This window comes from Pontibacillus litoralis JSM 072002, from assembly GCF_000775615.1.
GTDB classification, from domain to species: domain Bacteria; phylum Bacillota; class Bacilli; order Bacillales; family BH030062; genus Pontibacillus; species Pontibacillus litoralis.
The window spans coordinates 1-57,671 of sequence record NZ_AVPG01000006.1; the positions used below are offsets into that span (position 1 = coordinate 1).

Annotated in this window: 54 protein-coding genes (1 of these 54 running past the window's edge); 30 read left to right on the forward strand and 24 right to left on the reverse strand. The window is 37.6% G+C overall.

What is annotated here, in order from left to right; translation table 11 throughout:
• Nucleotides 1–198 precede the first annotated feature (198 nt).
• Nucleotides 199–1,131, forward strand: coding sequence for a c-type cytochrome (locus N784_RS05730; protein ID WP_036833235.1), 933 nt, complete (start codon nucleotides 199–201; stop codon nucleotides 1,129–1,131).
• A gap of 54 nt (nucleotides 1,132–1,185) precedes the next feature.
• Here N784_RS05730 and N784_RS05735 read toward each other — a convergent pair whose 3' ends face one another.
• From N784_RS05735 to N784_RS05745, 3 genes are all read right to left on the reverse strand, one after another.
• Nucleotides 1,186–2,259, reverse strand: a complete 1,074-nt coding sequence (locus tag N784_RS05735) for an NAD(P)/FAD-dependent oxidoreductase (RefSeq protein ID WP_036833236.1) — start codon at nucleotides 2,257–2,259, stop codon at nucleotides 1,186–1,188.
• A gap of 190 nt (nucleotides 2,260–2,449) precedes the next feature.
• Nucleotides 2,450–3,346, reverse strand: a complete 897-nt coding sequence (locus N784_RS05740; RefSeq protein ID WP_036833237.1) for an ABC transporter permease subunit — start codon at nucleotides 3,344–3,346, stop codon at nucleotides 2,450–2,452.
• Nucleotides 3,339–4,247: an ATP-binding cassette domain-containing protein gene (locus N784_RS05745; protein ID WP_036833238.1), complete on the reverse strand. Its 909-nt coding sequence runs from the start codon at nucleotides 4,245–4,247 to the stop codon at nucleotides 3,339–3,341. Before N784_RS05745 ends, N784_RS05740 begins: the two co-directional genes overlap by 8 nt.
• 582 nt (nucleotides 4,248–4,829) lie before the next feature.
• Here N784_RS05745 and N784_RS05750 point away from each other — a divergent pair.
• The 9 genes from N784_RS05750 to N784_RS05790 all read left to right on the forward strand — a co-directional run bounded on the left by N784_RS05750 (nucleotide 4,830) and on the right by N784_RS05790 (nucleotide 13,182).
• Nucleotides 4,830–5,057, forward strand: a complete 228-nt coding sequence (locus tag N784_RS05750; RefSeq protein WP_036833239.1) for a sulfurtransferase TusA family protein — start codon at nucleotides 4,830–4,832, stop codon at nucleotides 5,055–5,057.
• A gap of 55 nt (nucleotides 5,058–5,112) precedes the next feature.
• A complete protein-coding gene (locus N784_RS05755) occupies nucleotides 5,113–5,592 on the forward strand; it encodes a DsrE/DsrF/DrsH-like family protein (RefSeq protein ID WP_036833240.1) in 480 nt (159 codons plus the stop codon).
• 59 nt (nucleotides 5,593–5,651) lie between these two features.
• Nucleotides 5,652–6,434: a sulfite exporter TauE/SafE family protein gene (locus tag N784_RS05760; protein WP_036833241.1), complete on the forward strand. Its 783-nt coding sequence runs from the start codon at nucleotides 5,652–5,654 to the stop codon at nucleotides 6,432–6,434.
• A 150-nt stretch (nucleotides 6,435–6,584) separates the two neighbouring features.
• Nucleotides 6,585–8,201, forward strand: coding sequence for an ABC-F family ATP-binding cassette domain-containing protein (locus N784_RS05765; protein ID WP_036833243.1), 1,617 nt, complete (start codon nucleotides 6,585–6,587; stop codon nucleotides 8,199–8,201).
• Between the two features lie 135 nt (nucleotides 8,202–8,336).
• Nucleotides 8,337–10,133, forward strand: coding sequence for an ATP-binding protein (locus N784_RS05770; RefSeq protein WP_036833244.1), 1,797 nt, complete (start codon nucleotides 8,337–8,339; stop codon nucleotides 10,131–10,133).
• 58 nt (nucleotides 10,134–10,191) lie between these two features.
• A complete protein-coding gene (locus N784_RS05775; protein WP_036833246.1) occupies nucleotides 10,192–10,464 on the forward strand; it encodes a YhdT family protein in 273 nt (90 codons plus the stop codon).
• A complete protein-coding gene (panF, locus tag N784_RS05780; RefSeq protein ID WP_036833248.1) occupies nucleotides 10,461–11,897 on the forward strand; it encodes a sodium/pantothenate symporter in 1,437 nt (478 codons plus the stop codon). Before N784_RS05775 ends, panF begins: the two co-directional genes overlap by 4 nt.
• A gap of 167 nt (nucleotides 11,898–12,064) precedes the next feature.
• Nucleotides 12,065–12,886 (forward strand): LysM peptidoglycan-binding and 3D domain-containing protein, encoded by an 822-nt coding sequence (locus tag N784_RS05785; protein ID WP_036833249.1) that lies wholly within the window; start codon nucleotides 12,065–12,067, stop codon nucleotides 12,884–12,886.
• A 113-nt stretch (nucleotides 12,887–12,999) separates the two neighbouring features.
• Complete coding sequence (locus N784_RS05790) at nucleotides 13,000–13,182, forward strand: YfhD family protein (protein WP_036833250.1); 183 nt, start codon at nucleotides 13,000–13,002, stop codon at nucleotides 13,180–13,182.
• Nucleotides 13,183–13,232: 50 nt separating this feature from the next.
• On the opposite strand, the gene N784_RS05795 is transcribed toward N784_RS05790, so the two are convergent.
• Nucleotides 13,233–13,565, reverse strand: coding sequence for a DUF779 domain-containing protein (locus N784_RS05795; RefSeq protein WP_036833251.1), 333 nt, complete (start codon nucleotides 13,563–13,565; stop codon nucleotides 13,233–13,235).
• A gap of 2 nt (nucleotides 13,566–13,567) precedes the next feature.
• Entirely contained in the window at nucleotides 13,568–15,088 is a 1,521-nt protein-coding gene (gene adh, locus N784_RS05800; protein WP_036833252.1) for an aldehyde dehydrogenase, read from the reverse strand.
• 163 nt (nucleotides 15,089–15,251) lie between these two features.
• On the opposite strand from adh, the gene N784_RS16570 reads away from it, so the two are divergent.
• A complete protein-coding gene (locus N784_RS16570) occupies nucleotides 15,252–15,389 on the forward strand; it encodes a hypothetical protein (RefSeq protein ID WP_156965187.1) in 138 nt (45 codons plus the stop codon).
• A 163-nt stretch (nucleotides 15,390–15,552) separates the two neighbouring features.
• Here N784_RS16570 and N784_RS05805 read toward each other — a convergent pair whose 3' ends face one another.
• The gene (locus N784_RS05805) at nucleotides 15,553–16,641 is read right to left on the reverse strand and encodes a nitric oxide synthase oxygenase (RefSeq protein WP_036833254.1); all 1,089 of its coding nucleotides are present in this window, start codon (nucleotides 16,639–16,641) and stop codon (nucleotides 15,553–15,555) included.
• Nucleotides 16,642–16,776: 135 nt separating this feature from the next.
• Between N784_RS05805 and uvsE the strand changes: the two genes are divergently transcribed.
• Nucleotides 16,777–17,742, forward strand: coding sequence for a UV DNA damage repair endonuclease UvsE (uvsE, locus tag N784_RS05810; protein WP_084600148.1), 966 nt, complete (start codon nucleotides 16,777–16,779; stop codon nucleotides 17,740–17,742).
• A gap of 53 nt (nucleotides 17,743–17,795) precedes the next feature.
• Nucleotides 17,796–18,653 carry a formate/nitrite transporter family protein gene (locus tag N784_RS05815; RefSeq protein ID WP_036833255.1) on the forward strand — a complete coding sequence of 286 codons (858 nt, stop codon included), beginning with the start codon at nucleotides 17,796–17,798 and terminating at the stop codon, nucleotides 18,651–18,653.
• A gap of 33 nt (nucleotides 18,654–18,686) precedes the next feature.
• Here the strand turns inward: N784_RS05815 and N784_RS05820 are convergent, their stop codons facing one another.
• Nucleotides 18,687–19,589, reverse strand: a complete 903-nt coding sequence (locus N784_RS05820) for a LysR family transcriptional regulator (RefSeq protein WP_036833256.1) — start codon at nucleotides 19,587–19,589, stop codon at nucleotides 18,687–18,689.
• 141 nt (nucleotides 19,590–19,730) lie between these two features.
• On the opposite strand from N784_RS05820, the gene gltB reads away from it, so the two are divergent.
• On the forward strand, nucleotides 19,731–24,266 hold the full coding sequence (gene gltB / locus N784_RS05825) for a glutamate synthase large subunit (RefSeq protein WP_036833257.1): 4,536 nt from the start codon (nucleotides 19,731–19,733) through the stop codon (nucleotides 24,264–24,266).
• A gap of 15 nt (nucleotides 24,267–24,281) precedes the next feature.
• Nucleotides 24,282–25,766 (forward strand): glutamate synthase subunit beta, encoded by a 1,485-nt coding sequence (locus tag N784_RS05830; protein ID WP_036833258.1) that lies wholly within the window; start codon nucleotides 24,282–24,284, stop codon nucleotides 25,764–25,766.
• A gap of 34 nt (nucleotides 25,767–25,800) precedes the next feature.
• Here N784_RS05830 and N784_RS05835 read toward each other — a convergent pair whose 3' ends face one another.
• Nucleotides 25,801–26,244, reverse strand: coding sequence for a YaiI/YqxD family protein (locus N784_RS05835; RefSeq protein WP_036833260.1), 444 nt, complete (start codon nucleotides 26,242–26,244; stop codon nucleotides 25,801–25,803).
• A gap of 363 nt (nucleotides 26,245–26,607) precedes the next feature.
• Here N784_RS05835 and N784_RS05840 point away from each other — a divergent pair, with 363 nt between their 5' ends.
• Nucleotides 26,608–26,805, forward strand: coding sequence for a hypothetical protein (locus N784_RS05840; protein WP_036833262.1), 198 nt, complete (start codon nucleotides 26,608–26,610; stop codon nucleotides 26,803–26,805).
• A 159-nt stretch (nucleotides 26,806–26,964) separates the two neighbouring features.
• On the forward strand, nucleotides 26,965–27,939 hold the full coding sequence (locus N784_RS05845; protein ID WP_052127151.1) for a M23 family metallopeptidase: 975 nt from the start codon (nucleotides 26,965–26,967) through the stop codon (nucleotides 27,937–27,939).
• Nucleotides 27,940–28,068: 129 nt separating this feature from the next.
• Here the strand turns inward: N784_RS05845 and N784_RS05850 are convergent, their stop codons facing one another.
• The 3 genes from N784_RS05850 to N784_RS05860 all read right to left on the reverse strand — a co-directional run bounded on the left by N784_RS05850 (nucleotide 28,069) and on the right by N784_RS05860 (nucleotide 29,828).
• On the reverse strand, nucleotides 28,069–28,833 hold the full coding sequence (locus tag N784_RS05850; RefSeq protein ID WP_036833263.1) for an HAAS domain-containing protein: 765 nt from the start codon (nucleotides 28,831–28,833) through the stop codon (nucleotides 28,069–28,071).
• On the reverse strand, nucleotides 28,823–29,161 hold the full coding sequence (locus tag N784_RS05855; RefSeq protein WP_052127162.1) for a PadR family transcriptional regulator: 339 nt from the start codon (nucleotides 29,159–29,161) through the stop codon (nucleotides 28,823–28,825). Before N784_RS05855 ends, N784_RS05850 begins: the two co-directional genes overlap by 11 nt.
• A gap of 232 nt (nucleotides 29,162–29,393) precedes the next feature.
• Nucleotides 29,394–29,828 carry a DMT family transporter gene (locus tag N784_RS05860; protein ID WP_036833264.1) on the reverse strand — a complete coding sequence of 145 codons (435 nt, stop codon included), beginning with the start codon at nucleotides 29,826–29,828 and terminating at the stop codon, nucleotides 29,394–29,396.
• Nucleotides 29,829–29,969: 141 nt separating this feature from the next.
• Here N784_RS05860 and N784_RS05865 point away from each other — a divergent pair, with 141 nt between their 5' ends.
• Nucleotides 29,970–30,728, forward strand: a complete 759-nt coding sequence (locus N784_RS05865; RefSeq protein WP_036833265.1) for an alpha/beta hydrolase — start codon at nucleotides 29,970–29,972, stop codon at nucleotides 30,726–30,728.
• Nucleotides 30,729–30,776: 48 nt separating this feature from the next.
• Here N784_RS05865 and N784_RS05870 read toward each other — a convergent pair whose 3' ends face one another.
• On the reverse strand, nucleotides 30,777–31,838 hold the full coding sequence (locus tag N784_RS05870; RefSeq protein ID WP_036833266.1) for a DUF3900 domain-containing protein: 1,062 nt from the start codon (nucleotides 31,836–31,838) through the stop codon (nucleotides 30,777–30,779).
• A gap of 194 nt (nucleotides 31,839–32,032) precedes the next feature.
• Here N784_RS05870 and N784_RS05875 point away from each other — a divergent pair, with 194 nt between their 5' ends.
• From N784_RS05875 to N784_RS05885, 3 genes are all read left to right on the forward strand, one after another.
• A complete protein-coding gene (locus N784_RS05875; RefSeq protein ID WP_232305978.1) occupies nucleotides 32,033–32,494 on the forward strand; it encodes a MarR family winged helix-turn-helix transcriptional regulator in 462 nt (153 codons plus the stop codon).
• A gap of 81 nt (nucleotides 32,495–32,575) precedes the next feature.
• Entirely contained in the window at nucleotides 32,576–33,478 is a 903-nt protein-coding gene (locus N784_RS05880) for a DMT family transporter (RefSeq protein WP_036833267.1), read from the forward strand.
• Between the two features lie 78 nt (nucleotides 33,479–33,556).
• Nucleotides 33,557–34,267, forward strand: coding sequence for a polyphosphate kinase 2 family protein (locus N784_RS05885; RefSeq protein WP_052127152.1), 711 nt, complete (start codon nucleotides 33,557–33,559; stop codon nucleotides 34,265–34,267).
• Nucleotides 34,268–34,301: 34 nt separating this feature from the next.
• Here the strand turns inward: N784_RS05885 and N784_RS05890 are convergent, their stop codons facing one another.
• Nucleotides 34,302–36,455: a peptidoglycan D,D-transpeptidase FtsI family protein gene (locus N784_RS05890; RefSeq protein WP_036833268.1), complete on the reverse strand. Its 2,154-nt coding sequence runs from the start codon at nucleotides 36,453–36,455 to the stop codon at nucleotides 34,302–34,304.
• A gap of 458 nt (nucleotides 36,456–36,913) precedes the next feature.
• On the opposite strand from N784_RS05890, the gene N784_RS05895 reads away from it, so the two are divergent.
• The 7 genes from N784_RS05895 to N784_RS05925 all read left to right on the forward strand — a co-directional run bounded on the left by N784_RS05895 (nucleotide 36,914) and on the right by N784_RS05925 (nucleotide 42,534).
• Nucleotides 36,914–37,447, forward strand: coding sequence for a GNAT family N-acetyltransferase (locus N784_RS05895; protein ID WP_052127153.1), 534 nt, complete (start codon nucleotides 36,914–36,916; stop codon nucleotides 37,445–37,447).
• A 17-nt stretch (nucleotides 37,448–37,464) separates the two neighbouring features.
• A complete protein-coding gene (locus tag N784_RS05900; protein ID WP_036833271.1) occupies nucleotides 37,465–37,824 on the forward strand; it encodes an MmcQ/YjbR family DNA-binding protein in 360 nt (119 codons plus the stop codon).
• Nucleotides 37,825–38,184: 360 nt separating this feature from the next.
• Entirely contained in the window at nucleotides 38,185–38,637 is a 453-nt protein-coding gene (locus N784_RS05905; RefSeq protein WP_036833272.1) for a hypothetical protein, read from the forward strand.
• A gap of 99 nt (nucleotides 38,638–38,736) precedes the next feature.
• Nucleotides 38,737–39,147 (forward strand): gamma-glutamylcyclotransferase family protein, encoded by a 411-nt coding sequence (locus tag N784_RS05910; protein ID WP_036833274.1) that lies wholly within the window; start codon nucleotides 38,737–38,739, stop codon nucleotides 39,145–39,147.
• 35 nt (nucleotides 39,148–39,182) lie between these two features.
• Nucleotides 39,183–40,097 carry an RluA family pseudouridine synthase gene (locus N784_RS05915; protein WP_052127154.1) on the forward strand — a complete coding sequence of 305 codons (915 nt, stop codon included), beginning with the start codon at nucleotides 39,183–39,185 and terminating at the stop codon, nucleotides 40,095–40,097.
• 180 nt (nucleotides 40,098–40,277) lie between these two features.
• Complete coding sequence (locus N784_RS05920; RefSeq protein ID WP_036833276.1) at nucleotides 40,278–40,658, forward strand: hypothetical protein; 381 nt, start codon at nucleotides 40,278–40,280, stop codon at nucleotides 40,656–40,658.
• 496 nt (nucleotides 40,659–41,154) lie between these two features.
• The gene (locus N784_RS05925; RefSeq protein WP_052127155.1) at nucleotides 41,155–42,534 is read left to right on the forward strand and encodes a YjiH family protein; all 1,380 of its coding nucleotides are present in this window, start codon (nucleotides 41,155–41,157) and stop codon (nucleotides 42,532–42,534) included.
• Between the two features lie 767 nt (nucleotides 42,535–43,301).
• Here the strand turns inward: N784_RS05925 and N784_RS05930 are convergent.
• The 3 genes from N784_RS05930 to N784_RS05940 all read right to left on the reverse strand — a co-directional run bounded on the left by N784_RS05930 (nucleotide 43,302) and on the right by N784_RS05940 (nucleotide 46,548).
• A complete protein-coding gene (locus N784_RS05930) occupies nucleotides 43,302–43,709 on the reverse strand; it encodes a hypothetical protein (protein WP_036833278.1) in 408 nt (135 codons plus the stop codon).
• Nucleotides 43,710–44,175: 466 nt separating this feature from the next.
• Complete coding sequence (locus N784_RS05935) at nucleotides 44,176–45,306, reverse strand: glycosyltransferase family 4 protein (RefSeq protein ID WP_036833280.1); 1,131 nt, start codon at nucleotides 45,304–45,306, stop codon at nucleotides 44,176–44,178.
• 93 nt (nucleotides 45,307–45,399) lie between these two features.
• On the reverse strand, nucleotides 45,400–46,548 hold the full coding sequence (locus tag N784_RS05940; protein WP_036833282.1) for an NAD-dependent epimerase/dehydratase family protein: 1,149 nt from the start codon (nucleotides 46,546–46,548) through the stop codon (nucleotides 45,400–45,402).
• A 263-nt stretch (nucleotides 46,549–46,811) separates the two neighbouring features.
• Between N784_RS05940 and N784_RS05945 the strand changes: the two genes are divergently transcribed.
• On the forward strand, nucleotides 46,812–47,189 hold the full coding sequence (locus tag N784_RS05945) for a PadR family transcriptional regulator (RefSeq protein ID WP_036833283.1): 378 nt from the start codon (nucleotides 46,812–46,814) through the stop codon (nucleotides 47,187–47,189).
• Between the two features lie 136 nt (nucleotides 47,190–47,325).
• Nucleotides 47,326–49,281 carry an AMP-binding protein gene (locus N784_RS05950; protein WP_036833285.1) on the forward strand — a complete coding sequence of 652 codons (1,956 nt, stop codon included), beginning with the start codon at nucleotides 47,326–47,328 and terminating at the stop codon, nucleotides 49,279–49,281.
• Nucleotides 49,282–49,325: 44 nt separating this feature from the next.
• Here the strand turns inward: N784_RS05950 and N784_RS05955 are convergent, their stop codons facing one another.
• The 8 genes from N784_RS05955 to N784_RS05990 form a co-directional block, all read right to left on the reverse strand.
• On the reverse strand, nucleotides 49,326–50,078 hold the full coding sequence (locus N784_RS05955) for a FixH family protein (protein ID WP_036833286.1): 753 nt from the start codon (nucleotides 50,076–50,078) through the stop codon (nucleotides 49,326–49,328).
• 20 nt (nucleotides 50,079–50,098) lie between these two features.
• Nucleotides 50,099–50,671: an SCO family protein gene (locus N784_RS05960; RefSeq protein WP_036833287.1), complete on the reverse strand. Its 573-nt coding sequence runs from the start codon at nucleotides 50,669–50,671 to the stop codon at nucleotides 50,099–50,101.
• Between the two features lie 21 nt (nucleotides 50,672–50,692).
• Complete coding sequence (locus N784_RS05965) at nucleotides 50,693–52,126, reverse strand: sensor histidine kinase (RefSeq protein ID WP_052127156.1); 1,434 nt, start codon at nucleotides 52,124–52,126, stop codon at nucleotides 50,693–50,695.
• Nucleotides 52,099–52,770, reverse strand: a complete 672-nt coding sequence (locus N784_RS05970) for a response regulator transcription factor (protein WP_036833288.1) — start codon at nucleotides 52,768–52,770, stop codon at nucleotides 52,099–52,101. Before N784_RS05970 ends, N784_RS05965 begins: the two co-directional genes overlap by 28 nt.
• 408 nt (nucleotides 52,771–53,178) lie before the next feature.
• The gene (locus N784_RS05975; RefSeq protein WP_036833289.1) at nucleotides 53,179–54,645 is read right to left on the reverse strand and encodes a UDP-N-acetylmuramoyl-L-alanyl-D-glutamate--2,6-diaminopimelate ligase; all 1,467 of its coding nucleotides are present in this window, start codon (nucleotides 54,643–54,645) and stop codon (nucleotides 53,179–53,181) included.
• Nucleotides 54,646–54,720: 75 nt separating this feature from the next.
• Nucleotides 54,721–56,256 (reverse strand): acyl-CoA carboxylase subunit beta, encoded by a 1,536-nt coding sequence (locus N784_RS05980; RefSeq protein ID WP_036833290.1) that lies wholly within the window; start codon nucleotides 56,254–56,256, stop codon nucleotides 54,721–54,723.
• Nucleotides 56,257–56,268: 12 nt separating this feature from the next.
• Nucleotides 56,269–57,051 (reverse strand): enoyl-CoA hydratase, encoded by a 783-nt coding sequence (locus N784_RS16575; protein ID WP_036833410.1) that lies wholly within the window; start codon nucleotides 57,049–57,051, stop codon nucleotides 56,269–56,271.
• On the reverse strand, nucleotides 57,051–57,671 hold the 3' portion of the coding sequence (locus N784_RS05990; RefSeq protein WP_036833292.1) for a hydroxymethylglutaryl-CoA lyase. 288 nt of this gene lie beyond the right edge of the window; the window shows 621 of its 909 coding nt (coding positions 289–909); its start codon lies off the right edge, out of view — the gene reads right to left on this strand; it ends in the stop codon at nucleotides 57,051–57,053. Before N784_RS05990 ends, N784_RS16575 begins: the two co-directional genes overlap by 1 nt.

Below are 57,671 nucleotides of genomic sequence, written 5' to 3' on the forward strand. Positions count from 1 at the left end.
AAAGTTACTTAACTTTTCCCTCTACTCGATTCCAAAAAACAAATTGACTATAATATGATTATGTAAACAAAGGTTGTGACAAAATATTGTCTGATAATAATGACATTGAGGTGAACGTTTTCTGCTACGAGCCTTTCAAATGGGTTTGAATGATATCATTAAGATAGGAAAGAAAACCATTATTGGGAGGGGTAAGTAGTGGGTAGAAAATTATGGGTGTGGCTAGTAGCAATTAGCTTTGTTTTATTATTGTCAGCTTGTGCTGAAGAAAGTAGCGAAGAAGTATCGAAGCAAACTACAAATGATGCTCAACAAGAAGAACTTCCATATAATCCACCTTCATTAGATGATTTAGACCCGGAAGATCCAAAAACAGAATACATTAAATATGGGGAACAAGTATTTAACGAAACAAATGTCGTATTAGAGGAACAAGTAGGGAATGATTTGTCTTGTCAAAGCTGTCATGCTAACGGTGGGTTAAGTCAAAATTCTTCCATGGTAGGCGTTACAACACAATTTCCCCAGTATCGCCCTAGGGAAGGGGTTGTATTCACATTAGAAGACCGCATTAACGGGTGTATGGTTCGTAGTATGAATGGCGAGGAAATAGCTGAGGATAGTAAAGAAATGAGATCATTAATGTCCTATTTACAGTATATTTCACAAGGTATTGAAGAAGGCGAAGATATTCCTTGGCGAATGAAAAATACAATGAAAGAAATACCTGAACCAGATGTAGAACGGGGAGAAGAATTATTTACAAGCAAAAGCTGTATTAGCTGTCATGCTGCAGATGGGTCAGGTACAGGCACAAATACAGGCCCAGCGTTATGGGGGGACAATTCTTTTAATGACGGTGCTGGCATGAGTAGAATGGTGAAAATGGCGGGATATTTGCAAAATAATATGCCACCAGGAGAAGGGGAACAATTAAGTGACCAAGAAGCTGCCGATCTTGCCGCTTATATTCTCTCCCACGAAAGACCAATATGGGAAGGGCATGAAACCGATTGGCCTAAGGGAGGTCGTCCAACCGATATCATTGATCAAGACAGACGTAAACAAATTCGTGAAGGTACATTCGATTGGACAGAGATAGATAATATTATCCCTGCAGAAAAACAATAAAACATGCAAACGAAGCGTAGATTCTCAAAAGAAAGACGAGAATCTACGCTTTTATTATTTCAATTTCTTCATATAAGTTTGATTGATAATGTGTTTAATTTTCCAAGCAAGTTTACTGTGATGGATAAACGAACCGTATAAAAACAAACCATGCTTGTTCCCAGTTGACATAATCGATATAAATCGTTTGTTCGGTTTAAAATGGCTTCCTTCACCATTTGTTAAAAATCCATTAATATTTTCCCATAGTATAGGTGCTTGTTTTACTACTTGTCCTTCATTTTTCGGTAGATTAGGATAATCACTTAATGTTATACAATCTCCTGCACCAAATATGGAAGGAAAAGATTTTACTTGTAAAGTAGACGTTACTTGTAAATACCCCGATTCATCCGTCGGCAAGTGAGATAATCGAAATAACTCTGGAGCTCGTGGTCCTGTCAGCCAAAGCACTTCATCATAGTCGATTTTTTCACCATCCTTTGTAATTAACTTTTTCGAATGCACTTTTTCAATTTCCTCATTTAATTGTAAGGTAATGTTGTATTGCCTGATTCGATGCTGTAATTGCTTATGTGCTTTCATCATATAAGAAGAGCGATTAATAAGTGTAATAGGTGTTGATAAATGTTGATTCCTTCTCCAAGCTTGAATGGCAAGAGCAAGTTCTATACCTTCCATATCACCACCAACAATGACAGGCCTTCTACTGTTTCTTAACTTATCTATCATATTGGTAAAGTGAAAATTAGGTTTGATTCGTAATGCATATTGTTTTACCCCATGCCTATCAGTTTGTGCAGTTAATGAACCAATGTTAAAGGAAACGACGTCATAAGATAATACCTTTCCTTTATCTGTTAGCAGTATCTTCTGCCGAGGATCAATGGACATAACAGCTTCCTGATGAAAAGTCGCTCCCTCTTTCTCTACCAGTGCTTTCACATCGATACGTATGTCCTCTTCGTTATAAATGCCCTCAGCATAACCTGACATCATGCCAGAATAATAATGAAATGGAGAAGGAGAAATAACTGTTAATGCCACATTTTTAATCGGTTGTTTGATCCATTGCTGAATGATGTGTAAATGAGCGTGACCCGCTCCAATTAAAATAAGCTGTTTCATATAAATGTATCTTCCGCCCTTTATTTAAGTGTATGTTACTATCAGGGGTACCGCCAACATTTCGGAAATTTTGTACGCTAAGCTAAGTTCGACACGAAAAAGCCAAAAACCTGTACGTTAAGGGACTTGGCTTTTGTTATAGATTTATTTTATACTTACATAACGCAGAATACACTGTACGCCTACATATCTAAAGCATAGGTATTCTTTGTTTTTTTAATACTATTAAGGTAATAAAAATGAAAGTTAATGTATAAAAAAAGGTAAATAACAGACTTTGATTTACTGTATAGATATCTGGCATATCGTAAAACGATACAATTCCTCCATTTTCAGTATCCCTAAACAAATTTGGAAGCATTGATTTTTGAATAAATAAAGGGAAATACTGTCCAAAAGACCAACTATGTAATATAGACGATTCTATAGTAGGATAGATAAATCCAATAATTACTCCTGTTATTAAACTTTTACTAATAACGGTAATACATCCAGCGAATATTCCCCATAGTAACAAACTTAAAATTGTGCCTAAAATTTGCAGGAAATAATCGTTTAGTTGTATAGACTCTGTCGAGACTATATTCATTGGTAAGTTAAAAATAGCAGGGGTAATAAAACTAACTGTTAGTCCAATAATTATCGATACTAAAATAAAAAAAATGATAAAGGTAAATATACCCATAACTTTGCCAATTAAAACTTCCGATCTTGTCATCCCACTAATCCATAATTGTCTAATAGTAAAATGACGGTATTCTATGCCAAATATAAGAGCACCAACTATTGAAATAAGAATAGGTCCTAATGCGTTTACTGAAGCCAGTGAATAAGGTATAACCATTTTTTTACTTAAAATAAAAAGCATTGCAGCAAGAGAATTAGTAGTATCGGAATCTTTAATGAATTCAATGGTTTCTTGTTCATTAAAAGAACTATTTTCCATAAAGGAAGTAAAAGAGCTTTGGAAATGTAAACCAACACTTATATAAGAATAGATTATAAAAATTCCAAAAAGCACTATTGACCAAATACTTACCGGGTGTTTAATAAGCTTCATACATTCATTAGTATATGATTTAAGCATTATGCTCCTCTCCTCCTTCGCTAAGATGATTATAAAGAATTTCCCATTCTTTTGCTGGGTGTAACCTAGCCCATTCTTGAATAGATATATTCTTAAGAGTTAAGGATTGCTGGAAAGAATCGAGGGCTTGTTTAGATTGAAGTTTTATATACCAGGTACATGCATCAAGGCTGTCTACATTGGTAACTTCATCTAATTCCAATAGTTGGTCTATATTTATAGGTGTTGTTGTTTTTAGCTGAATAGTTGGTGGGGAACCTCCATTCATATAATCGGACAAATCTAATTCCTTTTTAATTTTTCCATTATATATCATTCCAAGTCGATTACAACATTTCTCAATTACCCCCCATTCATGACTTGCTAATATAAAACAACAACCTTCGATAGACATTTCCTGAATAATTTTCACTAAACTTTTATAAGAAGAACTATCAAGCCCATTAGTAGGTTCATCTAATAGATAAATACTAGCTTTTTTAGAAAGTGCAATTGCTATTCCTAAACGTTGCTTTTGACCAAAGGAAATCTTTTTTACTTTTTTAGAGAGTATTTCTAAATTTGACTTATTCAACCTTTTTAATATATCTAATGCTTTTTTAGGATCTGGAGACAATAAATCTATATTATCTTTCCCTGTCACATATGGGTATAAGGATGTTGGTTGAAAGGCCATACTAACATGGTTCGAGTCATTTTTTTTACCATTAATTAAGATACTACCCTCATCGGGAGTAAGTAGGCCGGCTATAATTGATAAAAATGTTGTTTTACCCGAACCATTAATTCCTACTAATGCGTACACATCTTGTGAGTTAAGAGAAAGGGAAATGTTTTTTAAGATTGGCTGTTTTTGAAAACTTAGTTTCAAATTATCTACATTAAGAATTTGTTTACTCATAAATGCTCACCTTTCTTAATGGGTTAAAACCCAGCGTAGTTACTATTTTCCGCAAAGCAGGTTCTAAATAAGGAAAACACTGATTCCAAGTGATTTTAAGGTAGACTCCGATGAAGAATACAATTGCTTGGATTTGGTAATAACCAAACCCAAGCAATATTTTATAAGAATTTACGATTATTGTGCGGATGATGTACCATTTGGGTAGACTTTGGTTAAAATTCGACTTGTGAATTGTGAACCTCCTGCATGTCCCCATGGAGTAGGGATACCACTTTTAAAGTTAACACTTTGGTTTGTTTGACCAACTGTACTATATTTGTAGTTCCAACTATTTTTCTCGTTACTATAACCGTAATCTATCATCTCCCTCTAAAGGAAAAATTATGAAAAACGTCTTGTTGTGAATTTATTATATCATACATTATTCATAAAATTTGTATTTTTACACTCTTTTTACAATTTAGTTTCCTACCACAAGAAAACAAATTGATATTACCCCTAGGGGTTGACGAATTTTACTATACGTTGTAATATACCCTTATAGGTATTTTAACTTTAAACTTTTCAGGAGGAATTACCATGAATGTAACTAAATCAATAGACGTAAAAGGATTAGCATGTCCAATGCCAATTGTGCAAACGAAAAAAGCAATTAAAGAATTACAAACACAAGACGTGTTAGAAGTTGTTACAACAGATGCTGGAGCGAAAGCAGACTTAACAGCTTGGGCAAAATCACAGGGCCATGCATTACTTGATGAAAAAGAAGAAAATGACGTTTTTACTTTCTGGATTCAAAAAGGATAATATTTTTTTATCTTGATCTATACCCGCATGAGTATTAAAGAGAAGGAGGAATTCGATGACAGAGAGTAAATCTACGAACATTATTTTATTTAGTGGCGATTATGATAAAGCGATGGCAGCTTATATTATTGCAAATGGCGCAGCTGCTTACGACCATAAAGTGACCGTCTTTCATACGTTTTGGGGATTAAATGCTTTACGTAAAGATGGGAAAGTAGAAGCGCAAAAAGGAATGCTAGAAAAAATGTTCGGTAAAATGATGCCTCGTGGTGCTGATAAAATGGGGTTATCTAACATGAACATGGCTGGATTAGGACCAAAGATGATCAAAAAAGTAATGAAAAAGCACAATACGAGTACAGTGCCAGAATTAATTGAAATGGCGCAAATGCAAGACGTGAACTTAGTAGCTTGTCAGATGACCGTCGACTTATTAGGGTTTAAAAAGGAAGAATTATTAGATGATATCACCTATGCTGGCGTTGCTGCTTATCTAGGTGAAGCAGAAGATGGAAATGTCAGTTTATTTATTTAATAAATAAGAAGGGTACATCGTGTATCCTTCTTATCCGTTTGGTAAGGGGGTAAGTTTGTATGGATTTCATGTTTATATTAACGATTTTCCTCATTGGTTTTATTGGATCATTCATTTCTGGCATGGTCGGAATTGGGGGATCCATTGTAAAGTATCCAATGTTATTATATATTCCACCGCTATTAGGCTTTACAGCATTTACTGCGCATGAAGTAGCGGGTATCAGTGCGGTACAAGTCTTCTTTGCTACGATTGGTGGCGTTTGGGCGTATCGTAAAGGCGGCTATTTAAATAAATCTCTCATCCTCTATATGGGAACTAGCATTTTAATCGGTAGTTTCATTGGTGGATATGGGTCAACGCTTCTAGCAGATAGCACTGTCAATTTTGTCTATGCCATTTTAGCAACGCTAGCAGCTGTAATGATGTTTGTTCCTAAGAAAGGGCTAGAAGATCAAGCTTTATCGCAAGTTACATTTAATAAGCCACTAGCAAGCGGATTGGCATTTATAACAGGCATTGGTGCTGGAATTGTAGGGGCAGCCGGTGCATTCATTTTAGTTCCAATTATGTTAGTTGTATTAAAGATTCCAACGAGAATGACAATTGCTAGTTCACTTGCAATTACGTTTATTTCCTCCATCGGAACAACCGTAGGAAAAGTGGCTACAGGTCAAGTATTGTTTGGCCCAGCGGTGGTTATGATTGTAGCCAGTTTAATTGCTTCTCCATTAGGGGCGAATGCAGGAAAACGAATTAACACGAAAGCACTTCAGTGGATATTAGCGATACTTATTCTAGCTAGCGCGTTAAAAATATGGACTGATTACTTCAATCTATAACGGTGAATAAATCTGTTTTCTGCTAAGTAAGTAGAGAGCAGATTTTTTTATATGCTAGTGAATTAGCTTTTTTACTGAAGGACTATTCATATCATATGGAGAATGATATAATTTCAGTTGGTATTATATAAAAATGGAGGATCATAAACTATGCTACAGGCTACAAATGTAAGTCTTCGCTTCGGCGATCAGAAGTTATTTGAAGACGTTAATATAAAATTCACTTCTGGTAATTGTTACGGTCTTATCGGTGCTAACGGAGCTGGTAAGTCAACATTTTTAAAAATATTATCTGGTGAAATTGAAGCGCAAACAGGTGAAGTATCATTAAAGTCCGATCATCGTATGGCAGTTTTAAAACAGAATCATTTCGAATATGAGGAGGAAGTAGTACTTCAAGTTGTCATGATGGGGCATCAGCGCCTATATGAAGTCATGCAAGAGAAAGATGCTATCTACATGAAAGCAGATTTCACAGAAGAAGATGGTATGCGTGCTGCTGAACTTGAAGGTGAATTTGCAGAAATGAACGGTTGGGAAGCGGAATCTGATGCGGCGCGTCTATTAACAGGACTTGGCATCGAAGAAGCACTTCATTCAAAGAAAATGGCTGATTTAACGGGTGCTGAAAAGGTGAAAGTATTACTTGCACAAGCGTTATTTGGTAATCCAGATGTACTACTACTAGATGAGCCTACCAACCACCTAGACATACGCGCCATTCAATGGTTAGAAGAGTTCTTAATTAACTTTGAGGGAACGGTCATCGTTGTTTCTCACGACCGTCACTTTTTAAATAGCGTATGTACACATATTGCTGACCTTGATTTCGGGAAAATCCAAATTTACGTCGGTAACTATGATTTCTGGTATGAATCAAGCCAATTAGCTCAAAGATTAGCTAAGGAAGAGAATAAGAAAAAAGAACAAAAAGCTGCGGAGCTGAAAGAATTTATTCAACGATTTAGTGCGAACAAATCGAAATCAAAACAAGCAACTTCTCGTAAGAAATTGTTAGATAAAATTACATTAGATGACATTCAACCATCTACTCGTCGCTACCCATATATCGCATTTAAGCCAAGCCGTGAAATTGGTAATGACTTGCTAGAAGTAAAAGACCTATCCAAAACGATTGATGGAGAGAAAGTATTAAATAACCTATCTTTCACATTAAATAAAGATGATAAGGTAGCGTTCGTCGGTAGTAATGAAATCGCTAAAACAGCACTATTTAAAATCTTGATGGATGAAATGGCACCGGATGAAGGAACATATAAGTGGGGAGTCACTACTTCTCAAAGTTATTTCCCTAAAGACAATTCAGCATTCTTTGAGAACAATGAATTGAACTTGGTAGAATGGTTACGCCAATACTCTCCAGAAGATGAAACAGAGACATTTCTGCGCAGCTTCCTAGGGCGCATGTTATTCTCAGGTGAAGAAGTGAAAAAGAAAGCAAACGTCTTATCAGGTGGAGAAAAAGTACGTTGTATGTTATCGAAAATGATGCTAAGTGGAGCAAATGTCATTTTACTTGATGAACCAACGAACCACCTAGATCTTGAATCGATTACTGCGCTAAACGAAGGGCTTATTAATTTTAAAGGTTCCATTATTTTCTCTTCTCATGATCATCAGTTCGTTGATACCGTTGCGAATCGCATTATTGAAATCTTGCCGAATGGTATAATTGATAAGTATATGACGTATGACGAATATGTTAATGATCCAGAAATTGACAAAATGAGAAAACAACTTTCTTAAGTAAAAAATCTAAGCACATTTCACTTGAACATGAAGAGGAGGGGGAAATGCCCTTCTCTTTTTGTTCTCATAGGATAGTGTGCAAGTTATTTAAACCATTCATATACATATGTACATGATTGAGGGGGAACATGGGTGGAAGCAATTATTGAATCCTATAGTCCGATTCTTATTTTTATTGCTATTTTATTAACGTTAATGACGACTTACACTTCTTTGGATCTATTTACGTTAATGAATGCTACGGAAAAGCATAATCGCTTATTATTCTTAGGTGGTATAACCTCCATGGGAATAGGAATATGGGTGATGAACTTTCTAACAATGCTTGCTTTAGATATGTATGGCATTAAGGATAACCAGATGCTTTTAACGATATTATCTATTTTGTTAAGCATATCTTTCACTGGAATAGCATTTAATTTTATCTACAATATGCGAGCACCATTTAAAAGAATTATGTTAACGAGTTTGTTTCTTACTTTTGCTGTCTTTGCAACACATGTAATAGGTATGTACACGTTAAACTTAAGTATTGCGTATGATGTCGTCGTATTAAGTTTGTCACTATTATTGATCTATATGTCATTTCTTTTCTCCCTTTGGGTTGTATTCTCATACCAAAAGGATATACAACGGGCGCATTTATGGTTAAAACCAATGACAGCTATTATCATGACAGCCGCTATTGTAGAAGGATACTTTTTGTTAACAAAAGCTTCGACATCATACGGCATATCAGATATTAACATACCTATTCAGTCATCACAGGAATCATTCATTCTCTACTTAGTCCTATTTATTACAATATTAATTACCGCTGGTTTATTAGGGTCTAGTACATTCATTAATAATCGGTTGTTTACAAGTGATACGTATTTAAATGACTTTAAGCATGCGTTAGATGCTTCATCGATTGTAGCGATTACGGATGCAAAAGGACTAATTACGTATGTGAATGATAAATTTGTCGAAATTTCTCAATATGAAGAGCATGAAATTTTAGGAAAAGACCATCGAATCTTAAATTCTGGTTACCATTCTAAAGCATTCTTTAAAGAACTATGGCGCACAATTGGCACTGGACACATCTGGAGAGGTGAAATTCGTAATAAAGCGAAAGACGGTTCTTATTATTGGGTAGATACTACGATTGTTCCTTTCTTGACGGAAAAAGGAAAACCATATCAGTACTTGGCTATTCGTAACGATATTACAGAAAGAAAGAAAACAGAAGAAATTTTGCACCGTCAAGATAAACTAGCTGCAGTTGGACAGCTAGCTGCAGGATTTGCTCATGAAATTCGTAATCCTCTTACATCTATGAGAGGCTATGCAGAATTTCTTCAACTAGATGAAACCGTTTCAGAACGACAAGAATTTCTGTCCATTATTATCGATGAAATTGAACGTGTAGATACGATTGTAGAAGACTTTATGGTGCTAGCAAAACCAAAGAACATAGAGCTAAAAGAGCATAATATTATTACGATTATTCATAATGTCATGTCCTTGTTAGAATTTCACGCTAAAAAGCACAAAGTTTCCCTTTCATTTCAAGCAGATACGGATTACATTGTGTTAGACTGTGACGAAGATCGTATTAAGCAAGTTATCTTAAACTTTGTGAAGAACGGGATTGAAGCTACTCCTAAAAACGGGGAAGTAAACGTACGTGTTACTCATACGCTAAGCGCCATTACGATTACCATTTCTGATACAGGAATCGGTATTTCACCAGATAAATTAAAAAAGATTGGTGAACCATTTTTTACAACGAAAAAAGATGGAAATGGGTTAGGTTTAATGATGAGCTTTAAAATAATTGAATCACATAGTGGGCAGATAAATGTGGAAAGCGAAGTAAATAAAGGTACAACGTTTACCATCACACTGCCAATGAAACAGATAGAGAAAGGAGATAGCCACTAATCGTCAGTGGCTATCTTTCTTACTATTGAGTAGAACTTATAATAAGGGATTGGTCATAATGAAACAACCGAAAGATAGAAGGTTTGCAATTGCAAATCGTGAAGCGCGAATTGGGGTAGTATTAGCTATCATTCATTTTATTTGGTGGTTCGGATTTGCATACGGATTAGGAGGGGAGAATCCGGGAGAATACACATATATTTTAGGATTTCCTGCTTGGTTTTTTTATAGTTGTATCGTAGGTTTTGTTATAATCGTTTTGCTAGTGGTTGCTTGCGTGAAATGGATATTTGTCGATGTACCGTTAGATGAAGAAGGTGAGCAACGGTGAATATTACTGTAACCATTGTATTATTCCTTTTTTTATGTATTATTTTCGCTGTTGGCTTTTGGGCTAGTAAAAGTGTACAAACGTCTGAAAGTTTCTTGCAAGAGTATTTTTTAGGTGGACGACAACTTGGTGGCTTTATTCTTGCGATGACGATGACTGCTACTTATGGTAGTGCAAGTAGTTTTATTGGTGGTCCTGGCCTTGCATACAATCAAGGACTTGGCTGGGTATTACTTGCCATGTCTCAAGTCGTGACAGGCTATTTTGTATTAATGGTACTAGGTAAGCGATTTGCAATCATTGCCCGCAAATACAACGCCATTACGTTGATTGACTTTTTAAAAGTTCGATATAACAACAATAAATGGGTTGTCCTACTTGGAGCGTTCACTATCGTTGTTTTTTTATTTTCTGCGATGGCCGCTCAATGGGTGGGTGGTGCACGATTAATTGAATCTTTAACAGGGCTATCCTATACGAGTGCTTTATTTCTATTTGCTATTGCAGTTCTAGTGTATGTTGTCATAGGCGGCTTTAAAGCAGTTGCCTTAACAGATACTGTACAAGGGGTAGTAATGTTCTTTGGGACACTTATTCTATTAATTGCCACAATCATTGCTGGTGGTGGTGTAAATAATATAATGGAAGACTTAGTAAGACTAAACCCTAACATGATTACTCCTTATGGGGCAAACGGTGATTTAAGTCCTGCCTACGTTTCTTCCTTTTGGATCTTAGTTGGTGTTGGTGTCGTCGGCTTGCCACACGTTACGGTACGAGCGATGTCTTATAAAAGCTCCAAAGCGATGCATCGAGCTATTATCATTGGAACCATTGTTGTAGGAGTCATTATGCTGAATATGCATTTAGTCGGTGTATTCGCCAAACCTATTTTGCCTAATATTGATAATGCAGATATGGTCATGCCTACAATAGCTCAGCACGTGCTCCCACCGTGGTTGGCAGGCATTGTGTTAGCAGCTCCTATGGCAGCAATCATGTCCACTGTCGATTCCTTATTACTTATCGTCAGCTCTGCAATAGTGAAGGATGTGTATATAAATTATGTAAATCCATCGGCTACAAACGAAAAAATTAAAAAACTAAGCTTTGGAGTAACTGCTACGCTAGGCATCTTGGTATTTTTATTTGCTTTACAACCTCCTGAATTGCTAATATGGCTGAACTTATATGCTTTTGGTGGACTTGAAGCAGCGTTTATTTGGCCAGTCGTCTTAGGATTGTATTGGTCAAAAGGAAATCAGTACGGTGCGATTGCGTCTATGGTAACAGGGATTGTTTCTTATGTAGTTGTAGATGTCTTTTATAGTTCATCATTACCGGTTCATCCAGTCGTTTTACCTGTTGTGTTAACGTTTGTCGTGTATGTGCTAGTTAGTTTATCGACAAATCCGAAACAAGCGCATCTATAATCTTTATGATAAAAGCTATCTAGTATAGGTAGCTTTTTCTTTGTAATGAATTTGTTATATAACTGTTATGAATGAAATGATAATGTTACCTCCTTGTTCTTTGCATACGATTGTTATCTGTTATAGTAATACATAGATTAAGTTGCACGTACATAGGAGGCATATATATGAAGAAAACAATCATGTCATTAGTAGCAGTTGCAGGCTTTTCAGGCGCTTTTGCATCAGCTGCTCATGCAGAAGAAGTATCCGTAACTACAGGAGATACACTTTGGGATCTATCCAGAGCACATAACGTATCCGTTCAAGACATTAAAGATTGGAATAACTTAACAAGCAATATCATTTATCCAAATATGCAATTATCCATTTCTACAGCAGCAAAACCACAAACAAATGCAGCTGTGTATACAGTTCAATCAGGTGACACGCTATGGGAAATTGCTCATCGTCAAGGAATATCTGTACACGAATTAAAAGAATGGAATGGATTACATTCAGATATCATTCGAGCAGGACAACAATTAACACTAAATGGGGCAAAAGCTGTTTCATCTAATCCAGTAGAAGCGCAAGCAACAGTGAAAGCAGAGAAGAAAGAGCCAGCACCGAAACAAGAAGTAAAGAAAGAGCAATCTAAACAAACAAAAACAAAAGTGGAAACAGCACAGCCAATACAAAATAAGCAAGCAGCATCTGCAAAAATGATAGAAGTATCTTCCACTGCTTATACTGCTGAGTGCAACGGTTGTTCTGGAATTACGTCAACAGGCATTAACCTGAAAGAAAATCCAAACCAAAAAGTAATTGCTGTAGACCCTAGTGTCATCCCGTTAGGATCAAAAGTATATGTAGAAGGTTATGGGGAAGCAATTGCCGGAGATGTTGGTGGTAGTATTAAAGGAAATAAAATCGATGTCTTCTTCCCTGATCGAAGCAAAGCGTTGCAATGGGGAAATCGTACAGTAACCGTTAAAGTTTTAAATTAATTTATATGGGATGAACCGCCTCTTTATAAAAAGGGGCGGTTTTTTTGATGTATAAAATGACAAGCATCATCCATCCTAAATAAAGGGACACCACAAGGAAAGGAGAATGAAGGATGACAAGAGGGCAAAGTAAGCAGAATAAAGCGAAGCAAGATGCAAAGTTGTCGCAAACACCTGATAAAGACGTTACGCGTGATGGGATGGATGTCGAATATGCGGAAGAATTTGCTGATCCTAATGACCAAGAAGCTAAACAACGAGCAAATGAAGCGACCAAACGTGTAAAAGGAGAATAGACGGAAAGATAAAATCAGGCTATGGAGCAACTACCATAGCCTGAAACATTTTAATAATCTTTAAACACTCGCGAGCGCGTAAAAAAACGAACACCTTCGGGACCTTCTAATGAGAACATGCCACCACGACCTTCCACAACATCGATGATCAGCTGCGTGTGTTGCCAGTATTCGTACTGTTTACGATGCATATAGAATGGACACCCCCCAATATGACCTAAATACACATCGGCATCACCTACGATAAAATCATCTTGTGCATAACACATAGGAGAACTACCATCACAACATCCTCCAGATTGATGAAACAAAAGTGGACCATGCTTTGCATATAAGTTGTCAATTAATTGTAGAGCATCATTCGTCGCAGTAACTTTATCCATATTTAAAACAGTCCTAATTTATCTTCATTGTAACTAACGAGTAAATTTTTCGTTTGTTGATAGTGAGAGAGCATCATTTTATGGTTTTCACGGCCAATTCCTGACATTTTATATCCGCCAAAAGCAGCATGGGCAGGATAAACGTGGTAGCAGTTCGTCCAAACACGCCCAGCTTCAATGTTACGACCGAAACGATAGGCTGTGTTCATATTGCGTGTCCATACACCAGCACCTAAACCGTATAATGTATGATTTGCAATTTCCAAGGCTTCTTCTTCATTGCTAAATGTTGTTACAGAGACAACAGGACCGAAAATCTCTTCCTGGAAGATTCTCATGTTATTTGTACCTTTAAATATAGTCGGCTCAACGTAATAACCATTGCTTAACTCCCCATCTAATACGTTACGCTTGCCACCAATTAAGCACTCCGCTCCTTCTTCCTTACCAATAGCAAGATAGGACATTATTTTTTCCAATTGTTCGTTAGAGGCTTGAGCACCAATCATCGTTTCTGTATCTAGCGGATTTCCTTGTTTAATTTGTTTCACTCGCTCTATAGCACGTTCCATGAATGCGTCATAAATAGATTCATGGATAAGGGCACGTGAAGGGCATGTACACACTTCTCCTTGGTTTAAGGCGAATAAGACGAATCCTTCTATCGCTTTATCTAAAAATGCATCATCTTGATCCATTACATCTGGAAAGAAAATGTTAGGTGATTTTCCTCCTAACTCTAACGTCACAGGGATAATATTTTGCGAAGCATACTGCATAATCATTCTTCCAGTTGTCGTTTCCCCAGTAAAAGCTACTTTTGCAATACGTTCATTGGAGGCAAGTGGTTTCCCTGCTTCTACGCCGAGACCATTGACAACGTTAAGGACACCAGGAGGAAGAATGTCTTGAATAAGCTCTACAACAACCATAATAGAAGCAGGAGTTTGCTCTGCTGGTTTTAACACGACACAATTTCCAGCAGCTAAAGCAGGTGCTAGTTTCCAAGTAGCCATTAAAATAGGGAAGTTCCAAGGGATTATTTGTCCAACAACCCCTAAAGGTTCTTGAAAATGATAGGCTACTGTGTCGTTATCCACTTGGCTAATGGAACCTTCTTCAGCACGAATACAACCTGCAAAGTAGCGGAAATGATCAATAACTAGTGGAATATCTGCAGCAAGCGTTTCCCGTACAGACTTTCCGTTGTCCCACGTTTCTGCAACAGCTAAAGTCTCTAAGTTTTCCTCTAAACGATCGGAAATTTTATTCAGTAATAGGGAACGTTCTGCTGCTGACGTCTTCCCCCAATCATCTTTCGCTTTATGGGCGGCATCTAAGGCTAATTCAATGTCTTCTTTCGATGAGCGAGCGACTTCACAAAAGACTTGTCCACTTACAGGGCTAACATTTTCTAAATATTCTCCTTTAACAGGCTTTACCCATTCTCCACCGATGAAATTATCGTATCTTTGTTTAAACGTTACCTTCGAACCAATTTCTCCTGGATTAGCATAAATCATGTACATTCCTCCTCAATATTGTAACTTGTAACAAACCTCACTTATATTCTAAATTTTCTAACTATTACAAGCAAGAAAAAAGGATGATGAATAAGTATATATTTTTTACAAAAGTACATGTTATAAATGCAAGACTATACTTAGCATAAAAGGAGTATGACAAATGGCTAAACGAAATCAGGCAAAAAACAACAAACCAGAAAAACAGAAAAGAGACGTAGAATTTGCTGAAGAAATGAACCCACAGCAACAAGGACAACAGCGTAACCAACAAAAAGCCAATCGTAATAACAATCAATAAACATAACGAACCTTGTATAGACAACGGCAGTAGGATTACACCTTCTGCCTCAATTGACGAAGCGGAGTAGCGTCAGGAAAGTGTGGTTTTGTAACTATGAAAAAGTCCAATTTCTCACTTTAATAATGGAGAAATTGGACTTTTTTCGTTGCATATCACGATACTACATGCACGAATATGGTTTATCTTGATAAAAGTAATTAGGCGAGTGAATCGTATTATCATATTCTTGGTGAAAGATATGCGTAGTAGCCGGGGATACAGGTGGGTTCAGCCAAACCCAGTCTCCTGTCAATTGTCTTCCGCATTGATGCTCTTGTTGTTCAAACAACTGAAACTGATCGGCAGCAGTATGATGATCAACAATACTAACTCCGACTTTTTTGTAAGAGTGAATCACAGCCGTATTTAACTCGATTAAGGCACGGTCTTTCCAAAGCGAGCTATTTCTCTTTGTATCTAATCCCATTTTCTCCGCAATGACGGGGAGAAGGTTGTACCGAAAGTCATCAGCTAAATTCCGAGCACCAATTTCAGTTTCCATATACCATCCGTTGAAAGGAGCAGCTTTATACTCGATTCCACCAATTTCCAACTTCATGTCAGAAAGGAGAGGAACAGCATACCACTTAAGCTTTAACGCCTCGAACCATGGTAAATTGGGATGCTTTATAGGAACCTCTAAGACGATATCTTGAGGTACTTCAAACCAAACTGGATCGTTCTCTCCAATTTGAATGACCCAAGGGAGAATATCAAAAGGAGTATCATTTCCTTTCCACCCTAATCGTTGACATTCGGTGGTAAAGGAAAGGGAGTCAGGATCACCTATAACTCCTTGTGATGTTTCATATCCTGCGTAACGAATCAATTGATGATTCCAAATTCGAATGGAATCGTCTTTATGTGACGGTTTGAAAATAGATATGGCAGGTCGGATTTTTCCATTATTTGTTGCATAGTTCACGTGATCTACTAGAGCATGATATACTTCATCTGCAGTACATGCAGAACGATAGTCAAAAACGGTTAGGCTATTCCAAAACAAACGTCCAATACATTTGTTGCTGTTTCGCCAGGCCATTTTCGCTCCATGAGTTAATTCTTCCGTCGTATGTTCATAAAAACCCGTTTCCGCAATGGACTTTTTTACTTCTTCTAAGCGAATATTTAATGTATGTTCAGATTTCTTTAATTCACGATAGCAAGTCGTTATAAATTGTTCCGCTTGATGTATCCTATCTCTATTCATTGCTTAACCTCCAATAACCAACGCATGGACTATTGTACCACATTTTGATTCGGCGTATATGACGGTAGCTTTGAATAGAATGTGGCAGCAGTGATAAAAATACGTATTACTAAATAATCAAGTTGGTGAGCTAAATTGACAAAGTATCGATTAGGTTATGTAGCAATGAGTCAACATGTCCATCAATCTTCCCCTTCACAAACCATGACGTGGAAACAATTTGAGCAAATTTCAAACAGAGAAGCGGGCATAAAGAAATTAGAACGTGTCGCCGCGGCCAATCTCCATAACACCCTTCGTATATTGAAACACAATCGTGCGTATAATATTTCCTTTTACCGTATGAGTTCGAAACTAATCCCACTTGCAACCCATAAATCATTGGAGGATTGGAATTATATAGCCCCATTGCAAGAACATTTAGTCAGCATAGGTAATTATGCAAAACAGCACAACATGAGAATTGATTTTCATCCAGATCACTTTGTTGTGTTGAACACGCCTGATAAAGAAAAGTTACTTCAGTCATTACACGTATTGCGCTATCATTATCGGTTATTAAAAGCAATGGGTATCGATCCAGCCCATCGTTGCGTATTACATATTGGCGGATCTTATCAAAATAAGGAGAAATCTTTAGAACGATTTATTCACAATTGGGCTTACGTACCTCCACAAATTCAACAAATGATTATGTTAGAAAATGACGATACGACCTTTCATGTTGAAAACTGCTTGTATATCACAGAAAAATTAGGTATTCCTTTCGTATTTGATCTACATCATCATTTAGCTAATCATACCGACAAAGATTGGCAGCAGTACTGGCCACACATTGTAAACACATGGCGGCATAGTCCTTTACCGATAAAAATGCATCTATCTAGCCCTAGAAGTAATAAACAGTTCCGCAGCCATGCAGATTATATCAACGTGCAAACCTTCATGCAATTCATGATGCAAACGAAAGGCTCAGCAGAACAAATCGACTGTATGATTGAAGCGAAACAAAAAGATGAAGCACTATTTCAGCTGATGCGTGAATTAGCAATGAATAATGCTATTGATAAAGATGATCCATCCAATATTACCTTAAGATAAATTCCTGATTAGTCTTAAATAGATTTGGGTAAAAATTAGGTGGAGGGATATATATGCAGTCTAAACATCATCAATTTAGCAATGAAGACACGAGGCAAAAACCTAGCCGACAATTTTATATTCCGTCACAAATTGTTAGTGAATTCGTTTACAAAGGACGGGACCACTTATCGAAATCATTTAGTTCACAGTTTGTATTAGCTTTTACTGCTGGTGCTTTTATGACTTATGGAGCGGCTTTTTCCATTTTGTTAGTGCTAGGAATCGAGGCAAAAGGTATTTATTATTTATTGTCTGGTCTTGGATTCGCTTCCGCATATGCAATGGTATTTATTTCGGGTTCTGTCTTGTTTACAGAAGTAAATGTGTTATTACCAACCTATATGGTCAATGCCAAAAAGGTATACGTGAAAAATATATTAACATTTTGGTGTTCAGCGTATATCGGCAATATGATCGGAGCCATATTTGTTGCGTTACTCATCAAAATGTCTGGTTCTTTATCACCATCGTTTTATCAAGAGTTATCGATGTATATTGATCATAAGATGAAGTTTATGAACAATGGGTTACAAGGGACTTTTCAAATTATCGTTTCTGGTATTTTAGCTAACTGGCTAATAGGAATGGCAGCTTTTTTAACGACAGCCGCTCGTGATATAACAGGAAAGATATTAGGGACAACCTTACCTGTTATATTATTTGTTGCAGGAAACTTTCAGCACAGTGCGGCGAATATGGGCTACTTCAGCTTAGGCATAGTATCGGACTCTACGTATGCTTGGTATGAAATGCTGTTCTTCAACTTAATTCCAGCTAGTATCGGTAATATTATGGGTGGAGCCATTCTTGTTTCCCTTTTATTTTCTTATGCTTATAAAACAGATATTCAGAAAGCACTTCGTAACTAAACCTTCCCCCTCCGTGATCAAACGGAGGGGGATTTATTGATACCGCTCTAACATGGAGAAGAAATGTTTCACGAATTGATAAAATATTTGAGCGGATGGAGCAAGTTCGCGGTCAGTCGGTGTAATAATGCCAACTGTTCTTCTTACTTGGGGAATTTCAATTGGTTTCTTTACAGTCAGTCTCGGTACTGCATTGTAGAACGTACTCTCTGGCAGTAACGTAACGCCAATACCTGCTGATACTAAGCCTTTCACTGCATCTAAGTCTTCTCCTTGCGATGATATATGGGGGCTAAATCCAGCTTGTTTACATGCATCAATCACAATATCATGGAGTATAAACCCTTCAGGAAAGACGACAAATGCATCTTTTTGCAAGTCACTCAATAAGATGCTGTCCCTGCTTGCTAGCTCGTGTTGAATAGGCAAAAGAGCAGTAATTTGTTCTGTGAATAGAATATCACTGTTTATATTCTCTTCCTGTTTAGGAATAGGCCCAAGAAAAGCAATGTCCATTTCTCGTTCTTTCACCGCATCGATTAAATAAAAATAAGAACCTTGTCGCAATTGAAATCGAACATTTGGATGTTTGTGTTTAAATGATGAGATAACGGTAGGAAGCAAATGACTAGCTAAACTAGTCGGAAACCCAATTGTAATCGTACCACGATCAGGATCTAAATATTCTTCTACTTGCTTCGTTGCATGTTCAATGGCTTTTAACGCCGTTTGTGTATGTGTTTGAAAAATTCTCCCGATGGGTGTTAATTTAATATTTCTTCCTTCTCGAACGAATAACTTTACACCGAGTTCATCTTCTAAATTAGCAATTTGTCTACTTACAGCAGATTGGGCAACATGTAAGTGAACGGCAGCTTCAGAGATGTGTTCTCGTTCAGCTACTTCTATGAAATAATAAAGCTGTCTTAGTTCCATTTGTTCCTCCTCCATTTAAATCATCTCAATATTAGATTGATTGTATCTAAATTATATATTGTTTGAAACGATTTGGGAACGTAAAATAGTAAGTAATTGGTTAGGCGGATTTTTATTTTCAAGAAAAAGGGGAGATCTTACATGAATTATAATCAAATTCCTATACCCCAAGGACTATACCATCCTTCCTTTGAACATGATGCTTGCGGTATTGGTCTTTATGCTTCATTAAAAGGGAATGCAACACATGATATTGTACAACAAGCATTACACATGCTATGTCAATTAGATCACCGCGGCGGTCAAGGGAGCGATTCAAATACAGGGGACGGTTCTGGATTATTAGTCCAAATACCCGATCGCTACTTTCGAAAAGTTTGTTCTGACATCGAATTACCTGAATTAGGGTACTACGGTGTGGGAATGGCATTCTTTTCGAATGATGCACAAAGGATAGAAGAGGAACAACAAATAAATCAATTTATTGAAGAAGAAGGACAACGTGTATTAGGTTGGAGAACTGTACCATTAAATGTCGGAAAAATCGGAAAAAAAGCACAACAAAGTTGTCCGATCATTAGGCAGGTGTTTGTCGCAGCTGATGAGCAATTGAAAGATAATAAAGCATTTGAGCGAAAACTGTATATCATTCGTAAACGAGCAGAATATTGGGGAACAAAAGCAGAAAGACATTTTTACTTTGCGAGTTTTTCTAGTCAAACAATCGTTTATAAAGGGCTATTAACTCCTGACCAAGTAAATGCCTTTTATATAGATGTAATGGATGAAGATTTTGTTTCTGCTTTCGCTTTAGTACATTCCCGCTTTAGCACGAACACTTTTCCAAGTTGGGAAAGGGCCCACCCGAATCGTTATTTAATACACAACGGGGAAATAAATACCCTTCGTGGCAATGTTAATTGGATGAAAGCACGAGAGAAGCAAATGGCTTCTAACGCATTTGGGGAAGATTTACACAAACTGCTGCCTATTCTCGATGAAACAGGTAGTGACTCCTCCGTGCTCGATAACGCGTTAGAATTCTTCATAATGGCAGGGCGCAAACCTGCACACGCAGCAATGATGCTTATTCCAGAACCGTGGTATAAAAATGAGCAGATGAGCGAGGAAAAGAGAGCTTTTTATGAATATCACAGCACATTCATGGAACCGTGGGATGGTCCAACATCTATTACGTTTACCGATGGGCATCAAATCGGGGCGATATTAGATCGTAACGGATTAAGACCTGCTCGTTATTACGTGACGAAAGATGATATGGTCATTTACGCTTCGGAGGTTGGCGTTATTGATGTAGATGAAGAGAACATTTTATATAAAAGCCGATTAGCACCAGGGAAAATGCTATTCATTGATTTAGATGAACAGCGTATTATCTCCGATGATGAAATTAAAGATGAATTGGCTTCTGAACACCCTTATCAACAATGGTTAAATCAACATTTAATACAATTAAAACCATTTCATAATTATGTAGAAGATAGGGTTGACGACGTAGAGCTTAAACAGAGCGCATTCGGATACACTAATGAAGATATTGATAAATACATGATACCTCTTGTGACAGAAGGGAAAGATCCCGTTGGTGCAATGGGGTATGACACACCACTTGCAGTATTATCCGATCAACCTCAATCGCTGTTTTTATATTTCAAACAACTGTTTGCTCAAGTAACGAATCCGCCCATTGATTCTATTCGAGAACAAATGGTCACATCGACTATTACGTACCTCGGTTCGCAAGGAAATATCGTGCAGCCAGATGAAGTGAATAGTAAACAAATTCAACTTGAATCTCCTGTTTTATCTGCAAGTGAAATGCGTGAGATTACACATCAAACGGAGCAACATTTACAAACACAGACACTTTCTACGTTGTTTAGCGACTGTCTTGCCTCTGCTATCGATAATTTATGTGCAGAAGCGGAAAAGGCGTTAGATACGGGAAAAACTATTCTCGTTCTCTCCGATCGAAAGATGAATAAAGACTTTATTGCCATACCACCTTTATTAGCAACCAGCGCCCTACACCAATTTTTAATACAAAAAGGGAAGCGGACAAAAGCGAGCATTATTGTAGAAAGCGGAGAAGTTAGAGAAGTTCATCATTTCGCCGCGTTAATTGGATTTGGTGCAGATGCTATTTATCCGTATTTGGCTTATGAAACGTATCGCCATGCCATTGAAGCTGAACGCTTGGAAATGGACATTCAAGAGGTGCACCAAGCATATCGGGATAATGTTACAACAGGCATTGTAAAGGTAATGTCCAAAATGGGGATCTCAACAGTACAAAGCTATCGTGGCGCCCAAATTTTTGAAGCGGTAGGCATTAGTAAAACGGTAATTGATCGTTATTTCGCCGGGACTGTATCTCAATTAGATGGCATCGATTTGGCTACCATTTCCAAAGAAGCCACATTACGTCACCAAAAGGCTTATAACCAATCAGGGCATTCAACACTAGAATCTGGTAGTGACTTCCAATGGAGAAAAACGGGCGAACATCACGCGTTTAATCCCAAAACGATTCACACATTACAATGGGCGTGTCGTCAAAATGATTATACGTTATTTAAACAATATTCCGAAGCGGCCAATGAAGAACGAATGACTTTCTTGCGTAATTTATTCCAATTCAACAGTGAGATAGCCGTACCTATTGAAGAAGTAGAACCAATTGAATCGATTGTGAAACGATTTAAAACAGGGGCCATGTCCTTTGGCTCCTTAAGTAAAGAAGCGCACGAAACACTGGCTATTGCCATGAACAAACTAGGTGGAAAAAGTAATAGCGGGGAAGGCGGAGAAGAAGCTACTCGATATGAACGTGATGCAAACGGAGACTTACGCCGAAGCGCGATTAAGCAAATTGCATCCGGGCGATTTGGCGTAACGAGTAACTATTTAGTCAATGCGGATGAACTGCAAATTAAAGTCGCTCAAGGTGCCAAACCTGGTGAAGGTGGGCAACTGCCAGGCAAGAAAGTGTACCCTTGGGTCGCAAATGTACGTGGATCAACTACTGGTGTAGGACTCATATCCCCACCTCCTCACCACGACATCTATTCAATTGAAGATTTAGCGCAACTCATTCATGACCTGAAAAACGCCAATAAAGAAGCGAGAATTAGTGTTAAATTAGTGTCTAAATCAGGTATAGGTACTATTGCCTCTGGAGTAGCAAAAGGGGCAGCCGATGTCATTGTGGTGAGTGGCTATGATGGTGGCACAGGAGCATCCCCAAAAACAAGTATTAAACACACTGGTTTACCATGGGAACTCGGTTTAGCAGAAGCGCATCAAACATTAATGTTAAATAACTTGCGAGAGCGTGTCGTGCTAGAGACAGACGGCAAACTAATGACAGGTCGTGATGTGGCGATGGCAGCATTATTAGGAGCAGAAGAGTTTGGCTTTGCTACTGCGCCACTTGTAGTTCTAGGGTGCGTAATGATGCGAGTTTGTCATAAAGATACTTGCCCAGTAGGAATTGCAACCCAAAATCCTGAGCTTCGTAAAAAATTCACAGGGGAAGCGGATTATATCGTAAACTTCATGCGTTTTGTTGCAGAAGAATTGCGAGAAATTATGGCAACGTTAGGGTTTCGCACCGTCAAAGAAATGGTTGGCCGCACGGATATACTACAAATAAATGAGAAAGCAAAAAAGCATTGGAAAGCTAGTAGTCTAGATTTAACTCGACTATTATATCAACCTGAAGGACAGCGCACGCATCAAGTACCACAAGATCATAAAATTAATCAATCTCTTGATATGACAACAATTTTGCCAGCTGTCCAGTCCGCTATCGATACGAAATCAAAGACGACAATGTCATTATCCATTCGAAATATTCACCGTGTTGTAGGAACAATTACAGGAAGTGAAATATCAAAACGTTACGGAGAAGAAGGACTACCAGAAGATACGATCCGTTTACAGTTTAACGGTTCAGCTGGTCAAAGCTTTGGTGCTTTTATTCCACAAGGATTAACGTTGCAACTAACGGGTGACGGGAATGATTACGTTGGAAAAGGACTATCCGGAGGAAAAATTATTGTGGCGAAACCGAGTCATAGCCCGAATGCCACAGATGATGTCATTATTGGAAACGTCGCTTTTTACGGGGCATCGAAAGGAGAAGCATATATTAACGGAGTAGCAGGTGAACGATTTGCTGTGCGAAATAGTGGCGCCAATCTTGTAGTCGAAGGAATCGGAAACCACGGGTGTGAATACATGACAGGCGGTCGTGTCGTCATCCTTGGAGAAATAGGAGCGAACTTCGCTGCTGGAATGTCTGGCGGAGTAGCCTATGTATATAGCGAGAATAAAGACGCATTTATTGAATGTTGTAATACAGAAATGATTTCCATTGAAAGTCCAGAAACTCAAACAGAATTGGCCGAAATAAAGACAATGATTCAAAAACACTATGATTATACCAATAGTTTAAAAGCTCTTTACATTTTAGAAAATTGGCCGCTAGCCACTCGTTCATTTATCAAAATTATCCCGAAAGACTACAAGCATATGCTTGAGCAAATGGAAGCACACCGAAATCAAGGTGCTTCAAAAGATGAAGCGGCGATGAAGGCATTTAAGGGAGAAAAAGTTGAACAACAACCAACACAAGAAATGATGGCAGAATAGGAAAGGAGAAACAATATGGGAAAACCAACAGGATTCATGGAAATAGTGCGTGCGGAACCATTGGAACGTTCCTCACATAACCGAGTAAAAGACTGGAATGAATATACTGCTCCTTTCTCCAATGAAACACTAGCTAAACAAGGAGCAAGATGTATGGATTGTGCCATTCCGTTTTGCCATAGCGGTATGGAAATTAAAGGAGTGGCTTCTGGCTGCCCCATTCACAACCTGATCCCAGAATGGAATGACCTTGTTTACCGTGGCAAGTGGAAGGAAGCGCTAGAAAGACTGCAATTAACGAACAACTTTCCTGAATTTACAGGCCGCGTTTGCCCAGCGCCATGTGAAGGAGCGTGTACGGTAGCGATATCAGACTCGGCTGTTTCCATTAAAAATATTGAACGTACTATTATTGATAAAGGGTTTGCAAATGGCTGGATTCAACCTCGCATCCCAAAACAACGAACAGGAAAGACGATTGCCATCATCGGATCAGGTCCAGCAGGTCTAGCAAGTGCCGATCAACTCAATCAAGCGGGGCATCATGTGACGATATATGAACGCGCCCCGCAGCCAGGTGGATTACTCATGTATGGCATTCCGAACATGAAGTTAGAAAAAGACATCGTGCAACGTCGCATAAACTTGTTGAAACAAGAAGGTATCCACTTTATTACGAATACAGAAGTCGGCAAAGATGTTCGTACGGAATATTTACGCTCCCATTTTGATGCGGTTATTTTGTGCACTGGAGCCCAAAAGCAACGAGATGTACGAATGGAAGGAAGACAATCGAATGGGATTCATTTTGCCATGGATTACTTAACGGCAGCAACGAAAAAATTAGTTAATGACTCGATTACCGAGAAAGAATACATTGATGTGAAAAATAAAGATGTCATCGTCATTGGTGGTGGTGATACAGGTGCAGACTGCGTCGCAACAGCATTACGTCAAAACTGCCGCAGCGTTGTACAGTTCGGGAAACACCCGAAGCTACCAAATACACGATCGGCAGACAATATGTGGCCAGAGGTTCCAAACATTTTCACACTCGATTATGCGTATAAAGAAGCCGCTGAGACGAAAGGAGAAGATCCTCGTCAATATTCGATTAAAACAACGAAATTTGTATCTGATGCTAGTGGAAATCTGAAAGAACTGCACACGGTTGAAACAGAAAAAGTATCCGGTGACAACGGAAAATACGTTTACAAAGAAATACCAGGCACAGAGAAAGCATGGCCAGCAGAACACGTCTTTATTGCGATTGGTTTCGAAGGGCCTGAACAGTCTTTATTAAAGCAATTCGGTGTACAAACAACGGAACGTGGAACAGCGAAAGCAACGTATGGAGAATATAAGACAAATGTAGAAGGCGTTTTTGCTGCTGGAGACGCGCGTAGAGGCCAAAGTCTTATCGTATGGGCAATAAATGAAGGCAGAGAAGTCGCTAGAGAAGTAGATCATTATTTAATGGGCGTTACTGCTTTAACCTAAAAAAGGAAGTCGATACAGACTTCCTTTTTTTGCGTTATGTATTTTGAATGACTTTATATAGCAAAGAACGAAACTGCATACGATCTTCTTTTCCCATTGGTTTAGGGCCTTTCGTACGTTTACCAGCTTTACGTGCTTGAGCACTCACATAGCGATTCTGAAGCAAGCCATCAATATTCTCATGAGTGAATAGAAATCCTTTATGATGCAGCACTTGACACCCTTTACTTAATGCCAAAGCTGCCAGGCCATAATCTTGCGTCACTATAATGTCTCCCGCAACAGCTAACTGCATAATTCTAAAATCAGCCGCATCAGAACCAGTATCCACGTACACTGTACGTACGCCTGAAGGAGCATCCTCATTAGAATAATGAGAAATACTTTTAACGAGTGTAACGGGAATTTCAAAATGATTACCCGCCTCGATAATAATTTCCTTCACAGGACATGCGTCGGCATCTACATAAATATTCATATGTCACCTCGTTTCTTTATCTACATCGATTAGTTTGCGTTGATTTTATCTTAGTTTCTCCTTTTCTAAATATAAGTTAAAAAGATACATGTGACAAGCGAAGGAGCTGATGTGCTTCGTGAATAGCTTAAATCCCTCAAAGTGAACAACTTTTTATCCATCATTATAATTATACCTAGCTATTATTTACTTTGAGCCATCATAGACAAAAGTATCTGCAAAAAATGCTACTACATAGAATGAAATTTTTTTATCTACTAGAACATGTTAAACTAAATAAGTATATAATACATCCATTTTAGGTAGGAGCATTTGATATTCTGTTGAATAAAGTAATTGATTTCATAAAAAGGGGTACTACAAATGAACTTAGAAATACTTTCACCAACCACTACGACGGGAGCTATGGTAATTGGGTTTCTGTTTGCACTCATTTATGCGACTTATATTAAAAAGAAAGAAAAAGCAAGCTGGCTATACTTCTTTCTAACATTAAGTGCAGGAAGTGTATCTGCTGCTTTTGGAGTAGCACTATTACACATCATTGGTATAGTACAATAGAAACAAAAAGCACCTTAGAAGTTAGCGAGTAATGTAACCTTCTGAGGTGCTTTTTAACTCAAACGGGAACTTTGTATATGGAAGAAAATTAACTTTGACTTTAAAGAGTTGAAACTTGTAAAGTACTTAATCGTATGTTAAAAAAAGGGGGCTAAATAAATGAAATTACATGTAAAAGAAGCATTAGCTTTGCTTTTAACTTTTTCTTTAGTTGGATGTGGAGAATCAAACAATTTAACAAGTAATCAAACTAATAATCATAAAACTCAGGTAGAAGAACTTGTTTCTGTGGAGCAATTTCCAAAGCAATTTTTAGCTGGTGAGTTTGAGGCAATTTACAACCAAACAAGTGAACCTTTTCAAGAACAGGTATCGTTTGAACAATTTGAAGAACTTGCTATTGGCTTTAATAAAGGCGTAAAGAACTATACATTACTTTCTAAACTCCCAATTCAAAACGTAACAGAATACGTATGGATTAGTGATGGTGGAGATAAAGGGATTCGGAGTTATTTTGGAAAGAAGCAAAGTATTGAAGGACTACAACTCGTCCCTTTGAATACTTATGCTACCGATAACGTCTTTACACAAAACACTTATCAAATGCCAATAACCGGAGAATGGTTCACGTTTTGGGGCGGTACGAATGAGCTTGTTAATTACCATTATGCTTTGGAAAGCCAGAGATACGCTTATGATTTAGTTATCTATGAAGGAGATTCTACTTTTGAAGGGGATCCGAAGAAAAACGAAAGCTATTATGCATTCGGAAAAGACATTGTGGCCCCAAGAAAAGGCGTCGTTATCTCCGTGAAAAATGACATAACTGACAATACACCAACGGTCAATACAAATGCCGAACAACCACTAGGAAACCATGTCATTATCGAACATCAACATAAGGAATATAGTATAATCGCACACATGCAAAAAGGTTCTGTGCAAGTGAGGGAAGGGGACCAAATTAATGCTGGCGATGTACTCGGAAATGTTGGGAACTCGGGTAACTCCTCAGAACCACATGTTCACTTTCAAATATCTAACGGTTCTGACTGGAAAGAAGCAACTTCGCTCAGAATAAAACTAAAAGACGAAGCAAATCCTATTCGAGGTGATATAGTTACAGGCTTCTAAGTACGCCTAATTAAAATGTGAAGCGGAATAAAATAGTGTGGAAAGAGGGTTAAAAGGTACCCTCTTCTATAAATTCGGTTTGTGAAGGAAAAACCAACCTCTTTTTCCAGAAGGATCTCTTTGGGATGGTCAATTTTCACTTACATTTTCTAATTTAGGCAATATCCAAAAGGAAACAGCTATTCCAGCAAAACTTATTATCATACTTAGGATATGTTGTGTTTCATATTGTAGGGATGTTAGATTAAGGAAATACTCAGGTAATGTTAACAATGCTGTTATAACGATTAGAATCCATGTCTTAGCCCATACTGAAATACCGATCACAAATAGCAATGTAATTCCACCAATGATTAAACTTCCTATATTGTCAAAATGAACGGTAGGGGTCCAAATTACTTTATCAAGAAAGGTTAATCCTAAAAATAAAACCAATGGGAGCAACGCAATACCAAAAATCAATACACCCTCTTTAACATTAGATTGGTTTATAGTTGAAATGTATTTAAACCCTTTAAAGACAACTGTTATAAATAAAACAGTAATTATTATGTGCCCGATGATTTCCAATAGAGAATATGAAAGGTTTCCTGCCAATAAATCAGAGAAAATTTTAACGGAAAAGGATCCGAAAATGATAAGACAAATGTATTTAAACCATGTTCGATAATCAATGGTCATTTCATCAGAAACCATCTCCATGTATTCTTTCGGAGATTTTCCAATAATTTTTTGTATGGATTTCCCGTTTTGTTCGGCTTCGGACAAATGGATTTCTAATTCATTTACAATCCCCTCAATTTCATCTTGTTTTTTTCCACTTGAAAATAAGTAAACACGTAAGTTCTCTATGAAGTTTTGACTCTTTTTAGAAAGATGTAATTCACGTTTCATCTTGGTTACCTCCATTTGTAATTGTATATTGTTGTATCACTCCGTTAACGTTACTCTGTAAATTTTGCCAACGTTCTATAAATTTTTTCAATTCCAAATCGCCCTTTGGTGTTAGTGAATAATATTTTCTTCTTGGTCCCGCTGTAGACTTTTTTAAAGTAGCTGTAATTAATTCCTCTTTTTGCATTCGCATTAATAATGGATAAATAGTACCCTCGCTAAAAGAGTGAAAACCATAGCTTTCAAGTTTTTCTGCCATTTCATAACCATATACTTCTTTATCCTTTATAATTGCTAGTAAACAGCCATCAATGATACCTTTTAGCATTTGTGTTGTCGACAAATTTCTACCTCCTCTCGCTAACCCGTGGAATACAAGGGTTATGATTATGGAATATCTTACATTACATGATATACATGAAGGGTAGCATCATTAGTCTTGTAATGCAAGGTAAAAATCAATAATAGAATAATTTATCACAATTACCCACCAATGAAATGGAATTTTTTCCACACGATACGCCAAATCCCCTTTTAAAATAACAATACCAAGGCTATTGTTATTTACGTATATATAGAAAAAGGGCGGCAACCATTAACAATAGAGCGGAGATACGCGACCAATCAAGCGGAATTTGCTTCATGCCAAACCAACCAAAGTGATCAACAAAGGAGCTCATGATTAATTGAGCTGTCACTAAAGCAAATATTGATGCACCAACACCAAGTCTCGGAACCGCTAGTACCATACTCGATATATAAAATGCTCCAATAACACCACCAATTAATTGCCACTTAGGAACTTGGAACATCTCAATTACATTTCCTTTTCCAAAAAACAGCATAACCAAAAACAATGTAATAGTCCCTACAAAAAAAGAGACAAACGCCCCTTCAAACACACCGATTCTTGCGCCAAGAGCCCCATTAACCGTTGATTGAACAGCAACACCAATACCAGCGATAAAAATAAGTAACATCATGAACCATTGCATGCCATACACCCTTTCCTTTTAATCTCCTTCACACCATATATTTCTTTAATTTTTTAAAAAATGGTGCGAGGTGCCTCGACGATATATTCCTTTATTTAATGTGATACAATTAATATAACATGGTTTATTGGAGGCGCTTTCATGGTAAATGATTTTAATGTATTAAAAGGAGCAGAACCATTTTTTTATGAAGGAGATAAAACCGGAGTACTAGTCATTCATGGATTTACTGGCACTACACAAAGCATGCACTATGTTGGGAAGCGACTAGCTGATGAAGGCTATACGGTTTATGGACCTCGTTTAACAGGTCATGGTACATCACCAGAGGATATGGAGCAAGCTACTCATTCAGATTGGATACGTAATGTCCAAGAAGGGGTAAAGAAGCTAAAGGTAACGTGCAAGGAAATCTTTGTGGTTGGGCTTTCTATGGGAGGAACACTTACCTTGTATTTAGCCCAAAACAATCCTGAAATTAAAGGAATCATGCCCATTAACGCAGCGATTCATATGCCAGAACTGATCCAAACGTATGAATCACTTCAATCAACAGAAACACGATTTGTAGACGGGATTGGTTCTGATATAAAAGCAGAAGGAGTGGAGGAACTCGCTTATGCGCACACACCTGTTAAATCGATGAACGAAATTATTACGTTATCAGAGCAAGTACGTAACGATTTAGAAGAAATCAACATCCCTACTTCCATTATGTATTCACCAGAAGATCATGTCGTTTCACCGGATAATTCTTTAGAAATCTATAATTCTATTTCTTCTGAAGACAAACAGATTTTGGCACTAAAACAAAGCTATCATGTCGCAACACTTGATAATGATAAAGATATGATTGCGGATACATGTATAGCATTTATAAATGAGCGAAGAAATAAATAATGATAAAAAAGCAGGGAATGACATTTACTATCTTTCCCTGCTTTACATTTACTCTTTTGTATATATATTATCGATTATTTCTTGTAGATCGCCTGGTTTATGAAATTCGATTGGTGAAACTCCTTTTTCAAATTGAATAAACTCTGATTCAATTAGCAATACATATTTGCCATTCACTTTAGCTATGTGCATCGTGTCACCGTAATCAGCTAGTGGACCTTTGACTTTCGTCTCACCAATTTTCATATTCAACTCTAAGTCAGGGGTATGCTCCACCATTTGACTTGTCGCTTCCATCACTTGCTCTGTTGTTAATGTTTCTTTTAATTCACGTTCTTCACTTGCTTCCCATATTTCCATCTCTTCCACAAATTGTTCCCATTCTTGACTATCTTCTTCGATGAACTCTTGCACTTGTTCTTCAATCATCGTTTTCACTTGATCACGTTGAATCTCTGGCATTGGTTGTCCGTAGCCAACAAACTTTAAGAAATCCTCAAAATAACGGGCATGGGATGCTTGGTGAATCTTAATTTCTGACGGCTCTAGTTCTCCCTTTTCTGGCATGAATGGATATTGAATAGACTTCATATTCTTCGTAGTAATCGCCATCTCTACAGATTGAATCAAAGTCTTCTCATCAGATATAGAAGCAACTTTCGGTTCAAAATCACATTTCAATAGAAAAATAAACGGTTCATCAAAATATTTCGTTAGCGTAGCAGAAACGACTAAAAACGCTCCACCACGAATCGCACTTGCATCAACGTATGCATCTACAAATAATTCACTCGTCTGATAGAATTGCTCCTTATCCGTTGCTAATTGTGCTCGGCGAAACACATTGTAATTCGGATTCGAATCTAGTTCATGACCTGGTTCAACGATAAAATACCCTAATTTTGTAGGTACTTGTTCAGATTTTGGATGACGTTCAACTTTACGATTGACTATCTTCTTCAATTCTCCTTCTAAGAAGTCCTTAATCGCATGCTGGCCATATTCAGATGTATCTAACGTATGAAAATGTTTGTAATCTTTACTTACTTGCTCTCCCTTACCATCGACTTGAATCACATAAAATGATAAATAGTTAATTTTGAATTCCATATACTCACCCTAATATCTATTATTCAACGTTATAAGTATAGGGAAGGGTTTATACATCGTCAAATGCAACGATTGTGTTCATAACGCATGGTAATCTATGAACATGGCATTTTCGATAATAGTTTGGTAAATAAGGTTGATTGCTGTTGCATGATTGTAAGCTTGCACTTTTTTAGTTTAGCTACTATACTATAATGATGAACCATCATAAGGATAATAAGGGGAATCCCAAAATAAGTCATACTATTGGCAGTTTAATTATTCAATTACAGCGAATGGAACGTAATCCACGCTCGTTTGGGCAGGCAGGGACACTAACGCCTAGCGAAATTCATACAGTTGACGCGATTGGATTAGGGGATGGCATACGAATGGGACAATTAGCCAAACGATTGGAGGTAACGAAAGGAGCCGTCACCCAGTTAGTAAGCCGCTTAGAAAAGAAACATCTTGTGGAACGTACACGTCACCCAGACGATTCGAGAGCCATTCAACTCACTTTAACAGAAAAAGGGAGGGAAGCATTTCAAATTCATGAACAACGTCACCATGAGTTTCAAAATAAACTGTTAGAGGAATTAAGCCCAGAAGAAATTGCTGTATTTGAAAAATGCGTACACACTTTCACAAATGTGTTGAAAGAACACAATACATAACAGTCAGTTTTTTATTTTACTGACTGTTCTATTTATCGTAAATAGTTTAGCTACTATACTAATTAAGTTAGGAGAATGGAAATGGGCATTTTATATGCATTACTATCAGCGCTCATGTTTTCTATCAATAATGTCATTGTGAAAAAAGGAATCATGAAACATAAGAGTAACGATAATGGCTTATTGATCACTGTTTTTATAAATGTTGTCCTATTAGGTGTAATATATTTAGTTATGCTTTATTTACACAATTGGCAAGTCGTATTCTCATGGAGTGGGGTTGGATATTTCGCTTTAGCGGGCTTATGTACAACTGGTATTGGGCGGCTTACGCTATTTCGTAGCATTGCTTATATCGGACCAACCAAAGCATCTGCTATCCGTAATACAACTCCTATTTTCACGACATTATTTGCGGTGCTATTTCTAAATGAAACGATTGGTTTTTTACCTAGCATCGGAATCTTACTTATGTTAGGCGGGGTGCTACTTGAAAGCTTTCGTAATTACCAATCCGCTACTCCTTCATCAGATGTACAAAGAATGCATTCAATCGGCTTCCGGTTAGCCATTTGTGCAGCTATTATATTTGGAATTGGTCAAGGCATACGGAAACAAGGATTAATCGTATTAGACGATGCTTTTCTTGGTGCTTGGATAGGGGCATTAGCTTCGCTTTTATTTGTTGTTACAACACAAGGGTTGCAAGGAACATTAGTAGATAATATGAAGGCTTCTTTCCGTCATTTTAGCCCTCACTTCTTAATTGCCGGAATCTTAACGAGTTTTGGACCATTGTTCTTCTTCTTAGCAACAAAATCGATGCAGGTTTCTTATGTAAGTGTCATCGCAGCCATAGAACCATTGTTGACGATGCTTATTAGTGCCATTGTAATGAGAAACATCGAGTCTATATCAGTTCAAACAAAAGTAATGGTTGTGCTTGTTGTTGCGGGAACTATTTTGTTAACGATACATACGTAATCAAATCATGTTGTCTGAACCACAGGATAGAACAGGATATGATAGAATAATATGGACAAATAATAGGGAAGTGAGCATATGTTAGAAAATGTTGATTTAACGTTAAAAATGGAAAGTAAACAAAGCTATAAAGAAACATTAAAGCAAACACAAATTGAATTACTCCAATTGCAAAGGGAACTATTTGAACGAAAAATGGGATGTATTATCGTGATGGAAGGGTGGGATGCAGCAGGCAAAGGTGGTGCCATTAAACGCTTAACAAGAGGACTAGATCCACGCGGCTATCAAGTACATCCAATTGCCGCTCCCACAACACTAGAAAAAAACGAACATTACCTTATGCGTTTTTGGAGGAAAATCCCTGCTTACGGCAGCGTCGCCATCTTTGATCGTTCTTGGTACGGACGGGTGCTAGTGGAACGGGTGGAAGAACTTACAGATTCAGAAAACTGGAAAAGGGCTTATCAAGAAATCAATCAAATGGAAGAAATGCTAACGAATGATCGATACATTATCATTAAGTTGTGGTATCACATATCTAAAGAAGAACAGCTACGCCGCTTTAAAGAGCGAGAAGGGGATCCTTTAAAACAATGGAAATTAACAGATGAAGATTGGCGCAACCGATCTAAATGGATGCAGTATGAAGAAGCGGTGGAGGATATGATTGCTAAAACGTCGACCACACGCAGTGAATGGAACATTATTCCTGCTGAAAGTAAACATTACGCACGGGTTACAACGAATCAAATCATTATTAATACTATTCGTGCGAAATTAAGCTAAAAAGAAAGAAGGCAACGTGATTGTTGCCTTCTTTCTATTCAAATTCATTCTCTTTTTCATCTTGCTCTTCTTCATTCTGTGTATTACCTGAAGCACGTTCCTCTTTTAACTCAAAATAACTATCCAATATATCACTACCAATTTCATCCTCCACATTGTATTGCCCAGTAACAGATCCTGTGTAAGGAACGACAACAGCAAAAGCGATTTCTGGGTCTTCATATGGAGCATAGCCAACTAACGTTAAATTCTCCATATCACGATGAGGTTTATAATACACTTCACCGTTTTTATCTTCTTTACGCTCATAATAATCGACTTGGGCGGTACCTGTTTTACCGGCAGCAGTGTAGTCTTTATTGGCAAATTTATGACGAGCAGTACCACGAGATCCATTAAACACCCTGTAGAACCCTTGTTGGACCCGTTCTATTTCACTATCTTCCATCGTAATCCGATTGAGTACATTCGTATCATAAGCTTCGACAACTGGGCCAATTTGTTCACCTTGTTTACTAATTTTCGGTTGTCTCACTTCATTTACTAATCTTGGTTGTACACGATAGCCATCATTGGCGATGGTCGAAACGTATTGTGCTAGTTGCATCGTCGTATACGTATCACTTTGTCCAATCGATTGATACAACATGGAAGCGGCATCGTTTTTGTTCTTGAAACCAGCGCTTTCCGCTTCAGCAGGTAAATCAATCCCTGTTTTTACACCTAATCCGAATTGTGCATAGTAATTGCGAAACACTTGCAATCTCTCTGGGATAAACGAAAAGCTCTCCCCAGGTTGATAACTTTCATCTCCACCGATTCTCATCGCAATATGATACATATACACGTTAGAAGAACGTTCTAATGCGGAAAGGTCATTAACACTACCTAACGCTTGATACGATCGTAACGGTGGTGAGCCTTTAATATCTAAAGGGGCATCGTAAATACTTTCCCCTGGTTGTAAAACGCCAAAATCATAACCAGCGAGGACGGTTGCTCCTTTAATCGCGGAACCAGGAGCAACAGGAGCTGTCACGGCATTGATGCCCGTATCGTAAAACTCTTCCTCTTCTTCATCCCATGTTTGGCCTGAGATGCCTAATATTTCCCCGGTTTTCGGATTCATCGCAACAGCCATTCCTTGATAAACAAACCGGTTTGCACTAGATTTCGCACGGGTTGCCTTAATGTGTTTACGGAGAGATTCATCCATTCGCTTTTGTAATTCCATATCAAGAGTCAGCATTAAATCGTTTCCTTGTTTTCCTTTATGAACAATCTCTTCCTCAACAATGTCTCCACTTCGGTTCGTTGTGTACTGGATTTTTTTCTTTTCCCCTTTTAAGACTGCTTCATACTCTTTTTCCAATCCACTACTACCTACACGGTCATTCTTATTATAATTTCTCGATGTAAAGTATTGTTCTTGCTCTTTCGGTACACCTTCTGTCGTTACTTTCCCTAAATAATCCTTAAGTAGTTTATCTTCAGGATAGGTGCGCTCCCAGTCAGTCGCTACATTAATCCCACTTAGTTCATGCTGATGTTCTGCCACCAACGCATATTCTTCTTGAGTCACCTTCTCATCTTTCACGTTAAAAGGAGTAAAGGCTGATGCTTGATCTAATTTCCGTTTAATCGCAATGACTTCTAACTCTTCATCGCTATACTGCAAATCTTTCTCCGGATCAATGCGACTTAATAATATTTCGTATGGTGTTTCTTCCTCAGCTTCTTCCTCTTCTTCCGTATAGGTTTGTTCTTCTTTTGATAGACGTTCTTTGTGAGCATTCTTATTTGTTATAATCCAATAATCCTTTTTATCGCGTTCAGTTACTTTCTTTATATCCTCTTCGTTCATATCAATTAATTGTGCCAGTTGCTCGGCTAATTTCACATGGAAGTCCGGCTTTGGAGTACGTGTAGGTGTGTACGTAATTGTATACTGTGGTTTAGTATCCGCTAGAATATTTCCATAGCGATCATACATCTTTCCCCTTGGCACTGGAACAGCGGTCGTTTGACTTGTCGTTTTATTAATCTCTTCTTGGGCATCTTCTCCATACAATATTTGAATAACGCCTAATTGTAGTATCAACGCTGAAAATAATACAAATACGGCGAAAAATAACACATTCAACCGAAAGGGAAGGTGTGATTTATTCTTTTTCTTCTTCTTTCCCATTTTTCTCCCCCTAAAAAAATAATTACTACAAGCCAAATTGTACCACTATTTGTGCACCTTCACTAGCTATAAATACAAACAACTCGAACACGATCTATGTATCACAGCTGTATAAGAATTATGGAGAATGTCTTTACGACTAGTACAACCATTTCTATATATAATATGACACAAAAGTAATCCTACGATTATCAGATACACATGAGTCCTAAAAAACTAGTATATTTGCACAAAGCATATAAATAAATACATATAAAAAGGATAATCCTGATTCATTATGTATAAATTTTCATTTTTTTAGATGCAATAGAAGGGGATTAGATTACATAGAGAGAATATATATACTTATATGTTAAGATTTTGTTTAACTATATGCCGTATATTACTACTTAGGAGGAAAGGAGGAAGAAAGCCATCCTATCCTATTAGATTTTAAGACTGAATTTGAAACGGAACGAATGCACATTAGAATGCCAAAGCCAGGGGACGGGAAAGCTGTGTATAGTGCGGTCCAAGCGTCTATAAATGAATGGAAACCTTGGTTGCCATTTGCTCAGCAAGAACAAAGTGAAGTAGATGTAGAGAAAAATAGTAGAGAAGCTCATTGTAAGTTCTTAAAACGAGAAGACCTTAGGCTATTGGGATTTCACAAAGGGTCAAACCAGTTTATTGTATCTGCAGGATTACATAGAATCGATTGGCATGTTCGTAAATTCAAAATTGGTTATTGGGTAGACAGTCGCTATGCTGGTAAAGGATATGTGACAGAAGCGTTTGATGCGATTGAGAAGTTTGCCTTCGAACAATTACATGCTAATCGTATAGAAATAAGATGTGATGCTAAAAATATAAAGAGCAGAGCAGTAGCTGAACAATTAGACTATCTATTAGAAGGGATATTACGTAATGACGATTATTCTGTAGACAGAAAGGAATTACGTGATACGTGTGTATATTCCAAGTTAAGATTATTATTGGAATTTAACGTGTAAAATGGGGGAAATTAGTTATGGATAAACGCACATTAGAAAACTATTGTCTCAAACATATAGGGGTTTCACATAATTATAAAGAAGAATGGAATGCAGATCGTTACTTAGTCGGCGGTAAGATTTTCGCCATTATTGGGGAAGATCCGAAAGAAGGGAAACCACTCATTACCTTAAAAAATGACCCTAACCAAATTGAAGCATTGCGAGAGAAATATGAAGGAGTTATTCCTGGTTACTTTATGCATAAAGTACACTGGAATTCTTATTTCTTTGATGCTTCAATTCCAGATAATTTATGGGAAGAACTTATTGATCAATCTTATGAATTAGTCTATCGCCGATTGTCCAAAAAAATAAAAGAAGAAATCAGTGTATGAACGCTAAAGCTAAGAATAGATGTATATCTTTTCTTAGCTTTTTTAGCTTGTCAATATTTAAGAAGTAGTTTGGAGGTTTTATACAAAGCAGTTGGTATGATAGCATAAAAAGCGTAAGCCAATATCCTTTAATATTGACGTCTGATCTCACGAAAGATGCTCGTAAGGCTTCGTGTCAAACCGACAACGATGCTATCTTTTAAATCGTCTGAACACTACATAGTGAGGAGCTTTTTTTACAAAGACGTATGTCCATATCGAGGGGGAGACATGTCTTTGTAATGGAAGCTGCTTACGATGGAGTTGTTGTAGTTTCGTTGTAGCAACTGCACTAATATTTTGTTATAGGGGTGTGATTTCATGAAGAAGTCATTAACAGTAATCGCAATCGTACTACTACTTATAGTATGGTTCTCATTTTATTTCAACTCAGCTATAAAGGATAAAAACAGTAGTGGTAAATTAATCGATTGGGATAGTGAAGTTGTAAATATGAGTGAAGAGGAAAAAAATATGTTAGAAATAACAAAAGGAAGTCTTGCGAATGAAGCAGAAGTAGTTTTTATAAGGGAAGATAAGACTTACGCTATAAAACCTAAAGATGATAGCACTATCCAAACAGCGGTGTCTGATATAATTGATGGGGAATTAGATAGAGAAAGCTGGGAGGCACTAGTTAAAGATTTTACAGATATGTCTTTGAATTATTACGGCATATTAGGTGAGGGGTACACCATTGAGTTTTATAGCAATGATGATGTTAAATTAATAGAAGTGTCTAATGGTTCGTTAGTGTACAGTAAATTTGAATAAACAATAAACTTCGAAAACAAGTAATTTGTTACTATTATAGATATAGAGTAAATGTGACTGAGAACATAAATAGTAGAATAGGCTTGGAGGATAAATCACATGACAACACACATCGTATTTTGCTATGGCACTTTAAGAAAAGGACAATCAAACCACGCAATACTAAACGGTGCTCGTTGTATTGAGGAGCATTGCTGGACAAAGGGAAAGTTATTCGACACATATTTGGGCTATCCGGTATTCACTCATTCCATACCGACCGATAACGTTTATGGTGAGTTATATGAAGTGACAGATGAAGGGCTAGTTGCTCTTGATGAATTAGAAGGATTTCATGGAGAAGATTCCCATGATAACTTATATGAACGTATCGTACAGGAAGTTTATACAACTACCGGCGAAATGAAAGCAAGCGTGTATATAGAAGGGAAGAATCAAGATTTGTGTAAGCAGTACATATCTTCTGGTGATTGGAACGAATACTGCACGCAGTCTGAACATGAAAAATAAATTTAGGTAATAGAAATGAAAGTAGGTATGACATAATGCAAATGATTAAACGAGGAGAATGGCTGGAGCTCCAAGTTCCTAAGGATTGGAGTAATCATTCACTTGAACATGTTTTGAAAAGCGACATACACATTCCGAAAAAACAACTGCATCAGCTGCGAATGAGTAAAGGGGCTAAAATTAATGAGAAAGTAATGCCTTGGTCATCGATTTTGCAAGAAGGAGATGAGTTGCTCATCCATCTATTTATTCCTGAAGCATTAGGGGTTTATCCAACAGATATGAATTTACATATTCTATATGAAGATGATCATGTACTCGTCGTGAATAAACCGACTGGGATAAATGTTCATCCAAATGAAGAAGGGGATAAGAATACGTTAGCAAACGGTGTTGCCTATCATTATCTTAAGACCGGTCTACAAGCTAAGGTACGTCATATTCACCGACTCGATCAACATACAACAGGAGCGGTTATTTTTGCGAAGCACTCGTTAGCATCCGCAACAATGGATCGTCTATTAGAGCAACGGGCAATCAAACGTACCTATTTAGCTCTCGCTCAAGGTAAAGTTAAAGAACAGAAAGGGACCATTAGTGAAAAGATTGGACGTGATCGCCATCATCCTTCACGGCGCCGCATATCTCCTACTGGTCAGAAAGCTGTCACAAACTACGAGGTCGTTAGCTATCATGGAAAGCAGGATGTAACACTTGTTAAATTACAATTGCAAACAGGAAGAACACATCAAATTCGAGTACATATGGCACACATAGATCATCCTTTGCTTGGGGATACGTTATACGGTGGAAGAAAAGGAGATAGACAGGCGCTACACGCTGCTAAAGTTACTTTTCCGCATCCTATTTCCAAAGAGTCAATTACGTGCTTAGCACCATTTATAGAAGGGGATTCTATGTTTTCTGGTGAAGCGGATCACTACCTTTAATAGAGGATCCAGTCAACAAAAGATCAGGTAGGGAAAGGAAACCTAACTAGATATATACTCGAAGGTGGCTTAAAAATTAGTAAATTATCGTTTCAAGGAGAACTACATACAACATTTGATAATAACAAGTATGAAGATGACATTTTTGAACTCGGCTATTGTTATACAGGAGATGTCGATTTGATTGTGTTGCCAGGTCAAAAGAGAATTAACATAAGGCAAGGGGATTTGTTTTTATTCAAGACTAACAAGGAGAATAAGCAACGTATATCTATTGCTAGAGCTATTTTAAAAGATGCTCCTATCATATTATTAGATGAAGCCACCGCCTCACTTGATGCCGATAATGAATTAGAAATAAGAAACGCAATAAACGAGTTAACCGCTAATAAAACGGTTATCGTTATCGCCCTAAATACAATTAAAGATGCAGATCAAATTATTGTATTAAACAAAGGACAAATTGAAGAAACAGGAAACCATGACCAATTAATAATGAATCAAAAGAGATATTATCACATGTTCAATGAAATGAAAGTCGCTAAAGAATGGAGTATTTAAATGCGGAAAGCCCTTACCAAAATAGATGAGGTAAGGGCTTTTTATATCTACAAGAGTTAGAACTATCAGAATCTTTTATTGATTTTTACTATTTTTATACTATACAATATGGTTATGAAGTATTTCCTTGCTCCGTGATTTCTTGAACCGATTGACGATAAATCGACGATCACTAGTGATGTCATTCAGAAGGAGCAATCGGTGTTGAATCATTTTGAGAATCAATTGGATATTTCGAACGTGACGTATGGAAGGTAGTAGATCATCTCATTGTAGCGGACCGGGTTTATTTAGTGGGATTTAGGAGCTCTTATGCTGCTGCCTATTGGTTGTACTACAATTTAAACCAAAACAGTGAAAACATTACCTTATCCACTCCACATGGAATGCCACTAGAGGACTTATACCATCTAAACAACGATTCTGTTATCATTGTTTTTTTATTTTCCTCACAAGAAATGTTTTAGAGTAACGATTAAGAAAAGGTGGAATGCACATGAAACCAGACGTAAAAATGAAACAATCGCCACACATACAATCCTTTACGATGTCGGATGTATGGAAATTTATTATCCCATCTTTAATAGGTATTCTATTTTTTATTATTCCTATAACAACGAAAGACGGTATCACAGTTCCTGTCGCTTTCTTCGCAAGTAAAATCAATGCGTATTTAGTTGATTCTATTCCACTTATTGCTGTTGCCGTCATGGTTCTATCCACGATTGGATCATGCATCGCTGTGTGGATAAAGCCTCATTTTATATTAAGTCGGCCATTTTTAAAGCGTTTGCTTCACGTTAGTCCATTTTGGTTACTCGCACGCATTTTAGGGAGCGTTTTCGCTGTTATTACCATAACTCAATGGGGTCCTTCCTTCATACACTCTGAAGTATCTGGAGGATTATTAATTTATGATCTCATTCCAATACTTTTAACTACGTTTTTATTAGCGGGCTTATTGTTACCATTACTATTGAATTTTGGTTTATTAGAATTTGTCGGAACTTTACTTATTAAGATCATGCGCCCATTGTTTACGTTACCAGGTCGCTCTTCACTTGACTGTTTAGCATCATGGGTGGGTGATGGAACGATTGGTGTGTTATTAACAACGAAACAATACGAAGAAGGCTATTACACAAAAAGAGAAGCAGCTGTTGTAGCCACTACATTTTCCGTTGTATCGATTACGTTTACAATCGTCATATTATCTTATTTAGACTTAGAGAGTTATTTCCTGCAATATTATATAACGATTACGATAGCTGGAATCATTGCGGCGATGATTATGCCACGTATACCACCTTTGTCTAAAAAAGAAGATGTTGTGTATGAACAAGCCACAGCTCAACAAGAATCAAGCATTCCAGAACAACATAATATGATTACATGGGGATTTCGTAAAGCTGTGACAAAAGCACAGAAAAATAAAGGACCTCTTTCAGTTATAAAAGAAGGAGTCCAAAACGTACTAGATATGTGGCTAGGTGTTTTGCCGATTGTGATGGCGATCGGTACAGTAGCACTCATTATCGCTGAATTCACACCGTTTTTCACAATTTTAGGCAAGCCATTTGAACCGATTCTTACTTGGATGCAAGTTCCTGAAGCAGCAGAGGCCGCTCAAACCATGGTCGTAGGATTTGCAGATATGTTTTTACCAGCCGTAATTGGTAGCGGCATTGAAAGTGAACTAACGCGCTTTGTTATAGCTTGTGTATCCGTTACTCAATTAGTTTATATGTCTGAAATGGGTGGCTTGCTTTTAGGCTCAAGGCTACCGGTAAAGTTTTTAGATTTAGTGATTATCTTCTTAATCCGTACGTGTATTACATTACCAATCGTCGTTATAAGCGCACATATCATTTTTTGATCCTTTTAACTTAACAAAATGCAACTTTCCATAATAAGAAGGTGCATTTTGTTGTTTTTTATTATGATCCTTTTAAGCAGGTATATAATTTTTTAACTGATGGTTATAGAGTATGGAGGGACCTTAAAAAAATGAATGAGTTATAGATTGTTACCTATAAGTAAAAAAACGAAAGTAAAAGTAATAGAGCAATGAAGAACTTATTTCAGAAACTACAGGAGTTTGTTAATCCCATAGTAATGTAGTATGGATAAAACATCTTGTAATTATAAGGAATGTGTCAAAGACAAGTTCACCAGTAAAGATATTATAGGAACTTTAAGGAGTAGAGCCTTTCATAAAAAATAAATTTCTTAGTTTACATAATATATATTATAGGAAGTCATTGTTTGAAACTGTTTCATATCTCATTTCAGAAGTAAACTTGTGATAGTGAGATGGGATATGAAACATTTCTTTGTATGTCTTTTTTATAGATCTTTTACTCATCATCATCATGAACCTTTTGGTATAAATATTTTGACTTGATCCATACTACTTGATTCATTTCATTTGTATGAATGGTTTATCGTTTTTGTATACGTATATTCATGTATAATCATCATGCCAAAAAATGTTCTGTTAATGTTTTATACTTTACAGAAACGTTTGTTCGTGTTTGTGTTGGTCATTGGATAACTCCCTTGTTTGTTAAGCATAATGATCCTTTGAAGCTATAGTTGGCACAGTTTTATTTCAGATGCTCCCGCTTTGACGTACACAAACCTTTAATTTAATGGCAGCATTGTATATGATTTTATTTCCTTTACCTTTCCAGACTTTGACGCATTACTAAACATATATACATCGCAGAAATCAATTGTTGTGTCATTTGCTAATAATATCACACCATTAATTGAAGCGAATTTCCCATGTGTTATTACTTGGTAAATTTCAAGGCCGGTAATAAGGTTTTTATTTTCATCATGCAAAGCAGAAATAAAAGAGACAATGCCTTCTATTTTTTTATTATCTTTTAATTGATACCATATAATAGATTCATCTGCATATTCTTTAATGACTTCATTTTTCTTCATCACCATAGCTACTGTAAAATCAATAACGATTTGTTTCCTAGGAGCATTATCACATCCTTTTGGAAGAACAACTTTCATTCCATTCGGGGAACCGTTCACTTTATTTAACCTCCTACCTAAAAGAATCCATTCTATTATTATGAATACTTCGTCAATACCATCTGAATGCTTATGTGTCATGCGTCAAATGAAAGATCCCTTTCTAATATGGTTAGTTAAAAGGACTTGCTAATAACCAAAAGAAAGGGCTCTTACCAACATCAAAAATTTTTTATCAATCATATAAATACGACTCAACTCAAGAAAGTGAATACCCATTTAATAAACTTTTTGAATTGTTGTGTCATTAAAACTAGAGGCATATTTAAGTCTATATCAAATAGCTCGATCCATACTAATATGAACTAACCAAATCAAAGAAATCCCAATTAATAATATTTTTTTGTAAGCAAATACAGCAATACAATTATAATCGGACCAATATAAGAATCGCAGATGTTATACATTACCCTACCTATTTTTTGGTTGAAATTAAAACAATACTGTTCTCTTCCGTATTTATTATTCATTGTGCTTTCTTAATTGGTGTGACACCTAGTATCTGTTCGTATACTTCAATGATTTGTTGTGAAGGTATTGTCCAACTGTACTTCTCTGCTTCTTCTCGTGCATTTTCACGCATGGCTTCATGCAAAGTTCTCTGTTCTAACTTCTCTACTGCATGAACTAAGCTTGAAGTGTCTTCATTTTCGAATAACAAACCAGTGCGTTCATCATCAACTTGTTCCATTGTAGGACCACTTTTAGCTGCAATAACCGGTAGACCTGATGCCATTGCTTCTAGTATAACGAGACCAAGCGTTTCCGTAACAGACGGAAAAATAAACGCATCAGCGGAAGCGAACGCCTGAGAGAGCTCCTCCCCATGTAAAAATCCCGTAAAAATGGTATTAGTGCCGGCAAACCTTTGCTCTAATTGATCTCGCACAGGTCCATCTCCTACAATAGCAAGCCGGACATCATTTCGTTGCTCAAGTAACGGTTTAAGTTTATGAATCTCTTTCTCTGGAGCTAAACGCCCAACAAACACAAGTAACTTCTTGTCAGGCTCACCACCTGATAAACGTCTACGCATCTCCATATTGTAATGGCTTGGATGATATCGGTCGATGGCGACACCGCGTTTCCAAACGTGTACGTTGCGAAAACCGTGTCTATCTAGTTCCCCTTTGACTGCTTGTGACGTACACATGTTTAGTTCAGCCTTATTGTGTAATCGTTTAAAATACCACCATAACAATGGCTTTAATGGGTATAATTTATAATAATCTAAGTATTTCGGTACGTGAGTGTGATAAGATGCTATCAGTGGAAATTGTAGCTCCTTTGCATACTTAATTCCACTAACCCCTAACAATGCCGGATTTACAACATGAACGAGATCTGGTTGATGTTTATTTAATAAATCTTTCACTATTTTATTAGGTAAAGAAAAAGGACGATATCGATAAAAAGGAAGCTTTGTCGCTTTCACCCCTTCTATAATTGCTCCTTCGAACTCTGTTACGCCTAAATCAGGCGCAATCACAACAACATCATGATTTTGTTGTCGTGCATATTTAATCGCTTCTGTTAAGCGTGTGACAACACCATCTGTAGAAGGAAGAAACGTTTCGGTTACAATCGCAATCTTCACTTTATCTACTCCTTTTATGACCAAATTCAAACAAAAGGCCGAAGCAATAGGAATGTGCTTCAGCCTTATACAAAATGATACGCATTGAATCTATTATTTCCAAGTTACTTTCGGTAATACATTTTCTTTAATAACACGATTATTGTGTTCGATTGAAGCCTTTAGAATGCTTCGAAGCACTTCATCATCTAATAGATGTGGCTCTAGTCCAAGATCACGTAGTTTTGTATTGACTGCGTGGTAATAATGTTCTTCTTTTTCAATACGTGGGTTTTCAATGGAAGCTACTTTTGTGTCTAATCCTTCTTCTTTCGCTACTTTTTGAACCATTTCAGCAAGTTCTTTTACAGAGAACCATTCTGTAAATTGGTTAAATACACGGAATTCCCCTCTGTCAGCCGGATTCTCTGCTGCAATCTCAACGCAACGAACAGTATCCTTAATATTAAGGAATGCTCTTGTTTGATTTCCTGATCCATATACAGTTAAATCATGACCAATAGCAGCTTGAATTAAGAAACGGTTCAACGCAGTTCCGTATACTCCGTCATAATCTAGACGGTTTACTAGCATTGGGTCCATCTCTGTTTCGTGAGTATGTAAACCGTACACAATTCCTTGATTTAAGTCTGTTGCACGAATTCCCCATATCTTACATGCGAACATGATGTTATGAGTATCATGCACTTTTGATAAGTGGTAAAAAGATCCTGGTTGCTTCGGGTATGGAAGCACGTCTTTACGTCCTTTGTGCTCAATTTCAATATACCCTTCTTCGATATCAATGTTTGGTGTACCATACTCACCCATTGTACCTAACTTAATTAGATGGCAATCAGGTGCAAGTTCTTTAATAGCATAAAGCACGTTTAAGTTACCTACTACGTTATTCGTTTGTGTGTAAACAGCATGCTCACGGTCTATCATAGAATAAGGCGCAGAACGTTGCTCACCGAAATGAACAAATGCTTCTGGTTGTACTTGACGAAATACTTCACGTAAGAAATCGTAGTGATTTAAGTCACCTACAAATGTTTTAATTTCTTTACCCGTAAGCTCTTTCCATTTAGCAACTCGATCCTCTAAAGACGCGATTGGTGTAATAGAATTAGAATGAAGTTCTTCATCAATTTTACGACGTACTAGATTATCTAAAATCGTCACGTCATGTCCTTGCTTAGATAGGTATAACGCAGTTGGCCAACCACAGAACCCATCTCCTCCTGCAACAATTATTCTCATAGCTTGTTATCCCCCTTACCACTCTTTATATATTCCTAACATTATCATCATATCAATAAACGAGCAAAAAAATCACCCATAGTTTTATTGATATTTATTAAGAATATGTAAGAAAATTTAAAATCAAGTAAAGAATTCAATAAATATTGTAACACATCTTTAATATGTTTACAGTAATAAGTTATTTTACTATTATTATCACTTACTACTAAGTATTTCTATGATAAAATGGTGATAAATCTAGTAAAGGTGGTTGTTTCTACATGTCTAGCAAGAATAATCCGAAAAAATTTGCTTTGAATATGTCCGCTGCTCAATTTACAAAATTTTATGTATTACATCTTCTCCATAAACGAACGACGATGATTAGCGAACATTTTAAAGAGGAATTCGCACAATTAACAGGAAATTGGCGTCCCGCTCCTTCTACTTTGCTTGATACGCTTCATGCCATGACGGATGAAGGATTGCTGCAGCGTAAAGAAGATTATAAATCTCATGAAAAAAAACGCCAAAAAGTGTATTGGTATCGCGTAACGGAAAAAGGTTCAGAAGAATTTGAAGTGCTTAAGAAAAAATATAAAATTTTATTTGATGAACAATTAGATATTTTGAAGCGGATTATGAAAGAAATTTATTAACAGCGGGAGAGCAATGCATCTCTCGTTGTTTTTCTTTCCATAGGCAAATTCATTCTTCCCTTTCAAATCTCTTACAGAATAAGGTATAATAGCAAGTATAATATTCAGAATATTTTTGTATCGGGAGGGGTTTTCTTTGTCCACACACGCAGTATGGTTTCCTTCAGAGCATTATCAAAAGCAAACTCGTTTGTACGATTGGATGAAATCGCTTGGTTTTACGAATTATAATGATTTTCATGAGAAATCAATCGATCACATCGAATGGTTTTGGGATGAAGCTGTCAAGCAATTAGGAGTCGAATGGTTTCAACCTTATGAGCGAACAATTGATCTTTCTTATGGAATGAAGTATCCAAAATGGTTCATAAACGGAAAGCTGAATGTAACGTATAATGCGGTCGATAAGTGGGCGGAAACACCACATATGGCAAATGAGACAGCCCTTATATGGGAAAGCGATGATGGCGAAACACTTCACCTATCATATAACGAGTTAAAGAAACAAGTTGATCAAACCGCTTCTGCCTTTTACGAATTAGGGATACGTCAAGGAGACATCATCGCTATTTATTTACCAATGATTCCGGAAACATTATATACTATGCTCGCCGCTTCCAAAATAGGAGCCATCTTTACCCCAGCCTTCTCTGGTTATAAATCAGAAGCCATTGCAACACGTATTCAAGCATCACAAGCAAAAATACTCGTTACCGCTGATGGTTATAAACGGCGGGGTAAAACGCATGATATGATGCAAGAAGCGGAAGCGGCAGTTGCCTCCTGTCCTTCCATTGAAAAAATCATCGTTGTAGAACGGCTAAGTAAATCGCTAGAACTTGAACCCTCGCGTCATGTGACTTGGACTCATATGCTACAAGAAGCTTCACAGGAAGTGTTTACTGAACACATGAATGCCGAAGACCCTTTTATGATTATTTATACATCCGGAACAACCGGCAAACCGAAAGGCGCCGTCCATACCCATAGTGGATTTCCAATTAAAGCGTGTTTTGATGCAGGTATTATTATGGATGTGAAACAGAAGGACACATTGTTTTGGTATACCGATATGGGCTGGATGATGGGTCCATTCCTCGTATATGGTGGATTAATGAATGGTGCAACGATTGTCATGTTTGAAGGGACACCGGACTACCCGAAGCCAAATCGAATATGGGATATAGTAGAACGGCACCACGTAACTCACTTAGGTATATCTCCTACTCTTATTCGCTCTTTAATGAATCATGGAACGAAATGGGTAAATCAGCATAACCTTACCTCTTTAAAAGCCATAGGTGCTACAGGAGAACCCTTTAACCCTGAGCCATGGATGTGGTTATTTCGTGAAGTTGGTCAATCGAAGGTACCTATTATCAACTTTTCTGGTGGAACAGAGATATCTGGTGGTATGCTTGGTAACGTATTAATTAAGCCAATAGGCCCTATTACGTTCAATGCTGCCTTACCTGGAATGGATGTACACATTTATAATGATCAAGGACATGCAGTATGTAATGAAGTTGGCGAACTTGTATTAGTAAAGCCATGGGTAGGAATGACGAATGGGTTTTATCAAGAAAATAATCGTTATGAGCAAACGTATTGGAGCCGTTTCCCAGATACATGGGTGCATGGAGATTGGGCTATTGTAGATGAAGAAGGATTTTATACGATTACAGGAAGGTCTGATGATACGTTAAATGTTGCGGGGAAACGAATTGGTCCAGCGGAAATTGAATCTGTCTTCACTCAACATCCATCCGTATTAGAAGCAGGTGTGATTGGGATTCCTCATCACGTAAAAGGCGAAACACCTATCGCATTTATCGTATTAAATGATGCAAGCTCAAATGTTACACGAAAAGAAGAACTGATGAAGCATGCGGTAAACATGCTAGGAAAAGCATTAGCTCCTAGCAACTTGTTCTTTGTATCTGATCTACCTAAAACGCGTAATGCGAAAGTCATGCGACGCGCGATGAAAGCTGCCTTTTTAAACAAAGATAGCGGCGATCTTTCCGCTTTAGAAAATAGTGAAGTGTTACAACAAATTCAAAGCTATGGACAAACCGCTACGAACGAATAAAGAATAGCTCCAGGATTTTGATTACCTGGAGCTACTTCTGTTATTTATTGAGCCGTAATCGTTTTTTCAGCATAATCGTGTAAATCGTCTTTTTTATAATGGAACTTCACGATATACTCACCGCTTTCTTCAAAGGAGTGAGCCGCTGTATATTCACCGTCTTTACCCTCTGTTGCATCGATAAACGCATGCTTCTCTTCGCCTTTTTGCCATACTTCAAATTGAACTTCTGCATCAGTGAAAGGGGCCTCATCTTGTTGCAGATGACCTACAAGGCTAATTTCTTTATTAACTTCCACTTCATCATCAACCATGATATGTGCCATAATATCTTGCTCCGATTCACTATGACCTTCATGGGACGCATCCGCTACCTTATCATTTGCTATATTCCCGATTTGTAACGTTTCTTTCGGCATGTTGTGCATTTCTCTTGCTGTTACGTGGGCAATTACGTAATACGTGCCTGCTTCTTCTACGTTCCTATCGATTGTATACATACCATCTTCTAATAACGTACCATCTATCATTTCATGCTCATCGTCTGCTTGTCCTTCTTGCCAAAACTCAAAACGAACTTCATCTGCATCATTTACAGGCTCATCCTTATGCGTTACCGTCGCTCCAATGGTGAAGTCTTCATTCGGCATCAGCTCCTCTTTCGATGGATCTGTTGATACTTCCACTTCAATTGGTTCAAGCGACTCTTCTGATTCATTTGATTCTTCATTTCCACACGCAGTTAACGCTAATATTAGCATGGATAGTATCGCAAATAAAAACAGTTTTCCCTTCATCTTCCATTCCTCCATTTAGGTTATTGAATTTGTTCAATATCACTAATTAGTAATTCCACTTGCTCTTGTTGAATACCGTTATACTTCTTTACTACTTTTCCTTGTGGATTCACTAAATAGAAACTCGTTTGATGTAACATTTGATCGTTATTCTCAATATCATCAATTAACGTTTTGAACGATTTCATACCAAACTCTTTAATCTCTTGAAATTCATAGCCTGTTAAGAAAGACCAATTGTTATAATCTGCACCGTGCTGATCACCAAATTCTTTCAATTTATTTGGTGTGTCGTTTTCTGGGTCCACACTAAAGGATACAAATTGAATGTCTAACTCTTTTTCTTTCGCAGCTTGTTGAACTTTTGCCATGTTACTTGTCATTGGCGGGCAGACCGTGTTACAGTTCGTAAAAATAAAGTCCGCCACCCACCATTGTCCTTCATAGTCTCCAAGAGATACAGTTTCCTTCGCTTGATTCGTATAAGAAAAATCTTGTACCGTTTCAGACATGTTCGTTTCAATTTCTTCTCCCCCACATGCCGCTAATAATGGAATCATGACGAGTAATACGAGCCATTTCAATTGTTTCATTATAATTTCTCTCCTTTTGCACTATAAAAATGCAGGTAATGTGACGATAATTTTTGTTCCAATCCCCAATTCTGATTCAATCTTAATCGTACCATTATGCTTCTCCACAATTTGTTGCACAATAGCTAAACCTAACCCAACGCCTCCATGTTTACGAGTCCTTGCTTTATCCACTCGATAAAAACGTTCTGCAATTTTGGCTACGTCTGCCTCGGGGATGCCGCATCCAGTGTCTTCAATGCTAAACAGTACATTATATCCTTCTTGTACAACACGTAATGTAATCGTATCTGATGAGTCGCTATAACGCAGGGCATTATCTAATACATTACTTACAACTTGTTCTAATCGATCCGAATCCCCGTTTACAATAGCACCTTCATCTACCTCTTGCTTTATCGTTATATACTGCTGCTTTGCTCGTAGTTGAAAACGATTGACAACATCATGCACTAACTGCGCAAACGGAATAGGTTCAGCCTTCATCGGATAGGAATCTCCTTCTAATTGTGCTAAATCCAATAAGTCATTGACGAGGCGATTTAAACGATCTACTTCTCGATGAATAATGGCGATATACCGCTTCTCTTCTTCTTCATCCTTCACTACTCCATCTAAAATCGCTTCAGTATATCCTCTTATGTAGCTTAAAGGCGTGCGTAGTTCATGCGACACATTTTGCAAAAATTCACGCCTTTGCTCATCGACCATTTCTAATGAATAAGCTAATTGATTGAAGGATTCGGACAATGCCCCTACTTCGTCGTAAGAGTAGACGTGAATACGTTGCGTGAAATCTCCTTGAGCCATTTTATGTGAGATGTTTTTCATCTGTAAGAGAGGATCAATAAGACGATCTGTTAATTCCTTCCCAATCCAAATAATACATAAGATCAACAACATTAGTGCGCCGAATAAAATGAGTCGCAATGATTCAAAAGGTTCATATACGTCTTGAAGCGGCATATACAATAGTACGACACTGGATAACTGCTCTTGATGAAAAATTGGCAGGAGAACAGCTAGCATATTGCTCTCAAATGACGGAAATCGATGAACCGATACGACCGACTCATTGTTTAAAAGCTTTTGTCGTTCTTCCTCGTTTATAATCGTGTCATACTTTTCGTCTTGAATCGTTACCCCGCTTTGAAGGTCTTCCGCATTTTCGATATACACGACCTCTGCTATTGAATTTTCGTTTGTCCAATACAATCGTGTATAGAACGAATCGCCACCATGACTAGTGTAATATTCAGCAACTAAATCCTCACCTTGCTGTAGCAATTGTTCTTTCTGATTCTCCACATAAAACTTTTCGTATAAGTAAAAGGTTAAACCAAATCCGGTGACAATTGTGAGAAAGGATACTATTGTTAAGGTTACCCATATTTTCTCTCTAATTCCTCTTGTGCTTGTGAAATGGTCTATTCGAATTTGTAGCCAACTCCCCATACCGTTTTAATGTACTTCCCGGCTAATTGTAACTTAATACGGAGTGTTTTAATATGGGTATCAACCGTTCTAATCGTTCCATTTGTGTCTAATCCCCAAATTTTATCTAGTAGTTGCTCTCTCGTATACACGTGACCTGGATTACTCATAAATAATTGCAACAAATGAAACTCTTTTCGTGTTAAAACGACTTCCTTTTCTTTTACTTTGACGATATGCCTTTCAATATTCAAGTGGATCTCCTCGAATTGCAATACATTCGTAAAGTCTCGTTTAAAGCCTTTCGATCTCCGGAGAACAGCTTCTATTCGGGCTAGTAACTCTTTCGGGCTAAAAGGTTTCACAATGTAATCATCAGCGCCACTTCTTAACCCTTCTACTCGGTCATACTCCTCACTTTTAGCTGTTAATAATAATATTGGCACATCAGAGAATGAACGAATTTCTTTACAAGCCGTCATTCCATCCATATTCGGCATCATAATATCTAATAAAACTAAGTCAATCTCATGATTTTGTACAACGTAAATCGCTTCTTCTCCATCATTAGCAGTATAAATTTCAAAATCCCCGCGCAAATAAGACTTTAATAATTGAATCATTTCTTGTTCATCATCTACAATCAGAATTCGATCTTTCAACATCGCTAAACCCTTCCTATCTTAGTCGATATTATACAACGACTGGAGGCTACGTTTTTAATACATTTCCATCCAACGTCAAATATTCATTATAATCTATTTTCAATAATGCACAAGAGCTATGGCAATTGACGAAAAAAACTAATGTACTTCCTATATCTTTCTTATCATTGATAGAAGTCTATTTAGCGTTTGTATTCTCATTTCTTTGACAGAACCTTTGAATAGAAACCGTTTACAATGTAACGGCAGACAATATCTAAGTAATTGTGCAACATTCGTTAGTATAAAGCATAAATATGAAATCTTTACGAAATTCCCTTTTTTTATTGCGTCTTTTCTTGTACACAATAGCACCCTATTAGGCTTGTGCTTAATAGGGTGCTAAAATGCATATGTTGTTATTGCTCGTTAATAGGTGCGATTTACATACTCTTCAACGATTTGTTGATCATGAAAAGGGAAATGCTCATCACCAATGATTTGATGCGTTTCATGCCCTTTACCAGCGATGAGTACGATGTCTCCTTGTTCTGCTAATAGTATACTCCGCTTAATGGCTTGCTCGCGTTCTTCAATGATTTCATAACTAGCATTGATAGATAGCCCTCTCTTTATCTCATTTGTAATTTGGTCCAATGGTTCGTTTCGAGGGTTATCTGCTGTTAGTATAATGTGATCACACCATCGACTCACAACCGCTCCCATTTTCCTACGGTTTTCATATCGTATTTCACCTTCGCAACCAAACACGATGAGTAATTTCCCTTTTGTATAAGCACGAATATTGCTTAACACATTCTCTAATGCAATTGGCGTGTGAGCATAATCAATCATAACAGAAAAGCCTTCTTCTGCTTGGATAGTTTGTAATCTCCCTATTGGGCTTTGTACTTGCTGTAATCCTGCTTGAATTTCTGGTAATGATAAACCTAATTGCAAACAACACGCTATTGCGGCTAACGCATTATACACCGTAAAGCTTCCTGGAATGGGGATGCTAAACTCCTCTTGCATTTCTTTATGATGAAACGTAAATGAGACACAATCTGCTGTTAAAGCATGTGGAATTGCATAAAAGTCCGCTCGCTCATTCTGGGTGGAAATAGTGACATATTTCCCTGTACACGCGTCCATCACTTCTTCTCCGTATGGATCATCCATATTAATGATACTAAAAGGAGTAGATTGAAATAATAATAGTTTCGCATTTTTATACTGTTCAAATGAGCCATGTTCTTCTATATGATGAGGGGATAAATTAAGAAAAATCGCGATATCAAATTGCGAACCTTGTACTCGCTTCCTCGCTAATCCAATTGATGTAACCTCCATAACAACGTCGGATACAGCTGATTGCTTCATTTTCGCAAATGCATGTTGTAAGTCAAATGCTTCCGGTGTAGTAGGTGTAGAGCGGCGCGTTTCTACATCTACTTCGTTGATCTTATTTCCTAACGTACCTATGCTCCCTACTTTGCGATTGGTAGATTGGAGTATAGAAGAAATCATATGTGTTACAGACGTTTTACCATTTGTTCCTGTCACACCAACAAGGCGAAAGTTCTTCGATGGATGTTGATAGAATTCAATAGCTACTGCTGACAAGATTGCCCTCGTGTCTTTTACCAATATGACAGGGAAATTCGGCGGAATAAAGGCTAATGCCACCTTCCTTTCAATGACAATGGCAGAAGCACCTTTCATAATGGCTTGTGCGATGTAATCGTGGCCATCAGTTCGAGCACCTTTTACACAAATAAAGAGGGAATCTTGCTTAATATGCTTGGAATGATAAGAGATTGCTTCAATAGTCGTTTCTACATCACCTTGAATAAGTTCATACTCAACGTTTGCTAGTACTTCTTTTACTTGCATGTTCGCACCTTCCCCTCTCGTTTTTAAATGGGAAAACCTCCGTAAGTTAGTTCTAAACGGAGGCTCATCATTTCATTATACTGGGTAAACCCCATGTTTGCGTTCTGTAAACGTCTTATTTTTTGATTCATAGGCAGCAAAGCGGCGAATTAATAGGGAACGTAAGTCTTCTGGTTCCACAATATCATCAATAATCATCTCAGAGGCCAGGCGATAAATATCGATGTCTTCCTTATACTCTGCTTGCTTTTGTGCTATAAATGCTGCGCGTTCTTCTTCGGGAAGTTCAGCGATTTTGTTCGCATAGACAGCATTAACTGCTGCTTCCGGTCCCATAACCGCAATTTGCGCACTCGGTAATGCAATGCAGCAATCTGGTTCAAAAGCAGGGCCAGCCATCGCATACAACCCTGCGCCGTATGCTTTTCTTACAATTACCGATATTTTGGGAACGGTTGCTTCGCTCATTGCAGAAATCATCTTTGCTCCATGTCGTATTATACCAGCTTTTTCAACTTTTGTCCCAATCATAAACCCAGGAATATCAGCAAGAAATAGTAGCGGAATATGGAAGGCGTCACATAGCTGAATAAACTTGGCTGCCTTATCCGCAGAATCATGAAATAAAACGCCACCTTTCATGCGAGGCTGGTTCGCAATGATTCCAACTGGCTTGCCATCGATTCGGGCTAATCCTGTAATTAATTCCCTTGCAAATAACCGCTTCACTTCACAGAAAGAATCTTCATCAATGATATGATCAATGAATTCATACATATCAAACGGAGCATTTTGATTATCTGGTAGTAATTGTTTAATTGTTTTCTCAGAAGACTTGGTTGATTTAGCTAGTTGAATTGGTGGCTTCTCTTTATAGTTCGCTGGAAAATATGATAAATAGCGCTTCGCATAGGCAATCGCGTCTTTTTCCGTTTTCGCTAACACATCTCCACAACCAGATTCCGCACAGTGCATTTTGGCACCGCCCATTTCTTCAAGTGTTACTTTCTCACCAATGACTTTCTCTGCCATTCGTGGTGAGCCTAAATACATCGATGCATTTCCTTTAACCATAATGACGATGTCACAAAAAGCCGGAATATAAGCGCCACCTGCCGCAGATGGTCCAAATAATAAACAAACTTGAGGCACGCAACCAGATAATTTCACTTGATTATAAAAAATACGTCCTGCGCCTCGTCGACCAGGGAACATCTCGACTTGATCGGTTATTCTAGCACCCGCTGAATCAACTAAATAAAGCATAGGCAACTCTAATGTTTGGGCTGTTTCTTGAATCCGAATTATTTTTTCGACTGTACGAGCCCCCCATGAACCTGCTTTTACCGTGGAATCATTGGCCATTACACAAACCTTCTGTCCATTCACTTTTCCAATGCCTGTTACAACCCCATCTGCAGGTAAAGAATTAGCTTGGCAGTTAGCAAAAAAAGCATCTTCTATATCTAGATCATCGTCTAAAAGCATTGCTAATCGGTCTCGCACAAACATTTTTCCCTTTTCTTCATTCCGCTGATGATACTTTTCTCCGCCTCCTTGTTTAATTTTTTCTATACGCGAATGCAATGTTTGCTCTACGTTCGTATTCATCTTCCATCCCTCCTATTTTCCTTGATAGACTGGCTTGCGCTTCTCTTTAAATGCGCGTAATCCTTCTAAGCGATCTTCTGTTGGAATGGTCGCTTCATAACACATCCACTCTAAGGAAAGTCCTGTCGTTAATCCTACCTCTTGGCCTTTTTGGATTGCTTTTTTTGCTTGTATTAAGGATATGGGGGCATTGCTAGCAATTTGAGACGCTAATGTGAGCACTTCATTCATTAACAATTGTTGAGGAATGACCCGCTCTACTATGCCTATGTGATACGCTTCGTGAGCGTCGATTCGTTTCGCACTATAAATAAGTTCCTTTGCTTTTCCCACACCGACTAAACGAGGAAGACGCTGCGTTCCCCCGGCACCTGGAATAATGCCGAGGCTTACTTCCGTTAATCCCATCTTTGCCATGTCAGAACTGTAGCGGATATCGCAAGCCAAAGCTAATTCCATCCCTCCGCCAAAGGCTACACCGTTGATGGCAGCAACTACTGGTACTCGTATTTGCTCGACCGCGTTTACGGTTTGACCGATTTTATGTACTGCATCAACGACTTGCCGTTCATTCATTGTAGATCGCTCTTTCAAATCTGCACCTGCACAAAATGCTTTATCGCCTGCTCCTGTTATAACGACACAACGAATATCATCCATTTTATTAATTTCTTTCGTTGCTTGTATAACATCATCCATCAGCTGTAAGGAAAATGCATTCGCTGCTTCTTGTCGATTTAATGTAAGTAATATAATATGATCACCTTTACGCTCTAGAGTTACGGTAGATGTCATCATGTAATTCCTCCTTTGTTCACCATTTGCATCTGGTGGCTTGGTAAAGATTTCTTCAATTTATTTTGTATAAATTCTCCAGCTTGTAATAGCTTCGGTAGCTCAACCTCTGTAGTCAGCCCCATTTCACTAAGCATATAAAGTAAATCGTCGGTCGCAACATTTCCAGACGCACCTTTAGCGTATGGGCAACCACCTAAACCGCCTAAAGCGCTATCAAAAGTTGCATAACCACATTGCAAGGCGGTGAGTACGTTAGCGAGAGCCGTACCTCGAGTGTTGTGGAAGTGTAAGGCGATAGCATTTTTGTCATAATATCGCTCTAATGTGGTTAATACGTTCTCTACTTGTATAGGGTTTGCTACGCCTATCGTATCTCCAATAGATAGCTCATCAATCCCCATGTCAAATAGTCGATCACACACACGAAGCGTTTGCTCCAGCTTCACTTCTCCTTCATAAGGACAACCAAATACCGTCGATACGTATGCTCGAACAGATTTATTCGCTGCCCTTGCTTCCGAAACAACTTGCTGTAATACTGGAAATGTCGCATTGATGCTTTTATTGATGTTGTACTGATTATGAGATTCTGAAGCGGACATAAACACAGACACTTC

Bases quoted from the DNA above. Each gene is read 5' to 3' on its own strand.
- N784_RS05735 (WP_036833236.1), bottom strand. From the start codon at position 2,259: ATGAAACAGCTTATTTTAATTGGAGCGGGTCACGCTCATTTACACATC.
- N784_RS05740 (WP_036833237.1), bottom strand. From the start codon at position 3,346: ATGCTTAAATCATATACTAATGAATGTATGAAGCTTATTAAACACCCG.
- N784_RS05745 (WP_036833238.1), bottom strand. From the start codon at position 4,247: ATGAGTAAACAAATTCTTAATGTAGATAATTTGAAACTAAGTTTTCAA.
- N784_RS05750 (WP_036833239.1), top strand. From the start codon at position 4,830: ATGAATGTAACTAAATCAATAGACGTAAAAGGATTAGCATGTCCAATG.
- N784_RS05755 (WP_036833240.1), top strand. From the start codon at position 5,113: ATGACAGAGAGTAAATCTACGAACATTATTTTATTTAGTGGCGATTAT.
- N784_RS05760 (WP_036833241.1), top strand. From the start codon at position 5,652: ATGGATTTCATGTTTATATTAACGATTTTCCTCATTGGTTTTATTGGA.
- N784_RS05765 (WP_036833243.1), top strand. From the start codon at position 6,585: ATGCTACAGGCTACAAATGTAAGTCTTCGCTTCGGCGATCAGAAGTTA.
- N784_RS05775 (WP_036833246.1), top strand. From the start codon at position 10,192: ATGAAACAACCGAAAGATAGAAGGTTTGCAATTGCAAATCGTGAAGCG.
- N784_RS05785 (WP_036833249.1), top strand. From the start codon at position 12,065: ATGAAGAAAACAATCATGTCATTAGTAGCAGTTGCAGGCTTTTCAGGC.
- N784_RS05790 (WP_036833250.1), top strand. From the start codon at position 13,000: ATGACAAGAGGGCAAAGTAAGCAGAATAAAGCGAAGCAAGATGCAAAG.
- N784_RS05795 (WP_036833251.1), bottom strand. From the start codon at position 13,565: ATGGATAAAGTTACTGCGACGAATGATGCTCTACAATTAATTGACAAC.
- adh (WP_036833252.1), bottom strand. From the start codon at position 15,088: ATGATTTATGCTAATCCAGGAGAAATTGGTTCGAAGGTAACGTTTAAA.
- N784_RS16570 (WP_156965187.1), top strand. From the start codon at position 15,252: ATGGCTAAACGAAATCAGGCAAAAAACAACAAACCAGAAAAACAGAAA.
- N784_RS05805 (WP_036833254.1), bottom strand. From the start codon at position 16,641: ATGAATAGAGATAGGATACATCAAGCGGAACAATTTATAACGACTTGC.
- N784_RS05815 (WP_036833255.1), top strand. From the start codon at position 17,796: ATGCAGTCTAAACATCATCAATTTAGCAATGAAGACACGAGGCAAAAA.
- N784_RS05820 (WP_036833256.1), bottom strand. From the start codon at position 19,589: ATGGAACTAAGACAGCTTTATTATTTCATAGAAGTAGCTGAACGAGAA.
- gltB (WP_036833257.1), top strand. From the start codon at position 19,731: ATGAATTATAATCAAATTCCTATACCCCAAGGACTATACCATCCTTCC.
- N784_RS05830 (WP_036833258.1), top strand. From the start codon at position 24,282: ATGGGAAAACCAACAGGATTCATGGAAATAGTGCGTGCGGAACCATTG.
- N784_RS05835 (WP_036833260.1), bottom strand. From the start codon at position 26,244: ATGAATATTTATGTAGATGCCGACGCATGTCCTGTGAAGGAAATTATT.
- N784_RS05840 (WP_036833262.1), top strand. From the start codon at position 26,608: ATGAACTTAGAAATACTTTCACCAACCACTACGACGGGAGCTATGGTA.
- N784_RS05845 (WP_052127151.1), top strand. From the start codon at position 26,965: ATGAAATTACATGTAAAAGAAGCATTAGCTTTGCTTTTAACTTTTTCT.
- N784_RS05850 (WP_036833263.1), bottom strand. From the start codon at position 28,833: ATGAAACGTGAATTACATCTTTCTAAAAAGAGTCAAAACTTCATAGAG.
- N784_RS05855 (WP_052127162.1), bottom strand. From the start codon at position 29,161: ATGCTAAAAGGTATCATTGATGGCTGTTTACTAGCAATTATAAAGGAT.
- N784_RS05860 (WP_036833264.1), bottom strand. From the start codon at position 29,828: ATGCAATGGTTCATGATGTTACTTATTTTTATCGCTGGTATTGGTGTT.
- N784_RS05865 (WP_036833265.1), top strand. From the start codon at position 29,970: ATGGTAAATGATTTTAATGTATTAAAAGGAGCAGAACCATTTTTTTAT.
- N784_RS05870 (WP_036833266.1), bottom strand. From the start codon at position 31,838: ATGGAATTCAAAATTAACTATTTATCATTTTATGTGATTCAAGTCGAT.
- N784_RS05875 (WP_232305978.1), top strand. From the start codon at position 32,033: ATGATGAACCATCATAAGGATAATAAGGGGAATCCCAAAATAAGTCAT.
- N784_RS05880 (WP_036833267.1), top strand. From the start codon at position 32,576: ATGGGCATTTTATATGCATTACTATCAGCGCTCATGTTTTCTATCAAT.
- N784_RS05885 (WP_052127152.1), top strand. From the start codon at position 33,557: ATGTTAGAAAATGTTGATTTAACGTTAAAAATGGAAAGTAAACAAAGC.
- N784_RS05890 (WP_036833268.1), bottom strand. From the start codon at position 36,455: ATGGGAAAGAAGAAGAAAAAGAATAAATCACACCTTCCCTTTCGGTTG.
- N784_RS05895 (WP_052127153.1), top strand. From the start codon at position 36,914: ATGCACATTAGAATGCCAAAGCCAGGGGACGGGAAAGCTGTGTATAGT.
- N784_RS05900 (WP_036833271.1), top strand. From the start codon at position 37,465: ATGGATAAACGCACATTAGAAAACTATTGTCTCAAACATATAGGGGTT.
- N784_RS05905 (WP_036833272.1), top strand. From the start codon at position 38,185: ATGAAGAAGTCATTAACAGTAATCGCAATCGTACTACTACTTATAGTA.
- N784_RS05910 (WP_036833274.1), top strand. From the start codon at position 38,737: ATGACAACACACATCGTATTTTGCTATGGCACTTTAAGAAAAGGACAA.
- N784_RS05915 (WP_052127154.1), top strand. From the start codon at position 39,183: ATGCAAATGATTAAACGAGGAGAATGGCTGGAGCTCCAAGTTCCTAAG.
- N784_RS05925 (WP_052127155.1), top strand. From the start codon at position 41,155: ATGAAACCAGACGTAAAAATGAAACAATCGCCACACATACAATCCTTT.
- N784_RS05940 (WP_036833282.1), bottom strand. From the start codon at position 46,548: ATGAGAATAATTGTTGCAGGAGGAGATGGGTTCTGTGGTTGGCCAACT.
- N784_RS05945 (WP_036833283.1), top strand. From the start codon at position 46,812: ATGTCTAGCAAGAATAATCCGAAAAAATTTGCTTTGAATATGTCCGCT.
- N784_RS05955 (WP_036833286.1), bottom strand. From the start codon at position 50,078: ATGAAGGGAAAACTGTTTTTATTTGCGATACTATCCATGCTAATATTA.
- N784_RS05960 (WP_036833287.1), bottom strand. From the start codon at position 50,671: ATGAAACAATTGAAATGGCTCGTATTACTCGTCATGATTCCATTATTA.
- N784_RS05965 (WP_052127156.1), bottom strand. From the start codon at position 52,126: ATGGGGAGTTGGCTACAAATTCGAATAGACCATTTCACAAGCACAAGA.
- N784_RS05970 (WP_036833288.1), bottom strand. From the start codon at position 52,770: ATGTTGAAAGATCGAATTCTGATTGTAGATGATGAACAAGAAATGATT.
- N784_RS05975 (WP_036833289.1), bottom strand. From the start codon at position 54,645: ATGCAAGTAAAAGAAGTACTAGCAAACGTTGAGTATGAACTTATTCAA.
- N784_RS05980 (WP_036833290.1), bottom strand. From the start codon at position 56,256: ATGAATACGAACGTAGAGCAAACATTGCATTCGCGTATAGAAAAAATT.
- N784_RS16575 (WP_036833410.1), bottom strand. From the start codon at position 57,051: ATGACATCTACCGTAACTCTAGAGCGTAAAGGTGATCATATTATATTA.